A 54,480-nucleotide genomic window follows, 5' to 3' on the forward strand; every position below is an offset into this window, starting at 1 on the left:
GTCTGCGCGGCGCAATTGCGCCGGGCGCTGGAAGAAGTAAGCGATCGGAGAGACAATGCGGCACATGCCGGCTGCGCGTGCTGCATTGCGGTGAAATGCTGCAGTGCGGCGCCTGTCTGCGGCGATCAGTTGGTTTGACGAGGCAGGCAGCGCGCGGTTCCGTGCAACGGCTGGCCGTTACATGTGATCGGGCGTCGCAGCGCCGTCATCGCCAATATTAACCATCTATGGTGACAATGCGATGGCCATGCCGGCGCTGTGGAATTGGTGCGGCAGCCTACCGCCCCGTACCTGCTTGCCTCGCCTACTGGCCCTGCCGCTCGCGCCAGGCCTGGTACAGGTCGATGCCCTCGGCGCGCGCCGGCACGTAGGCCAGCTTCATCTCGCGCTGTTCCAATGGTCGGGCCAGCTCGATGTAGCCGCGTTCCGCGGACAGGTCGTAGGGTGCGCCGTCCTCGTTGGAGTAGGCGTAGTAGACCGCTTCGACGCCGGCCAGGAACATCGCCGACAGGCACATCGAACAGGGGTAGCCGCTGGCATACACAGTGCACCCGGTCAGGTCGGGTTTGCCCAGCGCGCGGCTGGCGGCGCGCACGGCCTGCATTTCGGCATGCGCGCTCGGGTCGCAGCTGGCATCCACCTCGTTCACCGCGCGCGCCAGCACCTTGCCGTCCCTGACGACCACGGCGCCAAAGGGCCAGGTATTGCGTTCGCGCACGTTCTCCATGGCGAGGCGGATGGAATCAAGCAGGTAGGCTTCTGTCGTCGACACGCGTTGTCTCCATGGAGGCCTGGCCCGTGCAGGCGGATGTGGTGCGGGCCTCGGGACTATAGGTCAGCGTGCGTGCGCATGGTGGCGTCCGTTGTTATAGGGCGTATTTGGGCCGTGCGCGCGCTGCGCGGCAACAGGCGGCGCGCAGCCGCCTCCCTTTTCGCGTCAGCCCGGATGCACTACAACCAGTAGTGCGGTGGCAGTGGTCTTGCCGCCATTGGAGATCGCATGTACGACATCTGCCGCATAGCGCGCGGTCTCGCCGTGCCGCAGCTTCTTTTCATCGGTGCCTGCGCGCACCGTCATCGATCCGCTCAGCACCGACAGGTGTTCCTGGGTGCCGGCCTCGTGCGGCTCGGACGCCAGCACGCCGCCGGCCTGGATGGTCAGTTCATACCACTCGAAGCGCCCGGCCAGGTCGATCGGGCCCAGGATGCGCAGGTCGCAGCGGGTATCGGGGCTTTTCAGCGACGGGATCGCGTGCGGCTGGACCACGGCGATGCCGCCGCCGGGGCGCTCGGCCGCGCCGCCCGCGAGGAAATCCGCCAGGTTCACGCCGAGCGCATTGGCCAGGCGCCACAGCACCGCCACGGTGGGGTTGGCCAGGTTGCGTTCGATCTGCGACAGCATCGACTTGGAAACCCCGGCACGGCGCGATAGTTCGTCGAGCGACAGCCGCTGCTGCTGGCGCAGCGCCTGCAGCGCCATGCCGACCGCGGGCGGCCCGTCGGTCGGTGGGGTCTGGACGAGGGCTTGCGTCATGGATGGATGTTCGTTATATTGCTCAAAACGTTCGATATAAAGAACGCGTTCGATTTATCGATCAGATCGTAGCACATCCCTCGCACACCAACGGGAGCCAAGCCATGTCGAATGCCGAGGCATTCTATGCATCCATCCGCACCGAACTCGAAAGCATCCGCGAGGCGGGGCTGTTCAAGAACGAGCGCGTGATCGCCACGCCGCAGGGCGCGCGCGTGCGCACCACCGATGGCCGCGAGGTCATCAACCTGTGCGCCAACAACTATCTGGGCCTGTCGTCGCATCCGCAGGTGATCGAGGCCGCGCACGAGGCGCTGCGCACGCACGGCTTCGGGCTGAGCTCGGTGCGCTTTATCTGCGGCACGCAGGATCTGCACAAGACGCTGGAGGCGCGGCTGTCGAACTTCCTCGGCACCGAGGACACCATCCTCTATGGCTCGGCCTTCGATGCCAATGGCGGCTTGTTTGAAACGCTGCTGGGGGCGGAGGACGCGGTGATCAGCGATGCGCTCAACCATGCCTCGATCATCGACGGCATCCGCCTGTCCAAGGCGCGCCGCTATCGCTATGACCACAACGACATGGACGACCTGCGCGCGCAGCTGGAGCAGGCGCGGGCCGATGGCGCGCGCTACACGCTGGTGTTTTCCGACGGCGTATTCTCGATGGACGGCACCGTGGCGCGGCTGGACCAGATGCGCGCGATCTGCGACGAGTACGGCGCGCTGCTGGGCATCGACGAATGCCATGCCACCGGCTTCATGGGCCAGCGCGGGCGCGGCACGCATGAGGCGCGCGGCGTGTTCGGCAAGATCGACATCATCACCGGCACGCTGGGCAAGGCGCTGGGCGGCGCCTCGGGCGGCTTCACCAGCGCGCGCAAGGAAGTCGTGGCGCTGCTGCGCCAGCGCTCGCGGCCTTACCTGTTCTCCAACACGGTGGCGCCGGCCATCGTGGGCGCGTCGATCGCGGTGCTCGATATCCTGGAAGGCAGCACCGAGCTGCGCGATCGTCTGGCGCGCAACACCAGATTCTTCCGCGCGGGGCTGGACAAGCTGGGCTTCGACGTGAAGGCGGGGGACCACCCCATCATCCCGATCATGGTCTACGACGCCGACAAGGCGCAGCAGCTTGCGCAGCGGCTGCTGGAGCTGGGCGTGTACGTGGTGGGTTTCTTCTACCCGGTGGTGCCCAAGGGCCAGGCGCGCATCCGCGTGCAGATGAGCGCGCTGCATGACGAGGCCGCGCTGCAGGCGGCGCTGGATGCTTTCGGCCAGGCCGGCCGCGAACTGGGGCTGATCTGATGGCAGACGGCAAACCGAAGATCCTGATCGTCGGGGCCAACGGCCAGATCGGCTCCGAGCTGGCGCTGGCACTGGCCGAGCGCTACGGGCGCACCAATGTGATCACCTCCGACGTGGTGCCGACCGGCCGCCACGTGCACCTGACGCACGAGATGCTCAACGCCACCGACCGGGGCGAACTGGCCACCGTGGTCGAGCGCCATGGCATCACCCAGGTCTACCTGCTGGCCGCGGCACTGTCGGCCACCGGCGAGAAGGCGCCGCAGTGGGCCTGGAACCTCAATATGACCAGCCTGCTCAACGTGCTGGAGCTGGCTCGGCAGACCGGGCTGGAGCGGGTGTTCTGGCCGAGTTCGATTGCGGCGTTCGGGCCCACCACGCCGTCGGACAACACGCCGCAGAAGACCGTGATGGAGCCCACCACGGTCTACGGCATCTCCAAGCAGGCGGGCGAGGGCTGGTGCCGCTGGTATCACGCCAACCACGGCGTGGATGTGCGCAGCGTGCGCTATCCGGGCCTGATCTCGCATAAGACCCCGCCCGGCGGCGGCACCACGGACTATGCGGTCGATATCTTCCATGCGGCGGTGAAGGGCGAGCCTTATACCTGCTTCCTGAAGGAAGACGAGGCCCTGCCGATGATGTACATGCCCGATGCCATCCGCGCCACCATCGAACTGATGGAAGCGCCGGCCGACAAGCTCGGCGAGCGCGGCAGCTACAACATCGCCGGCATGAGCTTCACGCCCGCGCAGATCGCCGCGGCCATCCGCGAGCAGGTCCCGGGCTTCCAGATCCGCTATGAACCGGACTATCGCCAGGCGATTGCGCAGGGCTGGCCGGATTCGATCGACGATTCGGTGGCGCGCGCGGACTGGGGGTGGCAGGCGGCGTACGGCCTGAAGGAGATGGTGGCCGACATGCTGGCCAACCTGAGGGCGACGCTGGCTGCCTGAGCACTACGGCGCGATCGCGCCGTCGGGTAGCGGGCGTTGCACAGCTGCGCGCGCGGCTGGCCCGGCACGCTGGACTCGAACAGGCAGGGGCCCGCTTGCGCGAGCGCCTGCCCGCTGTGTCATCTACTGATAGGTCACCACCACGAGGTACGCGTCCGGCACGGCATGGGCGGGTTCGATCTCAAGCCTGGCCGCGCCGATCCGCGTTTGCCCGAGCAGCCGGGCTGGCGGCACCGCGACCGGCGCTGAGACGATTTTTCCCGATGGCTGCTGGCAGTGCGCCTGCAGCAGTCCGGCCGACGGACTGAAGCCGCAAGACGGGTACGAGATCCCCCCAAGAAAGGTAATGGTGCCGGCACGCGCAGCCGCGGTACCCGCCACGGCCAGCAGACTTGCTGCGATCAGCCGGCCGGCAACGCCGGCGGCCTTCCTGCTCCGTTCAAGCGACATGTTGACCCTCATTATTGTTAGTGTGGCGCCGATGCGGGCCGCCACGCAGATCGCGCTCAGTGCGGGCCCACGGATCCGCGCGTGGGCCACATTAAGCATAGCGGCGTGATCAGAACTTTCTTAAGGGTTGAGGCACTTTTGTGACAATTGCCCTGGTATCGCTTTGGTGATGGCCGCTTGTGGCTACGCGGCGCCGCGCAGGATCAGCCGTGAGCGGGCAAAGCCCGCATGGTCCCGCAGCGCCTGCATCAGCTGCCCGGACGGCACGCGATCGAGGTCGGTGACCACATAGCCGGTGTGGCCGCGCGTCTGCAGGTGCTGGCCGGTGATATTCACACCTTCCTGCGCCAGCAGCGTGTTCAGTGCCGCCAGCGCGCCCGGCGCGTTGCCGTGCACGTTGAGCAGGCGCGCCGGCGCGTGCAGCGGGCCCGGGTCGACCTCGGGGAAGTTGACGGCGCCGATGGTGCCGCCGGTGGCCAGGAAGTGCGCCAGCTTGGCCGCCACTTCGGTGCCGATGTTCTCCTGCGCTTCTTCCGTGCTGCCGCCGACGTGCGGGGTCAGCAGGACGTTGGGCAGGTTCTGCAGTTCGCTGGCGAAGGGGTCGTTGTTGGTCTTCGGCTCTTCCGGGAACACGTCGATGGCCGCGCCGGCCAGGCGCTTTTCACGCAGCGCCACCGCCAGCGCGGCGATATCCACCACGCTGCCGCGCGAGGCATTGATCAGGATCGCGCCCGGCTTGCAGGCGGCCAGGATGCGCGCATCGATCATATTGCGCGTGCGCGGCGTGGCCGGCACATGCAGGGTCACCACTTCGGCCTGCGACACCGCTTCTTCCAGCGAGCCGGCGGCACGCGCGGAACCGTGCGAGAGCCGCGCGAGCACATCGTAGTAGACCACGTGCATGCCCATCGATTCAGCCAGCACGCCTACCTGCGAGCCGATGTTGCCGTAGCCGACGATGGCGATGGTCTTGCCGCGCGCCTCGAACGCGCCAGCGGCGCCCTTGGCCCATTTGCCGGCGTGCGCCAGCGCGTTCTTCTCCGGGATCCGGCGCAGCAGCATTACCGCCTCGGACACCACCAGCTCGGCCACCGAGCGGGTATTGGAGAAGGGCGCATTGAATACGGGAATGCCGGCGGCCGTCGCGGCGTCCAGGTCGACCTGCGAGGTGCCGATGCAGAAGCAGCCGATCGAGAGCAGCCCCGGGGCGCTGCGGATATCGTCCGCGCGCAGGTGGGTGGCAGAGCGGATCCCGACCACGTCATGGCTGGCCAGCACCTGGCGCAGGTCGGCGCCGGCCAGCGCGCCGGTGCGGCGCTCGACCTGCAGGCCGGCTTCAGTCAGGCGGGCGTTGGCGCTCTGGTGGATGTTCTCGAGCAGGATCGCAGTGGTCACGTTCGTTTTCCGCATGGAGGGGTTGGCGGACATTGCCGCATCCCCACCATTCTGCGCGCAAAACGGTGCCCTGGCCGGGGAGTCCCTGCTGCCGGCATTGGCACCGGCCGCCGCGCCGGGTGCCGTGTCAGCGCGCGCGGCGCCTGTCGCCGCCGAGCGGATCGACGATGATCATGGTCTGGCGCAGCACGCCGGCGTCATCAAAGTAGCAGCTGAAATGCGCGGTCTGCAGGCCGTCCTTGTACATCCGCCATGACCAGGCCTCGCGCTTCATCAGCGGGTAGTACTGGACCGGCTCGCGCGGCAGGCCGAAGCGCTCCTGCACGTCCTGCTTGGTCCAGACCCCGACCTGGGCGCGATAGATCTCCGGCTCGGTCAGCATCTGGCGATAGCTGGTGAGCTTGCCGCCGGCATCGAAATCGGCGGCGTAGACCTCATGCCCGAAGGGCTGGCGCGACCAGAGCCAGCGGGTGGTGCCGTCGGCCAGGCGAAAGGTCTCGGTGGGTTGCCCGAATGTAATGCGTACGGCACTTTCCGGGCTGCCGATCATCTGTCTGCCGGTCTGTTCGGGCTGCAACGTCGCACAGGCTCCGAGCGAGCCGAGCGCGGCAGCGGCAACGCACATCTTGCCGATAAATCTGATTGGCATGAGCCGGGATGACATGGCGCTCTCCTGCGGACGGGATGCCCGCATCCGCTATTGTCCCGCCGCCGGGCTGGCCCACGCAACCGGCTGACGCCGTCCGCCAGCGCTTAGCAGCGGCCCTTCTTGGCCTGGCCCGGCGGACAGAAGGATTCGTTGCCGTACGCGTCGACGCGGCAGTTGCCCTTCTTGGCCTGCCCCGGCGGGCAGCCTTGGCCTTGGGGGCCGCCGCCGTAGTCGTCATAGGGGGCTACCACGCAGCCGCCGAGCAGCGCGCTGCAGGCAATCAGAAGGGCCAGGGCGGATTTCATTGATTTCTCCTTGTTGTGGGGGAATCCGTTTGCGACAGGAGAATAGATTGTGCCAGCGCGGCTGTCTGTAAGGAATCGTGAAGACGGCCGCGCCGGGGTTGTCCGCCCAGGCCCGGGCGGCATCGCTTCAGTCGTTGCCGTTGTCCGCCGCAACCTTGCCGGCCTGCCGCGGCCGGCGCACGACGCGCAGCTTGCCGCTGTTGCCGCCACCGCAGAAGAAGCGGTCGCCGCCATCGGACTCCAGCCCGGACACCCCCTCGCCCGGCGGCATGGCAATGGCCTCCAGCACCGCGCCCGATTGCGGATCGATGCGCCGCAGCTCGCTCTGGTCGCCCTCCCAGGTGCCGTGCCAGAGCTCGGCATCGACCCAGGTGACGCCGGTGACGAAGCGGTCGGAGCTGATGGTGCGCAGGACCGCGCCGGTCTGCGGATCGACCTGGTGGATCTTGCGCTCCCGGTACTGCCCGACCCACAACGTGCCCTCGGCCCAGGCCAGCCCTGAGTCGCCGCCACCGCCCGGCGCGGGGATCGTGGCCAGCACGCGCCCGCTCTGCGGATCGATCTTCTGGATGCGGTCCTCGGCGATCTGGAACAGGTGCTGGCCATCGAAGGCCGTGCCCGCATGGGCCGGAACCTCCAGCGCGCGCAGCGTCCTGCCGCTGGCCGGGTCCAGCGCATTGAGCTTGTCGCCGCTGGCAAACCAGACCTGCCGGCCGTCAAAGGTGACGCCGAGCGGGTCACCCGCGGCAAGCGCGAGCGCCGCGGCCGCTATGCGTGAGTCCATCCGAATCCCGCCACACTGTCACTCCCCGCCAAGGATTGCCGTGGCCTAATCTAGCACACGGCTATCCGTCTCCGGAGGGATGAACAAGGCGGGCAGCTGCGCTTCGCCCGCACCCTGTGACGGCTACATCCGGAACACCACGCCCAGCCAGAAGCTGCGCGGCGCGCCCGGGGCCACGAAGAGCGCGGTGGCCGCATCGCCAGGGGCAACGTGCGGCCGCACCAGGCTGCCGCCGGGGAACACATCGTTCGCGACCTGCCCGTAGGTCTCATAGCGCCGGTCAAACACATTGGCTACGCGCGCATAGATCTCAAGCTGCTTGCTTGCCTTGTACGCCGCGCGCAGGTTGACGGTGGCGTAGCCAGGCGCATGCCAGTCCGCGGTCTTTGGCGCGGTACCGGCCTGCGGGTCGCTGCGCAGGCCGTCTTCGTTGCCGCTGGAGACGGTGCTGGACACTGCCACCAGGTCGGCGCCAAGCGTCAGGCCGGCCAGGGCCTGCCAGTCCACGCCCAGCTTGAGCGTATGGCGGGGCAGGCCCGCCATGCGCATGCCCGGGCGGATGTCGATGGTGCGTTCGCCGACGGCAAGCTGGCCGGCGGACTCGTAGGTGGCCTGCAGGTAGCTGTAGGCCAGCCGCAGCGTGACGTCGCCCAGGCGCTGGCGGGCGGTGAGGTCGAGGCCCTGGTTGCGGGTGCGGTCGAAGTTGGCGAAGTAGCCGAGCTGGGTGTTCGGCGCGCGCAGGAAGAGGATGTCGTCGTGGTTGTCGATGCGGTAGAGCGAGGCGGTGACTTCGGTGTCCTTGCGCGGGAGCCAGCGCACGCCGGCCTCGTACGAGTGTGAGACCACCTGCCTGAGGTAGGGGTCGGACTGAAGGCCGGCCGGCAGGCGGCATGGCTGCGCCGGGTCGGCGCAGCCGAGTTCGAGCACGGTAGGCACGCGGTTGTTCTGGGCGTAGCCGCCGAACACCGTGACGCCACCGCCAAGCTTCTGCGCGAGCCCCAGTGCCGGGTTGAGGCGGCGGTAGGTGAAGCTCTCGCGCGGCTGTTCGCTGCCGTCGCTGTTGCGCAGCGTATTGCTGACCGTGACGTGGTTCCACCTGGCCGAGGCCGTCAGGAAGGTGGTGGGCGTCAGCGACCAGGTGTCGGACAGATACAGGCCAAGCATGCGCGCGGTGCCGCTGACGCCGGAGAACAGGGCGTTGGGTTCAGTGGGGTCGGCCACCACGCCGCGGTCGTCGGTAAAGGTGCCGGGCTGCGTGTATTGCGAATAGGTCAGGCGGCTGCGGTCGAGGGTCAGGCCGGCATTGAGCAGGTGGCGATCGGTCTCCCTGGACGCGCTGAGCGCCATGCCGACGGTCTGCTGCCACATGTGGGTGGTGTTGAGCACGGCCGGATGCAGCGCTGCGCCTTGCGCCCGGGTCCTGCCGCAGCCTTCGCCGCGCGGGCTGCCGTCGGCGTTGAAGCCGTCCTCGCAGGCTTCGACATAGGCCGCATAGTCCGGGCTCACGTCGCCATTGGTGGTGTCCCGGCGGCTGGTGCGCACATAGGCCAGCGCGGCGGCGCTGGTCTTGTCGTCGAACCAGTGGCGGCCGTTGACCGTGGCCTGGGTCACCTGGTTGCGGGTCTGGTCGGGGTAGGTGTAGACGGCGCGCCGGTTGGCCTGGTAGAGATCGGGCAGCGTGCCGCCGCCGCTGGCGCGATAACTGGGCACCAGGCCATTGCCGGTCAGCGTGCTGCGTCCATGCAGCACGGAGACGTCCCAGCTGTTGGTATCGCCCGCATAGCCGGCCTTGGCGAAGACATTGCCGAGCCGGCCGCCGGACTGGTCGCGCCAGCCGTTCTCCTGGAACAGTGTGCCGGCCGCGAATGCATGCCAGCCGCTGTCGCTGCGCACGCCGCCGGACAGGTCGGCGCGCTTGCGGGCATTGCTGCCGTAGGACAAGTCGGCGGTGAAGCCGGGCGAGTCCAGTCCGGAACGGGTGGTCATGGCGAGGGCCCCGCCCAGGGTGTTGAGGCCGTAGGCCGGGTTGGCGCTGGACACCAGCGACACGCTCGCCAGCGCCGCCTCCGGAATCATGTCCCAGCTGATGACGTCCCCGAAGGGCTCGTTGACGCGGATGCCGTCCAGGTACACCGACAGGCCCTGCGGCACGCCGGGGATCGACGATGCCCGGAAGCCGCGGTAGGTGATGTCGGTCTGGAACGGGCTGCCCTGGATGTCGTTGACGTTGACGCCGGCCAGGTTGCGGTTCAGGTATTCGGCCAGGTTGCCGGCGCGCGAGCCGTCGAGGTCGCCGCCACGCACGGTCTGCACGGTGTAGGGCACCAGGTCGCTGGCCACGCCGATGCCCGGCAGCGGCGTGGCGGCCACTACCAGGACTTCCGGCAGCAGGTTGCTGTCCTGCTTTGGGACAGCGGTGTCCTGTTGCGCAACAGCGGGACGCTGGGTCAGCAGCGCGATGGCCACTGCCACCATGGCGGGGAGCGCGCCGGCGAGGCTGCCGCGGCGGGCCGCGGGGTCACAGGGCGGCTGACCTGGCGGTGCAGGGTGCGGGTTGGCTGGCATGTGCTGTCTCCTCCGGAAGGGCGGCGCATACCTGCATTGGGTAGCGCCTGACCGGAGGCCCTCAGCAGGTTTCGTACCGTGCCTTGGGCGGCCGGCTTGCAGCCCCCGCGGCAATCCCGGTCGGCCCGCGGACCGCCTGTTTGCGCGGGCAGCCCGCTGGCATGGGAATTGCCAATTGCATGCTGGTGTGTGGCGCAGCGGCGCACCAGGGAACCCCAAAACAAGAGAGGAGATGGCAATGAGGACGTTACGAGTAGTGATGGCGGCGGCGGCTGCCGCGGCAAGCCTTGCCGCGCAGGCAGCGGTGACCGATGCCATGATTGAAAACGACGCGAAGACTCCCGGCGACGTGTTGTCGTGGGGCATGGGCCCGCAGGGCCAGCGCTATTCCACGCTGTCGCGCATCAACACGAAGAACGTGGGCCAGCTGGTGCCGGCGTGGTCGTTCTCGTTCGGCGGCGAGAAGCAGCGCGGGCAGGAATCGCAGCCGCTGATCCACGACGGCAAGATGTTCGTGACGGCCTCGTATTCACGCATCTACGCCCTCGATGTGAAGACCGGGCGCAAGCTCTGGAAGTACGAGCACCGCTTGCCGGAAGGCATCATGCCGTGCTGCGACGTGGTGAACCGCGGTGCGGCGCTCTACGACAACCTGGTGATCTTCGGCACGCTCGATGCGCAGCTGGTGGCGCTGGACCAGAAGAGTGGCAAGGTGGTGTGGAAGGAGAAGCTGGAAGATTATGCGGCCGGCTATTCGTACACGGCGGCGCCGCTGGTTGTCAAGGGCATGGTGCTGACGGGTATCTCGGGCGGCGAGTTTGGCGTGGTTGGCCGCGTCGAGGCCCGCGATGCCAGGACGGGGCAACTGGTGTGGTCGCGGCCGGTGGTGGAAGGCCACATGGGCTACAAGTACGACAAGGACGGCAACAAGACCGAAAACGGCGTGACCGGGACCCAGAATGCCAGCTGGCCCGGCGAGACCTGGAAGACCGGCGGTGCCGCGACGTGGCTGGGTGGCACCTATGATCCGGCAACCGGCCTGGTCTACTTTGGGACCGGTAATCCCGGCCCGTGGAACAGCCATATCCGCAAGGGCGACAATCTCTACTCCGCCTCCACCGTGGCGCTCGATCCTGCTACCGGCAAGATCGTCTGGCATTACCAGAACACGCCGAATGACGGCTGGGATTTCGACGGCGTCAATGAGTTCGTGACGTTCGACCTGGACGGCAAGCGCATGGGCGGCAAGGCCGACCGCAATGGCTTCTTCTACGTCAACGACGCGACCAGCGGCAAGCTGGTCAACGCCTTCCCCTTCGTCAAGAAGATCACGTGGGCCACCGGCATCGACCTGAAGACCGGCCGTCCCAACTATATCGCCGAAGGCCGCCCCGGCGACCCGGCGGCCGGCAGCGATGAGAACAAGGGCAAGTCCGTGTTCGCCGCACCGGGATTTCTCGGTGGCAAGAACCAGCAGCCGATGGCCTACAGTCCGCAGACGGGTCTGTTCTACGTGCCGGCCAATGAATGGGGCATGGATATCTGGAATGAGCCCGCCAGCTACAAGAAGGGTGCCGCCTTCCTGGGGGCGGGCTTCACCATCCATCCGCTGAACGATGACTACATCGGCGCGCTGCGCGCCATCAACCCGAAGAGCGGCAAGATCGTCTGGGAGGTCAAGAACAACGCGCCGCTGTGGGGCGGTGCGATGACCACGGCCGGCGGGCTGGTGTTCTGGGGCACGCCGGAAGGCTATCTGAAGGCCGCGGATGCCGGGACGGGCAAGGAGCTCTGGCAGTTCCAGACCGGCAGCGGCGTGGTGGCGCCTCCGGTCACGTGGGAAGAGAACGGCGAGCAATACGTGGCTGTGGTGTCCGGCTGGGGCGGCGCGGTGCCGCTGTGGGGCGGGGAGGTGGCCAAGCGCGTGAACTTCCTGGAGCAGGGTGGCTCGGTTTGGGTGTTCAAGCTGCATAAGAGCTGAGCGGGAAGGTGACGACACCGCCCGGCACATGCCTGCATCGCATCAGGGGTGCGCGGCGCGCGCCGGGCGGAGTAGCAACAGGATCAAGCGAGATACACGTATGAAGAAAGCATGGATGGGGCTGGCGGTGGCTTCTGCGTTGCTGCCGGGTGCGGCACTGGCCGGTACTGCCGCCGACATGCAGGCCCTGGCCGACAAGAGCGGCTGCTTTTCCTGCCATGGGATGCAGTCGAAGCTGGTGGGGCCGGGGTTTGCCGAGGTGGCGGCCAGGTACAAGGGCGACAGCCAGGCGGCTGAGCGGCTGGCGAGGAAGATCAGAGAGGGCGGCAAGGGGGGGTGGGGAAGGATTCCGATGCCGCCGCATGGGAATCTTGGGGAGGAGGATGCAAAGAAGTTGGCGGAGTGGGTGTTGAGTGTTGGGTGAAGGCGGCGCGAAGCGCAGCCGAAGGCATCCGACCGACCCCGTCGCTAGCGGGCGGGCAACCTGCGCACAAGAAAACGTCTGATGAGAACCCCGCGAACCATCTCGCCGAAAAAAAACGCCAACCCGTCATGGGTTGGCGTTTTGCTTGGGGGGGTACTGGTATCAGAACTGGTTCATGGTGTTGTCTTTACCCGCCGCCTTCAGGGCCGCTTCGCCGCTGAAATACTCCTTGTGGTCGTCGCCGATGTCCGAGCCGGACATGTTCTGGTGCTTGACGCAGGCGATGCCCTGACGGATTTCCTTGCGCTGCACGCCAGCCACATAACCCAGCATGCCCTGGTCGCCGAAGTATTCCTTGGCCAGGTTGTCGGTCGACAGTGCGGCGGTGTGGTAGGTCGGCAGCGTAATCAGGTGGTGGAAGATACCGGCTTCGCGCGACGCGTCGGCCTGGAAGGTCCGGATCTTTTCGTCGGCGAGCTTCGCCAGTTCGGTCTGGTCGTATTCAACGCTCATCAGCTGGGCGCGATCGTATGCCGACACATCCTTGCCCGCGGCCTTCATCGCGTCATACGCCTGCTGGCGGAAATTCAGGGTCCAGTTGAACGACGGGCTGTTGTTGTACACCAGCTTGGCGTTCGGAATGACCTTGCGAATCTCGCTGACCATGCCGCCGATCTGGGCGATATGCGGCTTTTCGGTTTCGATCCACAGCAGGTCGGCGCCGTTTTGCAGGGCCGTGACGCAATCCAGCACGCAGCGCGCTTCGCCCGTGCCGGCGCGGAACTGGAACAGGTTGCTGGGCAGGCGCTTGGGACGCAGCAGCTTGCCGTCGCGCTTGATGATGACGTCACCGTTGCCCAGTTGGTCGGCCGACAGTTCCTCGCAATCGAGGAAGGAATTGTACTGGTCGCCCAGGTCGCCCGGCGTGTTGGTCACGGCGATCTGCTTGGTCAGGCCGGCACCCAGCGAGTCAGTACGGGCCACGATGACGCCGTCGTCCACGCCCAGTTCCAGGAAGGCGTAGCGGATGGCGCGGATCTTGGCCAGGAAGTCCTCGTGCGGCACGGTGACCTTGCCGTCCTGGTGGCCGCACTGCTTCTCGTCGGACACCTGGTTTTCGATCTGAATGCAGCACGCGCCCGCTTCAATGAACTGCTTGGCCAGCAGGTAGGTTGCTTCGGCGTTGCCGAAACCCGCGTCGATGTCCGCGATGATGGGCACGACGTGGGTGACGTGGTTGTCGATCTTTGCCTGGATGGCGGCCTTGGCAGGGCCTTGGGCAGCGTCCAGCTCGCGGAACAGGCCGCCCAGTTCACGGGCGTCGGCCTGGCGCAGGAAGGTGTACAGCTCGCGGATCAGCGCGCTGACCGAGGTCTTCTCGTGCATCGACTGGTCCGGCAGCGGGCCGAACTCGGAGCGCAGCGCGGCCACCATCCAGCCGGACAGGTAGAGGTAGCGGCGCTCGGTGCTGTTGAAGTGCTTCTTGATGGAGATCATCTTCTGCTGGCCGATGAAGCCGTGCCAGCAACCCAGCGACTGGGTGTACTTGGACGAGTCGGCATCGTAGGCGGCCATGTCGGCGCGCATGATCTTGGCGGTGTACTTGGCGATGTCCAGGCCCGTTTTGAACTTGTTCTGGGCACGCATGCGAGCGGCGTACTCGGGGTTGATGGCATTCCATGCGCTGCCGTGGTTCTCTTTCAAACCAGCAACTGCCTTGATGTCGTCTTGATACTGGGCCATGGGAATTTCCTAAGAAGAAAGCGCGATTGACGAAATGGTTGCGTGTGCCGCTACGGATGTCGAAGCAAGCAGCGTGGACTCATTGTATGGCCGTTTTGACGCGTCGCGGCCAAGTCTTATATAAGACATAAGAGTTAGCTTATCCTTATTTTTCAATGAGATAGGATGCAAATTTCGTGATGTGGAATGAATTTTTAAGGGGCGAAAACATAGCGCAGCGGAAACTCGGAGTGAATTCCGCAATGTGAAAAGCGCTTTCAGCTGTCGGAGGCAGCGGCAAGCACGGGTGGCTCGAGCAACGATAGTTGGGGGACTTTGCAGACATCTGTTCCGACGAACAGTGTCATGAGCCGGCGCAGCAACTCCTTACCGCATCAGCGACACTTCTTTTACCCCCGCCCCCGACTCAATCGCAACGAGTTCCCATCACCACGAAACACCATCGGATATTCCCGCGCCTGTGCAGCGGCCAGCCGCCCTTCCAGCACGATCTCCTGGATCCGCCCATGCGCAGGAGAACGCTCGCAGACCGGATCTGTCGCCGCGGCATCACCCGTGACCAGTAAGGCCTGGCAACGGCAGCCGCCGAGATCTTCCTCACTGTGCTCGCATGACCGGCACGGATGCGGCATCCATTGCGTGCCGCGAAAGCGGCGGAATGCATCGCTGTCCTGCCAGATGCCACGCAGCGGCTGCGTGAGGACGTTGGGCAGCACCAGATCCGGCAGCATGCGCGCAGCATGGCACGGCAGCGCGGTACCGTCCGGCGCCACGCCCAGGAAGGTCGTGCCCCAGCCGTTCATGCACTTCTTGGGCCGCGCCTCGAAGTAATCCGGCACCACGAACAGGATCTGGCATTGCTTGCCGATGCGCGCGCGGTACTGCCGGACCACGGCCTCGGCCTCGCGCAGTTGTTCCTGCGTCGGCATCAGTGCCAGCCGGTTCTCCCAGGCCCAGCCGTAATACTGCGTATTGGCCAGTTCCAGGTATTGCGCGCCCAGCTGCAGGGCCAGTTCGATGATGGTGCCGACATGCGGAAGGTTGTGCCGGTGCAGCACGCAGTTCATCACCATCGGGTAGCCGTGCGCCTTGATCAGCCTGGCCACGCGCTGTTTCAGCTCGAACGTCCGGGTGCTGGACAGGAAGTCGTTGAGCTCGCGGGTGGAGTCCTGGAACGATAGCTGGATATGGTCCAGGCCCGCTTCGCGCAGGGCGGCCAGGCGGGCGTCGGTCAGGCCCACGCCGGAGGTGATGAGGTTGGTGTAGAAGCCGAGGCCATGCGCATGCCGGACCAGCGTCTCCAGGTCCTTGCGCAGCAGCGGCTCGCCGCCGGACAGGCCCAGCTGCACGGCGCCCAGTGCCCGCGCCTGGCTGAAGACGTTGCACCACTGCGCGGTGTCCAGTTCGGCGGTATGCCGGGCGTAGTCCACCGGGTTCGAGCAGAAGGCGCAGTGCAGCGGGCAGCGGTAGGTCAGTTCCGCCAGCAGCCACAGCGGCGGGCCCGGCGGTGCCGGCGCGCACTCAGACGAGCCAGCCGCGTTCGATTGCATGTTTGACAAAGGCATGGACCTCCGGGGCAATGCCCTGCACGCCAAATGCCGCCTGCAGGTCGTCGATCAGCATGTCCAGTGTATGGCTGCCGTCGCAGCGCTGCAGGATGGCGGCGGCGCTGTCGTTGAGGGTGACCATGCCTTCCGGATACAGCAGCACCCAGCTTTGCTGGGATTCCTCCCATTGCAGGCGGAAGGTCCGGTGCAGGGTCGGCGTGGCGAGGTCTTGCGTGGTGGCGGTCATGGGTTGCTTAGCTGGATGGCATCGAGCATCGACCAGAGCACGTCGAGCTTGAACTGCAGGATGTCCAGGGCGCGTTGCTGTTGCGCCGCGGTGCGGAAGTAGTCCAGCGTCACGCGCAGGCCGTGGTCGACGTCGCGCTGCGCGAGCGGAATGCGCGAGCGGAAGTAATCCAGGCCGCCGGCCTCGATCCACGGGTAATGCGTGGGCCAGCCAGCCAGGCGTTCCTTGTGGATCTGCGGCGCGAACATCTCCGTCAGCGAGGAGCACACCGCTTCCTGCCACGGCGCCCGCCGCGCGAAGTTGACATAGGCGTCGACGGCGAAGCGCACCCCGGGCAGCACGTGCTGGTGATGCAGCAGCGCCTCGCGTTCCAGGCCTACCGCCTCGCCCAGGCGCAGCCATGCCTCGATGCCGCCGGGCCGGGTGTCGGTGCCGTCGTGGTCAAGGATGCGCACCACCCATTCGCGCCGCGTGGCGCGGTCGGGGCAGTTGGAAAGGATGGCGGCGTCCTTCAGCGGGATGTTCGCCTGGTAGTAGAAGCGGTTGGCCACCCACGCGCGGATCTGGCCGGGCGAACACTCGCCCGCCGCCATGCGCCGGTTGAAAGGATGGTGGATGTGGTAGCCGCTTTCCCGGGCGCGCAGGCGGGCTTCGAACTCCGCCGGGCTCCATGCGATGGTGGTTGTCATAGCGCGATTTCCATGCCGTCGTAGGCGAGTTCGATGCCGTGCCGCGCCAGCTCGGCGCGTTCCGGCGAGTCTTCCGCCAGCACCGGATTGGTATTGTTGATGTGGATCAGGATCTTGCGGCTGGCGGGCAGCCGGTCCAGCACCTCGATCATCCCGCCCGGGCCGGACAAGGCCAGGTGTCCCATGTCGGCGGCGGTGCTGGCGGAGAAGCCAAGCGCCTGCATTTCGTCGTCGCGCCAGAAGGTGCCGTCGACCAGCACGATGTCAGCGCTGCGCAGTTGTGCGAAGACGTGGTCGTCGATGTCGCCCAGGCCGGGCGCGTAGAACGCGCTGCGGCCGCTGCGGCGGTCTTCGATGCGCAGGCCGATGTTGTCGCCGGGGCGCGGCGCATGGCGGTTGGGCGAGTAGGGCGGGGCCTTGCTCTGCAGCGGTATCGCGGTCAGCGTCACGCCGTCCAGCGGCGGGACCCGGAACGCCGTGCCGTCGCAGGGCAGGGCATGTGTCTGCAGCCCGCAGTAGTGCGACAGGATGCGGGTCAGCGGAAAGGCCGCGCCCAGGTCGTCGAGCACGCTGGCGGTGGCATAGACCGGCAGCGCCTGGCGGTGTTCGCGCAGCATCAGCAGGCCGGTGACATGGTCGATCTGCGCATCCATCAGCACCACCGCGGCAATGGCGGTGTCGCGCCGGGCGCGGGCGGGCTGCAGGGCGGGCGTCTGGCGCAGCTGCTGCAGGATGTCGGGCGAAGCATTGACCAGGATCGCGTCCGGGCCGTCGCTGGTCAGTGCGATTGACGATTGCGTGCGCGGCGTGGCACGCACGGTGCCGCGGCGCACGCCGTCGCAGTTGCGGCAATTACAGTTCCACTGGGGAAAGCCGCCGCCGGCGGCCGACCCCAGTACGCGGATGGTTGTCATGGCGCGAGCGCTTGATGGCAGGTTATGTTTTCACTGCGGGCTTCACGACGCAGACGCCGGCACCGGCGCCTGCGCGCACGCACTGCGGCCGGCTCAGCGGTTGGCGATGTACATCGTGATTTCAAAGCCAAGCCGAAGCTCGGTGTAGGCGGGCGTGGTCCAGTTCATGTGTCTCTCCTTGGGTGGCATGGTTAGTGAATATCGTCGTGGCACGGCAGCGTGGCTGCCGCAACGCTCTGAAAGGCAACATCCATGCCCGACGCTTCCAAGACTTGCGCTGGCTTCTACCTGCGCACCCCGGACGCACAGCGCCTGCATGTGCGCGTGAGCGGCCCGCCGGATGGCGAGCCGTGGCTCGTCCTGCATGGCGGGCCCGGCAGCGGCTGCTCGGCGTCGATGGCGGCATGGTTCGACCCGCAACAGCACCGCGTCGTGATGCCGGACCAGCGCGGCGCCGGACGGTCCAGGCCGACAGGCTGCCTGCGCCGCAATAACGTGGGCGCGTTGCTGGCCGACCTCGAACAACTGCGCGTGGTCCTGGGGATCGAGCGCTGGGGCGAGGTGGGCGGATCATGGGGCGCGGCGCTTGCGCTGGCGTACGCGGCGCGATGCCCGGGCGCCGTGGCGGCCCTGGTTTTGCGCGGCGCCTTCCTGACCGGGCGCGATGATGTGCTCGCGCTGTTTTCGCCGCGCCATGGGGGCCGTCATATGCTGCGCCGCGTCGAGCCACGGGGCGAACGGCTGAACGAGGCGCGTGCCCGGCTGCTCACGGTGTCACGACTGTTCCAAAGTGGGACGACTGCTCAAAAACAGGACACCGCAGCAGCGTGGCGACGGCACGAACTGGCATTGCTCGGCGTGGCGGCGCCATCGCATTCATCCAGCCAGCCGCCCCGTGAGCGCCTGGCCACGGTGAACAAGTACCGCATCCAGGCGCACTACCTGCGCAACCGCGCGGGGCTGGGCAAGCCGGCCGTGCTGCGGGCGGCGCGGGAAATCGCCGCGCATGGCCTGCCGGTGACGCTGCTGCATGGCCGCGCCGACTCGGTCTGCCGTCCCGCCAATGCGCGGCGCCTGCAGCACGCCATGCCGGACGCCAGTCTGGTTTGGGTGGAGGGCGGACACCAGGCCACCGGTGCCATGCGCGACGCGCTGGCAGGCGCCATCCGCGCCGCCGGATGGCAAAAGTGAGGCAAGAGGCCTCGCGGCGGGGTTGGCGCCATGTGCGGCGCGGCAATGGGCGGCGGCGAGAGCGCGGCTGCCCTGGTGCATGGCCGGCCTCAGCCCGCCTGATGCGGCACCCCGCGCGCCTCCTCCATCTTCCGGTAGACCGTATTGCGCGAAATCCCCAGCGCCTTGGCCGCGGCCGAGATATTGCCGTTGTGGGCCTTGACGGTGGCGACGATCGCCATCGCCTCGACATCCGCCAGCCGCGTGGGCTGCGCGCCCGGCACCGTATGACCGGCGGGCGCGCCCGCCTGTGCCTGGGGCTCGCGCAGGTCGTCGAGGAAGTCGTCGGGCAGGTGGTCCTCGGTAATCTCGGCTTCGCCTTCTGCCATCAGCCGCGCGGTGCGCAACAGGTTGCCCATCTGGCGGATATTGCCCGGCCAGTGGTAGCGGCGGAACAGCGCCATCACCGTGTCCTTGATGCGGGGTGGCTCATCCGCCGTGCCGCCCTGGTCCAGGCGCAGCAGCTTGCCGGCCACCACGTCGAGATCACTGCGCTCGCGCAGGGCCGGCAGCCGCACCACCAGCCCGTTGAGGCGGTAGTACAGGTCTTCGCGGAATTGGCCGTTGGCGGCCAGCTCGCGCAGGTTGCGGTTGGTGGCGCACACCACCGAGACGTCGATATGGATGACCTTGCTGCTGCCCAGCGGCGAGACCGCGCGCTCCTGCAGCGCGCGCAGCAGGCGGCCCTGCAGGTGCAGCGGCATGTCGCCGATCTCGTCCAGGAACAGCGTGCCGCCGTTGGCCAGCAGCATCTTGCCGATGCCGCCCTTCTTGCGGGCGCCGGTAAAGGCGCCTTCCTCATAGCCGAACAGTTCAGATTCGATCAGGTTTTCCGGGATCGAGGCACAGTTGACCGCGATGAAGGGGCCGGCGTGGCGCGCGCTGTCGGCGTGGATGGCGCGCGCCATCAGTTCCTTGCCGGTGCCGGTCTCGCCCAGCACCATCACCGGGATGTCCTTGCCGATGACCTTGCGCAGTTTGCCGATGACCGCCCGGATCTGCGCGTCGCCGGTGTCAAGGTCGTCCAGCCCGGGTGAGCGGGCCGGGCCGGCAGCCAGGCTGCGCGGCACCGCGGCGGCGTCGTGCGCGCCAGCCTGGCTGGCCTCGGTGCTGCTGCCGTGGAGCGCGGCAGCGGGCGACTTCCATTCCATGCGTGCGCTGACCTTGACGCCGCTGGGCAACTGCAGCTGGACGATGCCCGCATGCGCCGCGCGCACCGCGTCGAACAGCTGCGACATCGACAGCCCGAACAGCGAGGAGAAGGTGTGCGCCTGAAGCGCGCCGTTGGACAGGCCAAGCTGGAACTGCCCGCTGCGGTTGGCCGACAGGAAGCGCCCGCCGGGCGTGAACGAGACAATGCCCTCCACCAGCGTGCCCAGGAACTCGGCGCGCGAATGGAAGCGGATGCACACCATGTCGCGGAAGGCATTGCCGAACAGCTGGTTCTCGATCATCTGTGCCGACATCCGCACCAGCGCCATGGTGTGCTTGTGGAAGCCGCGCTGGTCGCCGGTCACGTCCAGTGCCCCGACGGTCTTGCCGTAAGGGTCGAGAATGGTCATGCACGAGCAGGTCAGGAACTGGTTGGCCTCGAGGTAGTGGTCGGCGCCGTGTACCAGCGTGGCCCGGTTCTCCGCCAATGCCGTGCCGATGGCGTTGGTGCCGCGGCGTGCCTCCGACCATTCCGCGCCAGGGCGCAGCGCGACCTTGTCGGCACGCACAAGGAAGTCGTCGTCGCCCATGGAGTGCAGGATCAGGCCGTCCGCGTCGGTCAGGATGACCATGCTCTGGGTGTTGACGATCTGGTCGTAGAGCGTCTCCATCACCGGCAGGGCATAGGCGAACAGCGACTGGCTGCGCTCGATCCGGGTCTTCAGCTCGCTCTGCAGCACCGGGCAGAAGTCGGGCGATTCATAGGTGCGCAGGCCGTAGGACTCGGAGCGCTGGTGGGCCTGGGCAATCAGTTCGGTGCGCTCGGGCTGGCCCGCGTCGCCCGGGGCGTGCGCCGTGGAGCGGGCCGGTGCCGGTTGGAAGGTCATTTCAATGTCTCCTGTGGAACGTCCGCCCGCGATCTTTGCGCGGGTCGCTGTCGGCGCCTTCGCCGGGCACATGGTCGACAGTGTTGCGTCATGAAGCAAGACACTTGCCAGGGTGTGGCATTCCGGGACACCAGCGTCGCGATGCTGCGTTGCAAAGGCGGCCGAGGCCCGGGAAAACCGGCGTTCACGCCGTCTCGCCGCGTTGGTATGGCTCTTGCGGAAATGGAGCAAACAAAGATAGCCCCATCAACATAGGAGACATCCATGAAAACGCAGCGCCGCCTGCTCGCCTTGCTCTCGCTTTGCGCGTCCCTGAGCGCATTCCCCACCGGCTTCGCGCTGGCCCATGGCGATGTCACGCCCCAGGCTGTCGATACCAAGGCGTTGCCGCAGCTTGGCGACGAATGGCGTCCGGACAATCCCTACCGCAGTGGCGATGCGCACAAGGAAGCGCTGCGCATCGGCTCGTCGGCCTACAACCAGAACTGCGCGCGCTGCCATGGGCTGGAGGCGGTGTCCGGCGGCATCGCCCCCGACCTGCGCAAGCTCGACGGCGACTGCGTCGCCCTGGCGGATGCCAGGAAGAAACAGGCGTGCATGAGCGAGATCTCGCAGTACTACACCACCACCGTGCGCAAGGGCCGCACGCGCGATGGCCGCGTGTACATGCCGCCATTCGACGGCGTGCTGAGCCAGGAGGCGGTGTGGGCGATCAAGACCTACCTGGAATCGCGCCACGAGTGAGCCAGCGCGTCGCGGCGTCACCGTCCGATGGTCCAGTCCCGGCCCGTTACCGCCGGGCCCATTCCTTGTCCAGGAGAGAGCCCATGCCTGCCCGCCCTGTCCGCCGCCCGAGGCTTTCCGTGTTTCCCCTGCCGGCGGCGCCGGCCCACGCCTTGCGCTGGCTGTGCTGCGCCCTGCTGGCGGGCGCCGCGCTGTTCGGCATGCAGCCGGCGCAGGCCGGCCTGGCCGAAATCCGCCAGGCCGGTACCTTGAAAGTGGCGGTGTACAAAGGCCTGGCGCCGTTTTCATCGACGGCCGGGAGCCAGTACGCCGGCATCGACGTGGCCCTGGCGAAGGCGCTGGGCAAGGAACTGGGCTTGTCGGTGGCGCTGATGCCGTTCGATGCCGATGACGGCATGTCCGACGACTTGCGGGCCATGGTCTGGCGTGGCCATTACCTTGGCTACGGGCCGGCCGACGTGATGCTGCATGTGCCGGTTGACCGGGCATTCATGCGCGAGAACGACAAGGCGCTGATCTTCGCGCCTTACTACCGCGAGACCTTCGTGCTGGTGCACGACCGCGAGCGCGTGCCGGCCGTGCGCGGCCCGGAAGACCTCGCCGGCCAGCCGACCGGCGCGGCCGCGGGTTCGGCCGGCGCCAATGCTCTGTTGTCCGGCGCGGGCGGTGCCCTGCGCGACAAGGTGAAGATCTACCCCGAGGCCGACGTGGCGCTACAAGCGCTGTTCTCGGGCGAGATCGCGGCAGCAATGGTGACGCGCGCGCAGTACGAGAACGCGCTCAAGGCGGGCGGCCAGTCCGCCGGCCGCTATGCCGCCACGGACATCAGCGCGCCGCTGCTGCCGCCGCGTGGATGGGCCGTCGGCATGGCGGTCAAGGCCGGCGAGCGCGAACTGGCCGACGCGCTGGAAAAGGCTTTGAATGCGCTCCGCGGCAATGGCGAGCTGGCGCGCATCTTTGCCGGGTACGGGGTATCGATGCAGGCTCCGTGAGGATGCCGGCGGGCACACCAGGGCAGGGTGCGGCGGTGGTCAGCCGCCGCCCAGCGCGACCGCGAACAGCGCCGCAATCAGCGGCCGCTCCTTGCGCACCTCCAGGCAGCACAGCGAATAGTCGATCGACAACAGCGGCTCGTCGACCGGCACCACCTGCAGGCCCGGCAGCGGGATGCATTCGATCTGCGTGACGAAGCTGATGCCCATGCCGTTGGCCACGGCATGCAGGATGGCCTCGCGGCTGTTGATCTCCATCACGCAGTTCAGCGCGACGCCGTGTTGCGCGCAGGCGCGTTCCACGCGGTGGCGCGTCTTCGAGCCCGGCTCGCGCAGGATCACGGCTTCGCCGGCGACATCGTGCACGGTGATGGCCGCGCGCGCAGCCAGTGGATGGCCGGCCGGCATCACGGCAACGATGCGCTCCTTGCGGTAGGGCGCAATATGCAGGCCCTCGACCGGATCGGGCTCGGCGAGGATGCCGACGTCGATATCGAAATCCTGCAGCCCGCGCAGCACCGAGGCTTCCGAGCCGATGGCGACTGTCAGCTCCAGCGCGGCATGCGCGGTGCGGAAGCTTTGCGCCAGCCCCAGCGCGATCGGCGGTGACACCGCGCCCACGCGCACCAGCCCGCTCTTGAGCTTGTGCGCGCTCTGCAGGAACTGCATGGCCTCTTCGGCTTCAGGTCGCCGGATACCGGCGTGGCCAACGCGGAGGATGCGGGCCACCCCGCGGCTGCCGCCACCAACGCGCAGGAAAGCTCGTGGTCCCGCTACAAGGCGGTGCTCAGCAATCCGCGCCTGCTGATCGCGGGCCTGTCGATCGGCTTCCAGAATGCCGCCCGCTACGGCCTGATTCTCTGATCGCCTGTTCGGCTCCAGCCGCAGCAAGGCCATCATGCTGTACATGGTCCTGGGCGCGGTGGCGTCAATGGTCATGTACAAGCTGCCCACGGGCATGGGCGCCATCGCCGCGCTGTTCCTTGCCGGCTTCTTCGTCTACGGCCCGGCCTCGTCGTTCTGGGCGCTGTGCCCGGACCTGGTTGGCGCCGGGCGGGCCGGCACTGCCACCGGCATCCTGAACTTCTTCTCCTACCTGCTCGCCGGCCTGGGCGAGCCCCTGATCGGCCGCATGCTGGATCATTCGGGCAATACCTCGATGGTGTTCCCGATCGTCGCGACCAGTTGCATCATCAGCGCCGTGATCGCGGCATTCATCCGCCGCTGAGCAAGCCGGGCCGGCAAGGCGCCGGCCTGCCTGCGACGGCTGCTTCACCGAACTCCGGTCGATGCTGCTGGGCGAGCGCAAGGCCATCACGGCGGGCGCGGCATGCGGTTCGACGCAATGCAAGTTTCCAATGGCAATTGCTCTGTGCGAAAGCCCACATTGCCGTGCTGATTCCCCCACTAAGCTAGAAGGGCGCGATGGCGAATGCCCCCTGCATCCATCGTGTAATTTTCCCCCCGCGACCTGCGCCGCTGGGCCTTTGCCTATCTTGCTGGCGGGATGACGGTCTTGTATTGATGCTTGCTCGCAGGCTCCGGAGATTGCCGGGGCCGTCTCTCACAGAAAATCAATCGGTCTGGCGACGTTACCACCGCCAGGATGGCAGATGGAGAGGCGACCCGGAAATGGCACCGATAGCAATGCCGTCACCGCGGGAGGTGATGTAAATGTGTCAACTAACGGATCTGCGGAAAAAGCTGTGGGCAACCGTTCTTGGCGTGTTGTTGGTTGCTCCGCCCATTGGCGCAAAACCGAGCGTCAATCCTGATAATGACGCGTGCTCGAACGCAGCAGCGGAAGCCAGGCTGAAGCGGCGAGAAACCGCCCTGTTAGGCCCGAGCCATGCCGAGGATCATGCCAGGGCACGTGCCCATAAGTGCAGGGTAGCAATGGGCCTGGCAACGGTGGCCACGCCGGATGCCCAAGTGCTTGCGGCCGCCAGAACCCAGGCGGTCGATACGGCTGGCGCGTGGAGTGCACCTTTCGTAATCCCCGTAGTAGGAATTACCTCGGTGTTGTTGCACAACGGCAAGGTTCTGTTCTGGTCGTATGAACCGACCGAATACCGGAACCCGGACGCATCTAATACGGGCGTCGCCTATGTCTGGGACCCTGTGACAAGAACCGGGCACTCCATTACGCCGCCGGAGAACATCTGGTGTGGCGGACAAACGATATTAAGCGATGGCCGGGTGTACGTTGCGGGTGGCAATTTACGATATCCTGACCCGAATGCGGCGCCGGGGCAGACAAACTTCGAGGGGTCCCTCGGCAACTATACTTTCAATCCTGTTACGGAAACCTGGACTGCGCAGCCAGATATGGCGACAGGCCGCTGGTATCCGACTGTCACCAAGCTCGCGGACAACAGAGTCGTGATCACCAGCGGTCTCGACCAGACCGGATCCGGGAATACTACGGACGCTGTGGAGTTGTTCACGCCTGCCGCCGGTATTGACGGAGTCGGCACCATTAGCACTGTTTCTTTTCACGATCCGAGCGGCCTTTATCCTTATCAATACCTGGTTTCGTCCGGTCAATTGCTGCAAGTGGGCCCAAGTGTGACCAATGCCGCGCTGTTGGCCCCGAATGCCTGGTCCTGGAGCAACATCCCGAACATGCTTAGCTCACACAATGGCTGGGGCAATGGCATTCTTTATACCGACGCCTCGGTGACGCCCATAAAACAGGTAATCATGATTGCAGGTGGCGTTGAGGAGCACGTGGCGATCAGCAATAACGAATGGTTTGATGTCGCCAACCCCGCTGCAGGCTGGAGGCAGTTTCCGCAGTGGCTGCAGGCTCGGCATAATGCGAATACCGTTATTTTGCCGGATGGCACGTTGTTCACGGTAGGCGGAAATGGTTCGGAGAGGGACTATGACAATCCGCTCTTTGAAAGTGAACTCTACAGCAATCCTGCCAGCGATCAGAGTGGCAGCTGGGTCCAGATGAGTCCAAATACAATACAGGCGGCGTATCACTCGAGCGCCATTCTTTTGCCTGATGCCACGGTCTTGCTTTCCCAGGATGACATGGATCCCTCGGCAGCCAGCACGCACCAGGCGCAAGTTTATTCTCCACCATACCTGTTCAAGGGAACTCGTCCAGATATCACCGGTGTGCCAGGCGAATTAAGCCTGGGGCAAACATTTTCCGTCGCAGCGAGTGTCCCCAATATTGCCAGTGTTACGTTGGTTGCTCCAGGTGCTGTAACGCATGCCAATGATATGCATCAGCGCTTCATCAATTTGCAATATACAGTGAATGGCCCTGGAGATCTGCAGGTAACCATACCTGCATCCAGTTCATTGGTGCCGCCAGGATACTATATGCTCTTCATTATCGACTCCAATGGGATACCGTCGGTTGCAAGATTTGTTCATGTCTCTTAAACCTTGAATGCCGCCCGATTCATGCCGCAAGCACGGCCCCACCTCCAGCATGCCTTGGCGCGTCACGTGCGCGCCCCAGATCCGTAGTGCATGCCGACAAGCCGCTGCATTGGCGCGCATTCCTGGAATGGCCGCAGCTGCAGGGCGAGGCGGCCGCGCAGACCCGCAGCGGGGGCGCGGCTGCGGGATGAGTCCTGCGCGCGGCCCGCGCGATGCGGGCCTGCGCTGACGGGCGCTCAGGCGCCGTCGAGGAACGGGTTGCGCCGGCCCAGGCGCGTGCCGAGCGCATCGGGGGCCAGGCTCATGCTGGCGGGGTCGATGGCCAAGGCGGGGTTGCTTGCCATGGTCGGGTCGGCGGCGGCCGCCGCCATGCCCGGCTGCGCCGCTTGCACAGGAGCCTGGCCATAGCTGCCGCCAGCCACGGGTGCCATCTGGGCCGACGGCATGGCTTGCACGGGCTGGGCGGATGGCACCGGCTGGGTGGACGGCATCGGCTGCATCGGCTGCGTCATCGGCATGGTCTGGCTCGGCTGCAAGGGCTGACCCTGCTGCGCAAACAGCGGGCAGGACGCGATCATCGCGCCAGCCATGACCAGGGATTTCGCCAGATGTTGCTTCATTCGTGTACCTCCTAGAACGCCTACAGGCAAGGGAATGGCCACTGTAGCGCCGAGGCACCTGACATTCTGTTTGATTTTGCAACGGTCGTTAACCACCCTTGCCATCGGGGCCGGTGCAGGTTAATTGCGCGCGCGGCCTGCAGACCGCGCGTGGCTGTCAACGCCTGGCCACGCGCTTGAGCGCCGCGGGGTCGAGCAGTTCGATCTGCCGGTACTCGCGGCGGATCAGGCCCGCGTCCTCCCACGCCTGCAGGTACTTGGCCACGGTCTGGCGCGAGCGGTTGACCATGTCGCCAAGGTCTTCCGCGCTGATGCGCACGACATGGTCGGTGCGGTCGGCCAGTTCCAGCAGGCGTGCCGCCATGCGCGCGTCGATGGGCGCCTGCGCCGCGCTTTGCGCATGGTCGAAGGCCACGCGCAGGCGCGCGCAGATCTGCTGCACGATCAGCTGCATGCCTTCCGGATGCGCGGCCAGGATGCGGTGGAAATCGCGCTGGCCCAGCACCATCAACTCGGTGTTGCCGATGGCGAAGGCGTCGTGCGTGCGCGGCTTGCCGTCCAGCAGCGAGATCTCGCCGAACCAGCGCCCGCGCCCGATTACCGAGTACACCGACTCGCGCCCGCCGGTGCTGACCCGGCTCATGCGCACACGCCCGGACAGCACCATGCAGAAGTAGGTGGGCGGATCGCCGCGCGCGAAGATCATCGCGCCGTCGCCGAAGCGCAGGCGGCGTGCGGCATCCGCCACGGCATCGAGCACGCCTGGCGGCGCGTTGCACAGCCAGCCGCTGGCCAGCACGCTGCGCGGCAGCGTGCGCACTGGTTCCACCGCTTTCAAGGCACTCTTCACCTGACCCTTCACATCGCTCTCCTGCAGGAGCCGAGATTGTCCAATACTTAACAGACTTTGGCGCGGCGCGCCCGGAGAATGCATCGGATCCATGACTAACATGCCCCCGGGAGGTACGCGTATGGCGCAAATCCAGCTTGTCGAATCCGTAAAGGACCGCGTCTCCGACGCCGAATGGCAGATGCGGGTGGACCTGGCGGCCGCGTACCGCCTGGTCGCCCACTTTGGCTGGGACGACCTGATCTTTACCCATATCTCGGCACGCGTGCCCGATGCGCCGGACCAGTTCCTGATCAATCCGTACGGGATGATGTTCGACGAGATCACGGCATCGAGCCTGGTAAAGGTCGACCACGAAGGGCAACCCGTGCTGGAAACGCCGTATGACGTCAACCCGGCCGGCTTCATCATCCACAGCGCCGTGCACGAGGCGCGCCCCGAAGTCGGCTGCGTGATGCACACGCATACCGCGCACGGCGTCGCGGTGTCCGCGCAGCAGGCGGGCCTGCTGCCGATCTCGCAGCAATCGATGTTTGCGCTGACCGGGCTGGCGTATCACGCCTATGAAGGCGTGGCGCTGCGCGAGGACGAGAAGGCGCGGCTGGTGGCCGACCTGGGCCGCTGCAAGCAGATGATCCTGCGCAATCATGGGCTGCTCACATGCGGGCGCACCGTGTCCGATGCCTTCCTGACCATGTACACGCTGGAGTCCGCCTGCCGCATCCAGATCCTGGCGCAAAGCGGCGGCACGCCGCTGACCATGGTGCCCGAGGCCGCCAGCGCCAACATGGGCCAGCAGGCGCGCCAGGCCACCAAGGGCAAGGGCTCCAGCCTGGCCTGGCCGGGCCTGCTGCGCCGCCTCGACCGCATCCACGCCGACTACCGCAACTGACCATGGCCATCCTCGTTCACCTGCCGTCGTTCATGGCGGCGCCAATTACCGCTGCGCTGCGCGAAGCCGCCCCGGATATCACCGTGTGGAACGGCCGCGAAGCCGCCGTCGCGGAAGACGTTGAAGCCATCATCGCCTGGGGCCTGAAGCCCGGCGTGCTGCCGGCCTACCCGAAGCTGCGACTGGTCTGCGCCGCCACCGCGGGCGTCGACAAGCTGCTGGCCGCGCCGGACCTGCCCGATCACATGCCGGTGACGCGCATTGTCGATCCCGGGCAGCAGGCCGGCATCGCCCGTTTCGCGCTGGCGATGGCGCTGCGCCATACCCGCGCGCTCGGCCTGTACGCCGAACAGCAGCGCCGCGGCGAATGGAAGCGCCACCCGGGGCGCGATGTCTCGCGCTGCCGCGTGGGCGTGCTCGGGCTGGGCGAGATCGGCAGCGAGGTAGCGCGCCTGTTCGCCGCCATCGGCTACCCGGTCAGCGGCTGGAGCCGCAGCGCCAAGCATCTGCCCGGCGTGACGGACTTCACCGGCGACGACGGGCTGGAGGCGATGCTGGCGCAAAGCGACATCCTGGTCTGCACGCTGCCGCTGACGCCGCGCACCGAAGGCATGCTGAACCGGCAGACGCTGTCGCGGCTGCCCAGAGGTGCGTTCTTCATCAATGTCGGCCGTGGCGAGCATGTGGTCGAGCCCGACCTGGTCGCACTGATCGACGAAGGCCACCTTGCCGGCGCGGCGCTGGATGTCTTCGCCAAGGAGCCGCCGTCGGCGGACGATCCGGTCTGGAACCATCCGCGCATCGAGGCCACGCCGCATATCGCGGCGGATCCTTCATACCAACTGGTCGCGCGGCAGTGCATCGAGAACCTGCGGCGCGCGCGCGACGGGCGTGCACTGCTGAACCAGGTGGACCGGCACGCGGGGTACTGAGCGCCCTGTGGGCATGGCTGGTGACCTGCGATAAGATGCGCTTGCCTTCCGAGCCCAGGGCCAGCGGCGGAGCCAGGCGAACTACCGCGCCCAGTCACGCATCGCCCCCTTATGCCGACCGATTCGTTGCGCCTGCCGCCGTTGACGGCCTTGAAATGCTTCTATGTGCTGGGCAAGGCCGGCAGCCTGCGCCGGGCGGCGGCGGAGCTGAATGTCACGCATACTGCTGTGGTCCGGCAGATCCGGCAGCTGGAATCCTGGCTGGGGGCCGCACTGGTCGAAACCAGCGCCAGCGGCACCGTGCTGAATCCGCAGGGCGTGCGCTTCCACAAGGCGCTATGCCAGGCGTTCGAACTGATCTCGGACGCCACCGCCGAGATCCGGCCCCCCGGCCAGACGGAAGAGCTTCGCGTATGCGCGCCCCCGGGCTTTGCGACGTTCTGGGTGCTCCCCCGGCTGCATGAGATCCAGCGCCGCATGCCCAATGTGGCCTTCGACATCATCCCGATGGAGGCGCGCAAGTTCGACAAGAACAGCTTCGATATCGAGATTTCCTACGGGTTTCGCGATGATCCCGAACTGGTGAACATCGCGCTGGTTCGTCCCCGGCTGATGGCGCTTGCATCGCCGGCCTGGATCAGGGCGCATCCGCACGTGAAGACGGCCAGGGACCTGCTGGCGCAGACGCTGGTCCATGAGCGCTTTACCGATGTCTGGCGCAGCTGGTTCGAGGCGCTGGGCCTGGCCGTGGGAACGCTGCAGGGGCCGCGGCTGGGCGCGCTCACCACGGTGCTGGAGGCCGTGCACCTGGACCAGGGGCCCGGCCTCTTTGCCGATATCTTTGCCGATGAGCGGCTGACCCGCGGCGTGCTGCAGCAAGTGGTGCCGGACATGCCGCGCGCGGGCACCTATGTGCTGATCGTGCGCAAGGACCGCGCCGATGAGCCCGCCATCCGCCGCTTCAGCGACTGGCTGATCGGCACGCTGAAGTCCGCGCGCGACGACGACCCTGCGGCATAGGGCCGCGGCCCTTGCCAGCAGGCTGCCCGGCACTCAGGCGTAGGCGTGATACCCGACCGGCTCGTGGAAGCGCGGGTTGCGATGGGCATCCCAGTAGGCCTGCCGCAGCCGCTTGAAGACAGGGCTCTCCTCGGCCTGCGGCAGGGTCTTGTCGTTGATCCGCCGCACCCGGATGATGCCGCCTCCCGAAGAGGTGATGAAGGCTTCGTCAGAGCCTTCCAGTTCCGCGCGCCGCAGCCGGCCCACGGTGAAGGGGATGCCCAGCTCGGTGCACAGTTCCAGCACCGTCGCGCGGGTGATGCCCTGCAGGCAGCCGTGGTCCGGGGTCCAGACATGCCCGTTCCAGACCGAGAAGATATTGAAGCCCGCGCCTTCCGTCACATAGTCATCGGCATCGCAAAGGACGACGGAGTCGAAGCCCTCGTCATGGGCCTGGAGCAGCCCGGTGGTCAGGTCGCTCCACTGGTAGTTCTTGACGGTGGGGTCGACGCTGGCATCCGGCACCCGCGGCACATCCGCGATCAGCAGGCTGGCACCGCGCTCCTGGACCTCCCTGGGCACCACGTCCACCCACGGGATTGCATAGGTGACCAGGTGGTTCTGGCAATCCGCCGGGCGCCTTGAGCCATAGATGCGCGGGCGCCCCCGCAATGCCACCATGGCCACGTAAGCATCCCGAAGCCCGGACAGGGCCGTCACCTCATGCACGTTGCAGCGGATCTCGCAGTCCGTCATGCCCACATCCATGTGCCGCATCGCCATCGAACGCCTGAAGCGGTCCAGGTGCGACTGCAACCTGAAGAAGGCGCCGTCCACCACGTGCACTACGTCGTATACCGCGTCGGAGCGCGTCAGGCCCCAGTCCAGTACTGAGATCCGTGCGTCGCCGATCGGCACGAAGGCGCCGTCGACATAGGCGGCGCCGCGGGAGAAGTCTTGTGTAGTCATGATCCGCCTGCCGGGGGGAGAGGAAGAAAAGGGTGTCACCAGCAGTAGCGGGCTTGGAACGCAGTCTAGGACTGGGTTTGGGGGCAGGGGAGTCCAGAAAATGATTCCACCGTGGCAACCTGAGGTTTCCACTGGCGTGATCGGCAAGTCATTCTGCTCCGCCTGCGCGGCCCGGCAGCGCCCTAGACTGAAAGCAGACGATTCGGACGCGAGGGCACCATGGCATACGACAGCATCCTGGTCCATCTCGATGGCAACCGGCAGGCCATGCAGCGCCTGCAGATCGCGGCACGCCTTGCCACCGCCAGCCAGTGTCCGCTGATCGGCCTGCTGGCCGGGCGCGTGCCGGATCCCGGCTGGTTCTACCTCATGAACAATGCCCAGCGCTGCCTGGCCGAAGACCAGGAGCGACGCCGGCTGCGGCGCGAGAACATGCGCTGTGCCTTCGCGGCCGCCACGCAGGACCTGCCGTTGGCGTGCGACTGGCGCACGGTGGATCGCGACCCGGTCACGCTGGCGCTGCGCGAGGCGCGCGAGGCCGGGCTGATCGTTTCCGGCCAGTACGATGCCGACAATGCCGAAGGGCCCGTCGCGCGGCAATTGCTGGAAGCGCTGCTGCTTGAAAGCGGGCGGCCGACGCTGGTGGTGCCGTGCGCCGGCGTTTTCCCCTCAGTCGGCGCGCGCGTGCTGGTGGCATGGAACGGCAGCCGCGAGTCGGCGCGTGCCGTGCACGATGCCTTGCCGCTGGTGGCCGGTGCGCGGGCGTGCATGCTCAGCGCCGGCAACGGGGCAAGGGAGCCCCGTGCCGACGCCACGCCGGTCAGCCACGCGGTGCGCCTGCTGGAGCGGCGCGGCGTGTCGGTGGAGGTGGCGCACGGCCCGGGCGGGTCCGACCTGGCAGTCGGCGAGCTGATCCTGTCGCGTGCATCGGACTTTGGCGCGGACCTGGTCGTGATGGGGGCCTACGGCCACGGGCGCTTGCGCGAACTGGTGCTCGGCGGCGTGACCAGGCTGGTGCTGGAGTCGATGACGGTGCCGGTGCTGTTCTCGCACTGAATGCGGACCGGCGCGGGCACGAGGCCAGGGGCGCTGACGGCTGCGCCCCTGGTGGGCTTCAGTCGACGGTGATGTGATTGGCCTGGATCACCTTGCCCCACGCGCCCACGTCGCCGCGCACGGTCTGCGCGAACTGCTCGGCGCTCCTGGCCGGCGCCATGCCCATGTTCAGCTGCAGGAAGCGCTCGCGCATGGGCGCGTCGGCCAGCAGGCGATTCACCTCCGCATTGAGCCGATGCACGATGGCGGGGCTGGTGCCCGCTGGCGCGAACAGGCCATACCAGCTGTCGGTTTCAAACGGGTAGCCCTGCTCGGTCATGGTCGGCACGTCCGGCGTGACCGGCCCGCGGCGCGTGCCGCTGATTGCCAGCGCGCGCAGCTTGCCGGCGCGGATCAGCGGCAGCGACGACGAGGTATCGACAAAGGCCGCCTTGACCACGCCGCCCTGCATGTCGGTCAGGATCTGCGCCACGCCCTTGTACGGCACGTGGCGCAGCTTCATGCCGGTCTGCATCTTGAGGGCTTCCATGGTCAGGTGGCCGCCCGAGCCGATGCCCCAGGAGCCGTAGTCGTACGCATCCGGGTGCTTGAGCATGTAGGCGACAAATTCCTTGAGCGTGCGCGCCGGGAAGTCCGGCGTCACCACCAGGAAATTGCCGCCCGCGCCGATCTGCGCCACCGGCACCAGGTCGCGCAGACCGTCATAGGGCATCTTCGGCTGCAGGGTCTGGTTGATCACCACCGTGGCGGCGTAGGTGAACAGCAGCGTGTAGCCATCGGGGCTGGCTTTGGCCACGGCGTCGTTGCCGATGATGCCGGTGGCACCCGGCTTGTTGTCGACCACGATGGTCTGGCCCAGCGCCTTGCCGAGCGTCTGGGCCAATGTGCGTGCGAACAGGTCGGTGCCGCCGCCGGGCGGAGCCGGCACCACCAGGCGGATCGGCTTGGCGGGCCAGGCATTGCTGGCGTACAGCGGGCCCGCCGCCGCGCCGAGACCGAGTGCGGCAAGCCCGCGCAGCACGTCGCGGCGGCTCGCGTTGCCAGGCAGTTTCGTCGTCACCGGATGGGTTGCTCGTGGCATGGGATCTCCCTGATTAATGCATGCCGAAGTTGTCCGCCGCGTCGTCTTCCAGCGCGTCGGCGGCCGCGCCATACAGGCTGCGCGATACATAGCTGCGGATCTGCGTGGCGCGCTGGCGCAGCCAGGCGGCCTTGAGCTGGCGGGCCTCGCGCACGGTGGGCGTTCCATCCGGCGCCAGCGCCAGCACGTCGATCACGTGCAGCGCCAGCTGCGTGTCGCCGCGCGCGGCCAGGGCCTGGGCGTGGCGGATCAGGGCGGCGTGGTCGGCCACGGCCGCGGCGATCTCGGCGGCGGCCTGCTGCGGCGGGGCCGGATGCAGCGTGGTGGCATTGCGGTCCCACCAGCCATTCTCCGAGCGGTAGATGTCGCGCGCGATGTAGCTTGGGTCGCCATACGTGGGCCGCATCCAGGGCTGGTCGAACAGCTCCGCCGGCGGCTCGAGCGCGGCCAGCACCTGTCGTTCATTGCAGCCGGCGTTCATCAGCCGCACCACCTCGGTGCGCAGCCAGCGCAGGGCCCTGGCGGTCTGGCACAGCACGCGCCGGCATTCCTCCTCGCCTTGCAGCGTGGCGCCGAACTCGCGCACCACGGTGCGCGGCCGCAGCCCGGCCAGGCGTTCCAGCGTGTCGGCCCAGCGCACGGTGTCGCGCATGGTGCGGAAGGGGGTGCCGATGTTCGGGATCGAATCGATGACCGCGGGTCCGCCATACAGCAGGCGCCGGCCCGGCAGCCAGACGGCCACGGCGTCGTCGGTCTCGGACGGCGCCCACAGGACTTCCGCGCGGCGCTCGCCCCGGCCCAGCGTCAGGCCGTCGGCGAAGGTCTCGGTGGGTTCGATATGGACCAGCTTGCCCGCCAGCGCGCCGGCCGGCTGGCGGAACTGGATCTCGGCCATGCGCTCCTGCATGCGCCGGGTCTCGCGGTAGCGCGCCTGCCGCGCCAGCACGTTGACGTGGGCCAGCACCCGCGGCGCGGGCTCGCCGCGCGCGGCGGCGTGGTCCAGCCATTGCTGCAGGCCCGCGTTGTAGCCCATATGCCCGTGGCTGTAGCAGATCGCCAGCACCGGCAGCCCGGTCTGCGTGCGCAGCGCCTCGATCATGCCGCGCGTGACGCGCCCGCCGGGGCCGCTGTCGACCACCAGAAGGCCCTCGCCCACGTCGGCGACAAAGCTTTGTCCTTGTCCGTGCAGCAGCCACACGCCGTCGCCGGCGCTGTCGATCCCCGTGCCGGTGACCAGTGCCGCCGGCCTGTCTTCGATGTCCTGCATGCCTGCCCCCTGCGATCTGGTTCGTCTCCAGCGCCACTGTCACGCAGGAAGGCGCTGCGCAGGGATTGGGGAAAATCCCGCCGGGATGCTGCGTACCGGCCGCAATCCGAGCGCCGGTGCGGCACGGCAGGGGTTCGGGAATTTCAGGTGTAAACCGCTGGTTAGCACCGCACGGACACAGAGAGTTCCCCGCGGGCGCGCCCTGCTGTAGTGGCGCGCTCAGGCCGGGCGGCGCAGGGGGCTGTCGGGCATATTGGACAGATAGTGCACTTCGCGCCGCAGCAGCGTGGCGAACTGCGCGGCCACCGGCGTCATCGGCGAATCGGCGCGGTAGATCAGGCTGACCATGTGACTGGGCAGCTTGTCTTCGATCGGGAGCGGCACCAGCCCGGCGGCGGCGAGCTGGCCCGGTACCAGCTGGCGCGGCAGCATGCACAGCAGGTGGCGATCCTGCAGCAGCGACTGGATCATGCCAAAGGTGTCGCAGCGCACCGCCACGCGCGGCAGCGGCAGGTCGTGTTGGCGGAAGGCGTCGAGGATGGCGGCGCCGGGGCCGTGCATGCGCTGGCCGGTCAGCACCCAGTCCGAGCCGATCAGTTCGCGCAGGCGGCGGGCGTGCCGCAGCGGATGCTCGCGGTGCGCCACGACCACCGAGTCGTTGTAGTAGAGCGGCTCGCAGGTGAACTCGCGCTCGATGCCCTCGTCCGGCACCGGCGTGACGGCCATGTCCATCACCCCCGCGCGCAGGTCGTCCAGCTGGGTCGGGTAGACCCCGCTGTCGATGCACACCAGCACATCGGGATGCTGGGCGCGAAAGCGCGTGAGCACGGCTGGCAGCAGCAGGTGAGCCGGCCCGCCGGTGGCGCCCACGCGCACCACGCCGTTGCGCGCGCCCAGCATCTGGCTCATCTCGTCGCTGGCCTTGCGCGCCTCGGTGGCGATCAGGCGCGCGCGGCGCAGGAAGGCTTCGCCATAGCGCGACAGCACCACGCCGCGGGTGGTGCGCGTCAGCAGCGGCACGTGCAACTCCTCTTCCAGCTGGCGAATGCTTTTGGTGAGTGCCGGTGCCGACACATCTCGTGCGCGCGCGCCGGCGCGGATGCTGCCGTGCTCGGCCACGGCGATGAAGTCCTGGAGTTGGCTCAGACGCATGGATTGCCCCCGTTCAGACGATGCACTGGGCGCACAGCATAGCGGCATTACGGCGGGTCCGGGATAACCCCAGGGTGCTAACCACTGGTTTGCACTGACGCAAAACTGCCATCTGCCGTGATGCGCGGTGCTAACGCATGATCGCGCCACATCGTCGCAAACCGCCGGCCGCGCCGGCATCACCGAGGAGTGGATCGCATGGCGAACCAGCAAGACCTGCCGCTGGCAGGCATACGCGTGGCGGAGTTCGGGCAGTTCATCGCGGCGCCGGGCGCCGCCATGATGCTGGCCGACCTGGGCGCCGATGTAGTCAAAGTCGAGGCCTTGCGCGGCGACAGCTCGCGGCGCTTTGACGGCACCAGCCCGCAGAGCCCGATGTACCTGGCCTACAACCGCGGCAAGCGCGGCATCGCGCTGGACCTGCGCACGCCCGGCGGGCTGGATGCCGCGCGGCGGCTGGCGCTGGCCAGCGACGTGGTGCTGCACAACACCCGCGCGGGCGTGATGGAAGCGCTGGGGCTGGACGCCGCCACGCTGCGCGCGGCGCGTCCTGACCTGATCTACGCCTCCATCAGCGGCTTCGGCACGCGCGGGCCGTCGCGCACGCGCCCCGGCCTGGACATTGCCGCGCAGGCCGAGAGCGGCATGATGTCCGTCACCGGCGAGGCCGGCGGGCAGCCGCTGAAGGCCGGATTTGCGCTGATCGACGCGGCCACCGCGCTGGCGGCCGGCAATGCCATCCTGGCGGCGCTGTTCCGGCGCGAGCGCACCGGCGCCGGCGAGACCATCGAGACCTCGCTGCTGTCGGTGGGCGTGCAGTTGCAGGCCCAGCTGTGGGCCGAGTACCAGTGCTCCGGCGCGCTGCCGGTGCGCAGCGGCAACAGCCAGCCCAAGGCGGCGCCGGCCGCGGATGTGATCGCGGTGGCGGACGGGCATATCGTGCTGTCGGCCTATCTCGATGAACACTGGACGCGCCTGTGCCAGGGCATCGGCCAACCGGCGCTGGCGCAGGACGCGCGCTTTGCCAGCAACGCGCTGCGGGTGCAGAACCGCCCGGCGCTGCTGGCCATCCTGCACGACGCCATGCGCCACCTGAGCGGCGACGCCGCCCGCGCGCTGCTGGAGCGCCACCAGGTGGTGGTGGGCGTGGTGCGTGACTACCATCAGGTCAACGCAAGCCCGGATGTTCGCGCCAACGGCATCCTGCGGCCCGTCGACAATGGCGAAGGCGGCCAGCTGGACCTGCCCGGGCTGCCGTTCACCATGGCCAGCCTGCCGGCAGGCAGCACGCCCGCGGTGCCGCGACTCGGCCAGCATACGGCCGAGGTGCTGGCCCAGCTTGGCTACAGCGAAGCAGAGATCGACGCCATGGCCCGCGCCGGCGCGATCGGCGTCGAGTCCATCGAGCAAGACCACCAGCAGGAGCCGGCATGAACGCGCCCCAGTCCCCCGTGCTCCTGCAGCGCCATGCCGGCTGGGCCGAGCTGGTGCTGAACCGCCCGGCCCGCCGCAATGCCGTTGACATGTCGCTGGCACGCGCGCTGGGCGACGCCATCGAGACCCTGGCCGCCGACGACAGCGTGCGCGCCGTGCTGCTGCGCGGCGCCGACGGCGCCTTCTGTTCCGGCCTGGACTTGCAGGCGCTGCAGGCGGAGCCGGGCGGTCTGGCCGCGTTTGCGCCGGTCTGGGAGCGCGTCCACCTGGGCCTGCTGCATAGCCGCAAGGCATGGATCGTGGCGCTGGAGCGCCATGCCATCAACGGCGGCGCGGCGCTGGCACTGGCTGGCGACCTGCTGGTATGCGGCGCCGGCGCCTTCCTGCAGATCGGCGAGATCCGCCTGGGCATGGCCGCGCCGCGCAATGCCGACTGGCTGGCGCTGCGCCATGCCGAAGCCGTGGCCGCGCGCCTGTCCCTGCTTGGCGACCGTGTGCCCGCGCCGGAGTTGCTGCGGCTGGGCATTGCCACCGAACTGGTCGAAGACGCCGAGGTGCTGGACCGCGCGCGCGGCCTGGCTGCCACCATCGGCGGCTTTCCGGCCGAAGGCGTGGCCGCGATCAAGGGCGGTATGCGTGCCGCAACAATGCGCACGGCATCCGGTGCACGCGACAAGAACTCCTGAGGACAGAAATCTCATGACAGATTCCATCCCCACCGACGACGACGGGTCGCTGCAGGATTTCCGCCGCGAGGTGCGCAAGTTCGTCGCCAGATCTCTGCCCCATGCCGTGCGCGAGAAGGTCCGTCTCGGGCTGGAAGTCAGCAAGCAGGAGCTGGTCGACTGGCAGCACCGGCTGGCCGAACGCGGCTGGCTGGTGCCGCACTGGCCGCCTGAGTGGCAGGGCTGCAACTGGAGCGCCGAGCGCCGCGCCGCATTCCAGGAAGAGCTGGTGCTGGCGCATGCGCCCGAGAGCGGCGGCATCACCTTCGAGATGATCGGCCCGATCCTGATCCGCTATGGCACGCCGGCGCAGAAACAATATTTCCTGCCGCGCATCCTGAGCCAGGAGCACTGGTGGTGCCAGGGCTATTCCGAGCCCAACTCCGGCTCGGACCTGGCCTCGCTGAAGACGCGCGCGGTGCGCAAGACGCGGCCCGACGGCACCGAGGTCTACGTGGTCAGCGGCAGCAAGATCTGGACGTCCTACGCGCAGTACGCCGACTGGATCTTCTGTCTGGTGCGCACCGATACCGGCGAGCGCGCGCAGCAGGGCATCAGCTTCCTCCTGATCGACATGCGAAGCCCCGGCGTGAGCGTGCGGCCGCTGGTGGGCATCCATGGCTGGCATCTGTTCAACCAGGTGTTCTTCGACGAAGTGGAAGTGCCGGTGGAAAACCGCGTCGGCGAAGAGAACGCGGGCTGGACCATCGCCAAGTCCCTGCTCGAGCATGAGCGGCTGAACCTGGCGCGCGTGGCCGAGAACCGCCGCCGCCTGGCCAAGGTGCGCGCCATCGGGGAAGAACTGGAAGAGGGCGGCCAGCCGCTGTCGCAGCGCCCGTGGTTTGCGCGCCGGTTGCGCGCGCTGGAGGTGCGGCTCGAGGCGCTGGCTGCAACCGTGCTGCGTTTTCGCAAGCGTGCGCGCGCAGGGGAAACGCTGGGGCCGGAGACCGGCATGCTCAAGCTGCTGGGCAGCCGGCTGATCCAGGACATCGAGAACCTGGCGGTCGATGCGCTGGGGCCGGACACGCTGGCCTATGACCGCGCCGCGCACTTCGAGCCCGCCGTGCCGCAACCGGGCCAGTCGGCATACGCCGCGGCGGCATCGGCGCGCCGCTTCGTCACCCGCGGCTACACCATCGCCGGCGGCTCCAGCGAAATCCAGCACGAGTTGCTGGCCAAGCAGGTGCTGGGCCTTTAGTGCCGGCAACCGTGCCCGCAACCCAGGACAAGGAACGGAACACATGAGCGATTCAAGGGACGATCGCCGCATGCTGCAGGAAAGCGTGCGGCGCTATGTCGAGCGCGGCTACGGCTTTGAACAGCGCCGCGCGGCGCTGGCCGAGCCCGATGGCTTTTCGCGCAAGCACTGGCAGGCGTTTGCCGAAATGGGCTGGCTGGCCGTGGGCCTGCCCGAGGCCTGTGGCGGCCTTGGCGATCCCTCGGACCAGGCCCTGCTGGCCGAGGAACTGGGCCGTGCCCAGCCCGCCGAGCCCTGGCTGGCGAATGCCGCGCTGTGCGCGCCGCTGCTGGCAGCCTGCGGCGAGCCCGCCCAGGCCGCCACCGCAGCGGCGATGGCCGAGGGTGGCGCCCTGCTGGCGCTGGCCGCATGGGAAACGCAGGGGCGCTATGACGCCTTCGATATCAGCACGACCGCGCAACAACATGAGGCGGGGCAATGGATGCTGGATGGCCGCAAGACCCTGGTGCTGGGCGGCGGCAGTGCCGGCGTGCTGCTCGTGCTGGCGCGCACCAGCGGCCAGCGCCGCGACCGCAACGGCCTGACGCTGTTCGCGGTCCCGGCCGGCACGCGCGGCGTCAGCGTCGATGCGCTGCCGACCTACGACGGCCGCCAGACTGCCAGCGTCACGCTGCGCCGCGCCACCGTGCCGGACAGCGCGCGTATCGGCCCGGTGGATGGTGCGTGGCCACTGGTCGAAGCCGCCATCGACCAGGCCACGGTGATGGCCTGCGCCGAAGCCGTGGGCACCATGTCGCGCGCGTTCGACCTGACGCGCGACTACCTGGTGACGCGCGAGCAGTTTGGCCGGCCGCTGACGGCCAGCCAGGTGATCCGGCACCGGCTGGTGGATCTCTACGTCAGCGTCGAGCAGGCGCGCGCCATCACCGAGCTGGCTGCCCAGGCCCTGCCTGGCGATCCGGTGGCGCGCATGCGCGCGGTGTCGCATGCCAAGGCCTTTGTCTCGGACGCCGGGCGCGCGCTCGGCGAAGACGTGGTGCAGCTGCACGGTGCCGTGGGCATGACCGAAGAGATGGAAATCGGGCACTGCTACAAGCGCCTGGCCGCCCATGCCAACCTGTTCGGCGATGCCGACTGGCACTACGAACGGCTGGCGGCACTCGATCACGCGGCGCAGGCGCAAGCCTGAGCCGGTTCAGCCAGGGCGCCCGGGCCGCTGCCCGGCGCGCCCGCCCATGACAGGCCGGCAACGTACCGGCATGCGCGGCCAATGCGCCGCAACGGAGACAGCAATATGAGCAGCCAGCACACTGGCGCCCGCAGGGCCTGTATCACGCGCGCAGCCGCCCTGGCCGCGGCGCTGGCCCTGGCGGGCGCGGCAAGCGCGCACGCCGAATCGCCGTACCCCAACCGGGCTATCCGCATGGTGCTGCCCTCGGGCGCGGGCACCGTGACCGACCAGACCGCACGGCTGGTGGCCGAGCGCCTGACCGCGGCGCTCAAGCAGCCGGTGGTGGTCGACAACCGCCCCGGCGCCAACGGCATCATCGCCAATGAGACCGTGGCGCGCGCCGCGCCCGACGGCTACACGCTGCTGTTCACCTACGCCGCGACGATGACGGTGAACCCGTGGACCACGCCGTCGCTGCAGTACGACCCGCTCAAGGATTTCACGCCCATTGCGCGCCCCAGCGAACCCATCGGCAACCTGCTGGCAGTCAGTGCCAGCGTGCCGGTGCACAGCCTGCAGGAGCTGATCGCGTATGCCAAGACCAGCAAGACCGAGCTGGCCTACTGCTCGTGGGGCGTGGGTTCCGGCGGCCACCTGGCCATGGAATACCTGAAGGCCAAGGCCGGCATCCAGCTACGCCACATCCCCTACAAGACCGCCACCCAGTGCAGCAACGACCTGGCCGCGGGCCACGTCACCATCGGCATCACCGACGCGATCTCGTCGATCCCGCACCTGATGTCCGGCCGCATCCGCGGCATAGCGGTTTCCGGGCCGGAGCGGCTGCTGACGGCCCCGGACGTGCCGACCATGTCGCAGCAGGGCGTGCCCTTCCGGCAAGCCAGCTGGGTCGCGATCTTCGGCCCCAGGGGCATGCCCGCGCCGATCGTCAACCGGCTGAATGCCGAGGTGAACCGTATCCTGCAGACGCCGGCAGACCGCGAGAAATTTACCGCGATGAACCTGCAGCCGGCCGCGCCGTCGAGCCCGGCTGACCTGGGCAAGCTGGTCAGCGCCGACCTGGCCGCGTGGGGCGAGGTGGTGAAGGTGGCGGGGCTACAGGCGAAGTAGGGCTGGTCAGCGTGAGGTCGCGGCATGAGATCAGAAAAACATGGCGCCGCGCGGATGGCCATCCGCCCGGCGCCTGCGTGCCGCAGCCTTATTTCAACTGCTGCGCAAACTCATCCAATTGCGTAATGCAGGTCCCCCAGCCTTCATGGAACCCCAGCTCCTCATGCTGCTTGCGCGTAGCCTCATCCGGATGCATCACGCGCGCAATGTAGCGGGTACCGTCCCCCTCGTCAGCCATGGTGATGACCGCGGTCATCGACAGCCACGGCTTGGCAGGCCGATATCCGGCCACCAGGGCCGAAGTGGAGACGATCTTCTCCATCGGCACGATCTCGAGGAAGCATCCCGGGTTGTCGCTGGTGCCGCCGTCCGGGCCTTTCATGAGGGTATGGAAGGCGCCGCCCGGGCGCATGTCGAAGGCCAGGACCTCGGTGGTCCAGGGTTTGGGGCACCACCATTCCTTGAGCAGCCTGGGGTCGCTCCATGCGCGCCAGACCTTGGCGCGCGGGGCCTTGAGCAGGCGCGAGATGACCAGGTCCTGGTTTTCAGGGCTGGCGGCGTTTTCATTCGGCATCTGACTGTTCCTCCTGGTGTAGGGCTTCGACAAAGGCGGCGAGGCGGTCGGTACGGGCCTCCCACATGGCGCGCTGATCGGCCAGCCATTGCTGCGCGTCTGACAGCGGTTGCGGTACCAGTTCGCAAGTGCGCACGCGCCCCGTCTTGCGCGAGCGGATCAGGCCGCTGCGCTCCAGCACCTGCAGGTGCTTCATGAACGAGGGCAGTGCCATCGTGAACGGTGCCGCCAGCGCCGAGACCGTTTCCGGCCCGCGGCCGAGCACGCTGACGATGGCGCGGCGGGTCGGGTCCGCCAGCGCGTAGAACACGTCGGAAAGCGGGGAAATATCGACAGCCTGGGACACGTCTGCAAACTCGGCAAAATGGTTAGCCATATGGCTAAGTATATGGAAATGGCGGAGAACCGCAAGGCCAGAATGCAAGGCGCCCCGGGATCAGCCGGGGCGCCTTGCATGGAGGGGAGCGGGGTGGGGGCTATTGCTGCCGCACGTATTCCGCCAACGCCTTGACTTCGTCCGGCTTCAGTCCGGCAAAGGGAGGCATCGGCACCGATCCCCACTTGCCGGTGCTGCCGCCCCGAATGCTGGCTTCCAGCTTGGCCTGCGCCTGCGCGTCGTCCTTATAGCGGGTGGCGACTTCGTGATAGGCCGGGCCCACCACCTTCTGCGTCACGCTATGGCAGCTCAGGCAGGCGTTCTTGGCCAGCAGGCCTTGTACATCCACGCTGCCAGTCGCGGCAGGGGCAGGAGCCGCTGCCGCAGGCTGGCCCGCCTTCTGCGCGATCGCCACGATCTCCGGATCAGTGATCTTCGCGGAACCGTAGGCCACCGCCAGGTAGGCGCCCAGCTGCTCGACCTCGGCATCGTCGATCGGCGCACCATAGGCGCTCTTCATCTTCTTCATCTCGGCGGTCCACTGCGTCAGGGTCAGGCCGGGCGGCTGGTAGGCGACGTAGTCGGCGGAATGGCAGATCGCGCATTTCTGCATGGCGATGCCGTAGCCGGGCAGCTTCGCGGGTTTGAGCTTGACGGTTTCCGGCGGCAGCTTGATGTCTTGCGGCGCTGCAGATGCGCTACCCGCGCCCAGCAAGGCCAGCGCGAGCAGCATGGAGGGAATGGATCGATGCATGGCGCGCTCCTCAGGCAATGGTGACCGGCGTGGATTCAATGACGTTGCGGCGATAGCCGGCCGGGTTCCAGTTGGCCTTGGCGGGCTGCACCTCGCCCTGGTTGCTGGTGGCGCGCACCATCAGCACCGCCGGGCCCTTGCGCGCGAACTTCACCGGCAGTTGCCAGGGGCGGAACGAGAAGCGGCCCAGGTCCTGCCCGAGCGTGGCAGCTTGCCAGTTCTGCCCGCCGTCCACCGAGACCTCGACGCCGCGGATGCCGGAGCCGCCATCGAAGGCAATGCCCTTGAGCTCCACCGTGCGTCCGGCGGGCAGCACGCCGCCCGTGCCCACGCTGGTGATAAAGCTGCGAACCGCCAGCGTCGAGATCGGCCGCGTCTTGGCCGCCGGCGTGCCGGGCGCCACGCACTGGCAGTCGTTGTCCGGCACGCGGTAGCCGGAGGTCATGAAGAAGGCATCATGGCCTTCGAAGGGGTGGTCCAGCACCTCGATCTCGAACACATGCTTGACCCAGTAGGTGCCGAAGTAGCCCGGCACCACCAGCTTGAGCGGGTAGCCGTTGAGCAGGGGCAGGTCTTCGCCGTTCATGCCCCAGGCCAGCATCGGCTCGCCGTTCATCGCATGGGCGATATCCAGCGACTTGCGGAAGTCCGGCGTGCTCGGCAAGACCGGCGTATCGAGCCCGTTGAACGTGACCACCTTGGCCCCGGCCTTGACGCCCGCCTGCTCCAGCACCTTGCGCAGCGGCACGCCGGTCCAGCGCGCATTGCCCATGGCACCGTTGGCCAGTTGCGCGCCGAACACGCGCGGTTCGGAGAAGCCGCGGCTGTTGCCTGAACACTGGTTCACGGCGACGATCTCCACCGGGTCGGCCAGTTGCTTCAGTTCATCGAGCGACAGCTTCAGCGGCTTGTCGACATGGCCGCCGACCGACAGTCGGAACGTGGCAAGGTCCACCGACAGCGGAATGTTGGCCAGGTGGTAGCGCACGAAGAAGGCATCGTTGGCGGTGATCGGCCCCTCATTGAACGCGGAGAAGGGCGTTTCAAGGTGGGGCGGCCGGGTGCTGACGCGCACCAGCGGGCGCTTGCCCGGATAGCGCACCAGCGGGCGGGGGCCGTCGGCCAGCGTGACGCCGTCGCTGACGCGCGCGGCCTGGGCGGCCAGTACGCCGAGCGGCGAGGCGCTGAGCGCGAGCAGGCCCGCGCCCTGGACGAGGCGGCGCCGGGCCGGGTGTGGCTGGACCTGGTTGGCAGATTCCGCCGGACTGTTCTTGTCTCGCATGGGGCGTCTCCTTCTGGAGTGTTGTGTGGCGCAAGGCGCTATGGGGCGTACTTTGAGGCTCCTGCGTCAACTTGTGAAACGTGTTTTGCCGCTAGTACTTATCGATTCAATCAATATAGGGGAAGACCACGGGCGGCGCGCCGAGAAATCGCTTGCATCAGGAATATCGTTTCCCTACACTTACAAAAACGTTTTTGTTAGCGGAAATCGATAACATCTGCGGCGAATTGCGCACAGACGCAGCAAGTGGTTTTCACGCCACCAGCACAACGCCCATACACCAAACGAGGAGCAAAGCATGTCCCACCCCGCCCCCGCGCCGGTGGATGAACGGCTGCCATGGCGGCGCCTGTTTGTCTTCGGGCTTCAACACGTACTGGTCATGGCCGCGTCGCCGATCGCGTCGGTCTTCCTGATGAGCAAGGCGCTGAACTTCCCGCCCGCGCTGGCGGTGCAGCTGCTCAGCGCCACCTTTGTGGTCTGCGGCCTCGGCACGCTGCTGCAGTCGCTGGGCAAGCGCGGCCTTGGTGCCCGGCTGCCGTTCGTGATGCTGCCGGGCGGCGCGCCGATCGTGCTGTTTATCCTGATCGCACAGCAGACCGATGTGCAGACCGCGGCCGGCGCGGTGATCCTGACTGGTGTCTTCTACTTCTGCGTGCTGCCGGTGTTCCGGCGCTGCCTGCGCTATTTCCCGCCGGTAGTGGTGGGGACGATGCTGTTGCTGGTGGCGATCAACCTGGCGCAGGTCTCGGGCAAGCTGGTTGCCGGCCATCCCGCCGCGGGCAGCACCGTGGAACCGCTCAACCTGCTGCTGGCATTTGCCACCATTGCCTGCACGGTGGCGGCATCGCGCCTGCTGTCGGGCATGCTGGCGCAGCTGGCGATCCTGCTCGGGCTGCTGGGCGGTGCACTGGTGGCGGGGCTGGCCGGCGCGTTCCAGCCTGGTCTTGTGTCGATGTCGCCGGTGCTGGCGCTGCCCACGCCGTTCCCGTTCGGCTGGCCGCATTTCGATGTGGTGGCCGCGATCCCACTGATGGTGTTTGCCGTGATCTCGATGGTGGAGGCCACCGGCCAGACGCTGGCGATCAGCGATGCCGTGGGCCGGCCGGTGGACCAGCAGCGCGACGTGCCGCGCACTATCCGCGCCGATGCGCTGGCATCGTTGCTGGGCGGGATGTTCGGCACCTCGCTGATCATCACCAGCGGCGAGAACATCGGCATCGTGCGTGCCACCGGCGTGCGTTCGCGCTTTGTCACGGCGATGTCGGGCGCGATCCTGGTGGTGTTCGGGCTGCTGGTGCCGGTGTCGTCGCTGATCAGCGCGATCCCCGAGGCGGTGGTCGGCGGCACCGGGCTGGTGGTGTTCTGCATCGTCGGCACCATGGGCATCGACATGCTGCGCAAGGTGGACCTGCGCGACCACGCCAATATGTATGTGGTGGCCGTGGCGCTGGCCGTTGGCCTGCTGCCGATCCTGGTGCCCGGCATCTACGGCGGCCTGCCCGGCAACCTGCGCATCCTGGTGGGCAATGGCGTGGCCATGGGCGCCATCACCGCGGCGCTGCTCAACTTCCTGTTTTTCCATACCGGTCTGCGGGCCGCGGCAGCGAGGCCCGTAGGCCGCGACGATGCCGCCGCCACGCATTGACCCTGCTTTCTGAATCGCAATGACTGAACGTTATGCATCGACGCCGGCCTGGCCCGGCGACCTGAACCCGGCGATACGGCCGGACAGCTTTGAACGCCCGCGCATCCTGCTGCCGGAATGGACCCTGCTGCGCCAGGGCGCGGTACGCGGGCACGCGGTGGTGGTGGAGGACGGCCGCTTTACGGCCGTCGGCACGGCCGGGGAAGTCGCCGCGCGCTTCCCGGACCTGGAAACCCTGCCGCTGCCGCGCATGCTGCTGATGCCGGGCATGATCGACACGCACCATCACCTGACGCAGTCGTTCGGCAAGTCGCTGGTGTTCGGCGAGCCGTCGGAGATCTTCCGGCGCGTGTGGGTGCCGCTGGAAGGCAGCCTGAAGGCGGAGCACCTGTACCTGTCGTCCAAGCTGGCGGCGCTGGAAGCGCTGCGCGGTGGCTTTACCACCGTGGTCGATGCCGGCACGCGCAGCGATGCCGGGCTGGATGCGGTCGCGCGCGCGGTCACCGATGCCGGCGTGCGCTGCGTGCTGGGCCTGATCTGCAACGACAAGCCCGGCACCGATACGCTCGACGCGGCGCCGATCCTGCGCCGCGCCGCCGCGCACCTGGGCAAGTACGCCAGCGATCCGCTGGTGGCCCCGTCGCTGGCGATCTCGATCCCCGAGGTGGCCTCTGACGCGATGCTGCACCACGTCTACCAGCTGTGCGCCGAGTCCGGCCGCATCTTCCAGACGCATGCCAACGAGCACCTGGTGGCGGTGGAGCGTTCGCTCAATGCGTGCGGGCGCCGCCCGATCGAACATCTCGCCGCAGTCGGCGCACTGGGCCCGGCGGCGCTGCTGGCGCATGCCACGCTGGTGACGCCGCAGGAGATCCGCCTGCTGGCCGACACCGGCACGGCAGTGGCCTACAACCCGGTGGCCAGCGCCTGGAAGGGCAACGCCGTGGCGCCGGCAGAGGCCATGGCCACCTTCGGCGTGCGCCTGGGCCTGGGCACGGACGGCACCCGCAGCGACGGCTTCCGCCTGCTGGACTATGCCGAGGCCGCGCAGCGCTTTGCCTTCGGCATCGGCGTGGGCGATTCCTCCTGCGGCGCGGGCTGGCGCTGGGTCGACATGGCCACGCACGACGCGGCCGATGTGGCGGGCCTGGGCGCGCTCACCGGCGAAATCGCCGCCGGCAAGCGCGCCGATTTCCTGCTGGTCGACCTGGACGTGCCGGAACTGACGCCGTCCTGGGACCTGACCTGGGAGCTGGTGCGCCTGGCCAATCGCGACCAGATCCGCGCGGTCTTTGTCGATGGCAGCCTGCGCCTGTGGCAGGGCTGGCCCACGGACTGGGACGCCCGCGCGCTGATGCGGTCCATTCACGCCATGGCCGAGGACACCGTCGCCAACGCCCCGATCCGCAAGCTGCACGACGCCGCGGATGTGCACCGCGTGCGCCAGGCCCGTCATGTCGACAGGGAGGCATCCTGACCATGGACATGACGTTGTTCAGCGTCGGCGTGGCGGTCTTTACCGGCGCGCTGATCCAGGGTGCGACCGGCATGGGCTTCGCGCTGATCGTGGTGCCGGTGCTGGCGCTGGCCGCGCCGGCGATGCTGCCCGGTGCGCTGCTGCTGGCGATGCTGCCGCTCAACGCCTATGTGGCCTGGCGCGAACGCCATGCCATCGATCTGCGCGGGGCCGGCTGGATCAGTGCCGGGCGGCTGGCCGGCACCTTTGGCGGGCTGTGGGTGCTGGTGGCGATGCCGATGGCGTGGCTCAACGCGCTGGTCGGCGGCAGCACGATCGCCGCGGCGGTGGTGTCATTGCTGGCGCCGGCCTTTACGCCGGGGCGGCTGGCCTTTGCCTCCACCGGCCTGATCACCGGCGTGACCGAGACCGCCACGGGCGTGGGCGGTCCGCCGCTGGCGCTGGCTTACCAGCATGCGCCCGTGGCCACGCTGCGCGCCACCGTGGCGCTGTGCTTCCTGGTCGGTGAAACGATCTCGCTGGCGGTGCTGGCGCTGAGCAACCGGCTTGGCATGGAGCAGGTGCTCTATGCGATCGGGCTGCTGCCGGTGCTGATCGTCGGCATGGTGGCCAGCCACCTCGTGCACAAGCGCATCAACCAGCGCATGTTGCGCATCGGCGTGCTGGTGTTCGCGCTGGTCTCCGGTGCGGTAGTGCTGCTGCGCGGCTAGGCGTCTGGCGTGGACGATGCCCGCACCACCAGTTCCGGCGCGGGGCCGGTGATCACGTTGCGGCTGCGGTCGCCGGACAGGTGCGCGAACAGCAGCTCCACCGCCAGCGACGCCACGCGCTCCAGGTGCAGGTTGACGGCGGTGACCGGCGGCTGCGCGCTGCGGGCGCGGATGCCGTCGTAGCGGGTCACCACCAGCACATCGTCGGGCACGCGCTTGCCCAATCCTTGCAGGTGGGCCATGGCGCCCACCGCAAATGCATCCACCGGCGCGCACAGCGCATCGAGCGCCGGCATCTGCGCCAGCAATTGGGCGCAGGCTTCGGCGCCGGCGGCTTCGCCGTGTTCCTCGGCCGCCTTGACGATATGGCAGGGCAGGCCCATCGCCTGCGTGAACTCGCGGTAAGCGCGTTCAGTCTCCACATACGACTGCCGCGGCGCGGCGCCGATCATCAGGCCGATCTGCCGGCGTCCGTGCCCGTGCAGATGTTCCAGCAGCAGCTGCCCGGTCAGGGCCGATTGCAGGTCCACACATGGCACCGGTGTGTCGGTCAGCGGCTCGCGTCCGATCGACACGATGCTGACGCCGCGCTCGCGCAGCCGCGCGATATGCGGATCGCCCGCGATCGGCTCGATCACGACCGCGCCGTCGATATCCAGGGTATCGAGCAGTCCCCCGGCGCCTTCCAGCGGCGGCACCAGCACCACGCCCAGGCCGCGCCCCATGGCTGCTTCGGCGGCAATCGCCGCCACCTCCATCATGAACCCGAGCCGCGACGTGCCGCCCGCCACCGCGAACGGCATCGACGACAGCAGCGCGATGCAGTTAGCGCGGCCCGACTGCAGCCGCTGCGCGCGCACGCTGGGCCGGTAGCCCAGTTCGGCGGCAACGCGCTTGACGCGTGCGCGGGTGGCCGGATCCAGCACGCCGCGGTCGTTCAGCGCGTGCGACACCGTGGTCAGCGACACGCCTGCGGCGCGGGCGACGTCGTGGATGGTGATGCGGCGAGGGCGGTCTGGCGTGGATGCGGTCATGCGGGACGTGGGCGATGGTTCAGGGCGGAGCATACAACAGCGGCCGCCGTGCGACAGCTTCAGCGGCGCCCGTTGGCACCGCCGGGTTCGGACGACAGCTCTTTCCAGTGTTCGCGCGTGAATCCATATAGCACCTCCAGCGCCGGCGACAGCGAGCGCGCCGCCATGCGCGCAATGCCATAGCGGCCGCAGCGGCGCGGATCGGGCGGCATCGGCACTTCGGTCATCAGCCCGGCGGCGCGTTCCTGCCGCGTGATCGACAGCACGCCGAACAGCAGCGTGTCGCTGGCCAGCGACACGCTGCGCAGCATGTCGAGGTTGTCGCAGTGCAGGGTGAAGAGCTTGTCGGGCGCGGCGCCTGGTCCCCATAGCTCCGCCAGCTGGCGGCTGACGATGGTGCTGAGCGTGGTGGTCGCCACCGGATAGGCGCGGATCGTCTCGATATCGATGCGGCGCTCGCGCAGGATCGGATGCCCGGCGCGGCACACCAGGCCCGCGGGCAACTCACCCAGTGGCTCCACGTCAATGTCGTCGGCGGCGCGCAGCACATAGGCGTCGCCGACGATGGCGTCGATGGTCTCGTTGCGCAGGGCCTCCAGCAGGACACTGGTGGCGCCGGTCTCGGTGCGCACCTTGATGCGCGGGTGGGCCTGCGCCATGTGGATCAGGAATGGCGTCAGCAGCAGCGCCGCCGGTGCCGGCGCCACCCCGATCGTCAGCGAACCTTCCTCGCCGCCGCGCAGCAGGTCCAGGTCGCGCCGCAGCTGGCGCTCTTCCAGCCGCATGCGGCGCGCGCGGTCGGCTACCAGTTCGCCGAACACTGTCAGGCGCGCGCGCCGCGCACCGCGGTCAAAAAGTGGCGCCTTCAGCTCGTCCTCCAGTGCGCGGATGCTGCGGCTCAGCGCCGGCTGCGTCAGATGTACGGCACGGGCCGCTTCGGAGAACGTGCCGTGCTCGACCACGGCGAGCAGATGCAGAAGTTTCTGTGTGTCCATGCGGCAATCCATGCGTGTTAGTTATGGCATCGGTTAAACATTTGCATTTGAATCATACCTCCGCGCTCCCTATGATGAGCGCAACACAAGAGCGGACCCCAAACGAGGGATACCGCCAACCGTTCATCGGAAACCGGAGACAAGACATGCTCAAGCTGTTTATCGGCCTAGGCCTGCCGTACATCGGCGTGATCGGGATGCTGCCCTGGGTGGCATCGGTCGATCGCTTCGTGCTGGGCGTGCCCTTTATCTACGCCTGGATCTTTGCGTGGTTCGTGCTGACCTCTGCCTGCATGCTGGCGTGCTGGCTGCTGTTCGACCGCCACGCCGCCGACGCGGCGCACGAAGCCTGAACCGGGAGCCAGTCATGACTACAGCGGTATTCCTGGGTTTTATTGTCTTCTCGCTCTACCTCGCCATCCGCTCCAAAAAAGGCCGCGGCGCGCAGAGCATGCATGACTTCTTCGTGGCGTCGCGGCAGTTCGGCGCCTTCCTGGTGTTCTTCCTGGCGGCTGGCGAGATCTACAGCATCGGCACCATGGTGGGCTTTCCGGGCGGCATCTATGCCAAGGGACCGACCTATGGCGTCTGGTTCCTCGGCTACATCCTGCTGGCCTATCCGCTCGGCTACTTCATCGGGCCGAAGATCTGGAAGGCCGGGGCGCGCTACAACGCCATCACGCTGCCCGACCTGTTCAAGGGCCACTACGGCAGCCGCGCGCTCGAGCTGATCGTGGCAGGCTCGTCGATCCTGTTCCTGCTGCCCTGGGGCCAGTTGCAGTTCACCGGGCTGGTGGCGGCGCTCAAGGGACTGGGCTGGGAGTTCGATCCGGTATACCTGGTGATGATTTCCGCCGCGCTGGCCTTTACCTACATCGCCATCTCCGGCGTGCGTGCATCGGCCTATATCGCCATCCTCAAGGACATCCTGATGGTGGTGGCGATCGTCGCCACCGGCGTTGCGGTGGGCTGGAAGGCTGGCGTGGGCGACGTGTTCCATGCCGCCAGCCTGCACGTCAGCAACCAGATGAACGACACCCAGCTGCGCTTCTCGATGAGCACCATGCTGTTCCAGGCGCTGGGCTTCTACGTGATGCCGTTCGCGGTGCAGAACTTCTTCACCGCCAGGAGCGCCAACACCATCCGGCGCACGCAGGTGGCCATGCCGCTGTACATGCTGATGTATCCGTTCCTGGTGCTGGCGTCGTACTACGCCATCAGCCAGAACCTGCAGCTCGCGTCGCCCAACGAGGCCTTCTTCGCGGCGGCGGTGCGGCTGCTGCCAGGCTGGCTGCTGGGCCTGGTGGCTGCCGGCGCGGCGCTGTCCGGCCTGCTGGTGCTGGCCGGCATCTGCCTGGCGATCGGGCCCATCGTCACGCGCAACCTGTTGCCGGGCATGCCCGAGGCGCGCCAGAAGCAGGGCGCCAAGGTAGTGATCGTGATCTACCTGGTGCTGTCCATCGCCATGACGCTGGCCACGCCCAACCTGATGCTGACGCTGATCAACACCACCTACTACGGCGTGACGCAGTTCTTCCCTGGCGTGCTGGTGATCCTGTTCTCGCTGAAGGTGCGGCCGCTGGCGATTGCGCTCGGCATCGTCGCCGGCCAGGCTTTGGCGATCGTGCTGTATGTGCATCAGGCCGATTTCGGCGGCATCAACCTTGGCCTGATCAGCCTGGGCGTGAACCTGTTGGTGACTGCGCTGGTGAACTACGCCCCGCGCCTGGCGCGCGTGCAGGCAGCCTGAATGACCGGACGCATGCAATCCATGACACAAGACGACACGGCGCGCACGCAGGTATTCGTGGCGCGCAAGATCCTGACGATGGAAGCCGGGCAGCCCGAGGCCACCCACGTCGCGGTGCGCGACGGCCAGATCCTTGCCGTGGGCGGCGCGGCCGAGATGGCCAGCTGGCCGGACGCGGTGCAGGTCGACACCTTCCGCGACAAGGTGCTGATGCCCGGGCTGGTGGAAGGCCACTGCCACCTGATGGAAGGCGCGATGTGGGATGCGGTCTATGTCGGCTACTTCGACCGCCGCGACCCGGACGGCAAGCTGTGGCGCGGCCTGCGCACGCTGGAGCAGGTGATCGACCGCCTGGCGGGCGCGCAAAGCCAGCTGCACGACGCGGATACGCCGCTGCTGGCCTGGGGCTTCGACCCGATCTACTTCGGCGCCAGCCGGCTGTCGGTGCGCGAGCTGGATCGCGTGTCGGCCACGCGGCCCATCGTGGTGATGCATGCCAGCGTGCATCTGATGAACGTGAATTCGGCCATGCTGGCGCAGGCCGGCATCGACGAGGACACCGATATCGACGGTGTGCACAAGGACGCGCAGGGCTTGCCCACCGGCGAGCTGCAGGAGTTTGCGGCGATGTTCCCGGTGCAGCGCGTGCTTGGCAGCGGCCTGTCGCTGGCGGCGGCCGAGGACGCCGAGGCGGTGCGCCGCTTCGGCCGCGTGGCGCAACTGGCTGGCGTGACCACGGCGACCGACCTGGTCAACGACCTGTCGTCCAAGGGGCTGGAAACGCTGCAGTCGGTTACTGCCGACCCCGGCTTCCCACTTCGCATCGTTCCGGCGTTCTCGCCGCAGCGCAATGCCCAGGGCGGCCCGGCGCGCGTGCAGGCCGCCGCGGCGGCGGGCACCGGCAAGCTGCACTTCGGCCCGGTCAAGTTCATCGTCGACGGCTCGATCCAGGGCTTTACCGCGCGCCTGCGCGCGCCGGGGTATGCCGGCGGCCAGGCCAACGGCCTGTGGCTGATCCCGCCCGAGCAGCTGCTCGACGCCTTCACGCCGTTCCACCTGGCCGGCCTGCCGCTGCATATCCACACCAATGGCGACGAAGCGACCGAGGTGGTGCTGGACGCGCTCGAAGCCATGCTGTCACGCCACCCGCGCGCCGACCATCGCCATACGCTGCAGCATTGCCAGCTGGCCGACCAGGCGCAACTGGCGCGCGCGGCGCGGCTGGGCCTGTGCATCAACTTCTTTTCGAACCACCTGTACTACTGGGGCGATGCGCATGCCGGCCAGACCGTGGGACCGGCGTGGGCCGCGCGCATGAACCCGGCAGGCACGGCGCGGCGGCTGGGCATTCCGTTCGCAATCCATTCCGACGCGCCGATCACGCCGCTGAACCCGCTGTTCACGGCGTGGTGCGCGGTGCAGCGCCAGACGGCTTCCGGCCGCGTGCTGGGCGAAACGGAGCGTCTGTCGGTCGCGGATGCGCTTTACGCCATCACCATGGGCGCGGCCTATACGCTGAAGCTCGATCACCGCATCGGCAGCATCGCGCCCGGCAAGCTGGCTGATTTTGCCGTGCTGGAAGATGACCCGACCGCGGTGGCGCCCGAGTGCCTGAAAGACGTGCGCGTCTGGGGCACGGTGCTGGGCGGGCGCGTGTTCCCGGCGCCGGCACGATGAACGCGCGGCCCCCGATTCCGCTGGTGGTGGTCGGCGGCTACCTGGGCGCCGGCAAGACCACCTTGCTCAACCGCCTGCTGGCCAATGCGCAGGGGCGCCGCATCGCGGTGCTGGTCAATGACTTCGGCGAGATCAATATCGATGCCGCGCTGATCCGCGCACGCAGCGACGACGTGATCCAGTTGGAGAATGGCTGCATCTGCTGCTCGATCGGCGGCCGGCTGGCCGAGGCCCTGGTGGCGATCGCCGCGCGGGAGCAGCGGCCTGACTTGCTGGTGATCGAGGCCAGCGGGGTTTCCGACCCGCAGCGCATTGCCCAGGTGGGCCTGCTGGATCCGGCATTCCGGCTCAATGCGGTGCTGGTCGCGGTGGACGTGACCGGCGTGCACGACAGCCTGGGCGATCCGCTGGTCGGTGACATGGTGCGCCGGCAAGTCGCGGGCGCTTCGGTGGTGGTGCTGACCAAGGCCGATCTTGCCCAGGCCGAGGCAGTGGCGCAGGCCGCGGCCACGGCGGGCGCGCTGGCACCGCGCGCAGCGGTCCTGATCGCGCAATCGGGCGAGCTGCCGTTGTCTGTCTTTGTCGATGCGGCCGTGCCGGCAGCGCGGGGAACCGCGACGCTGTTGAGCGGCGCGGGCTGGCAGCGCCTCCCGGATGCCACGCATGCAGACATCCGCAGCATCGCTTACCAGACCCCGCGCAGTTTCGACAAGGCGCGCTTGCGGCAGGCGCTGGCGACGGTTCCGGTGCGCCTGCTGCGTGCCAAGGGGCTGGTCCGGCTAGAGGCCGACGCACGGCTGCATGAGGTGCATCTTGTCGGCGGCAGGATACG

52 protein-coding genes and 1 pseudogene (1 of these 53 only partly in view) are annotated in these 54,480 nt (G+C 67.8%); 25 read left to right on the forward strand and 28 right to left on the reverse strand.

The features are described 5' to 3' along the window. Nucleotides 1-304 precede the first annotated feature (304 nt). Together ACREYQ_RS21425 and ACREYQ_RS21430 are read right to left on the reverse strand one after the other, a co-directional pair. Nucleotides 305-772, reverse strand: coding sequence for a nucleoside deaminase (locus ACREYQ_RS21425; RefSeq protein ID WP_432262177.1), 468 nt, complete (start codon nucleotides 770-772; stop codon nucleotides 305-307). Between the two features lie 165 nt (nucleotides 773-937). After that, nucleotides 938-1,534: a helix-turn-helix domain-containing protein gene (locus ACREYQ_RS21430; RefSeq protein WP_432262178.1), complete on the reverse strand. Its 597-nt coding sequence runs from the start codon at nucleotides 1,532-1,534 to the stop codon at nucleotides 938-940. Between the two features lie 104 nt (nucleotides 1,535-1,638). Here ACREYQ_RS21430 and kbl point away from each other — a divergent pair, with 104 nt between their 5' ends. Both kbl and ACREYQ_RS21440 read left to right on the forward strand, forming a co-directional pair. Then, on the forward strand, nucleotides 1,639-2,838 hold the full coding sequence (gene kbl / locus ACREYQ_RS21435; protein ID WP_432262179.1) for a glycine C-acetyltransferase: 1,200 nt from the start codon (nucleotides 1,639-1,641) through the stop codon (nucleotides 2,836-2,838). After that, the gene (locus ACREYQ_RS21440; protein ID WP_432262180.1) at nucleotides 2,838-3,794 is read left to right on the forward strand and encodes an L-threonine 3-dehydrogenase; all 957 of its coding nucleotides are present in this window, start codon (nucleotides 2,838-2,840) and stop codon (nucleotides 3,792-3,794) included. The genes kbl and ACREYQ_RS21440 overlap by 1 nt, the downstream gene beginning before the upstream one ends. A gap of 123 nt (nucleotides 3,795-3,917) precedes the next feature. Here the strand turns inward: ACREYQ_RS21440 and ACREYQ_RS21445 are convergent, their stop codons facing one another. The 6 genes from ACREYQ_RS21445 to ACREYQ_RS21470 all read right to left on the reverse strand — a co-directional run bounded on the left by ACREYQ_RS21445 (nucleotide 3,918) and on the right by ACREYQ_RS21470 (nucleotide 9,942). Then, on the reverse strand, nucleotides 3,918-4,244 hold the full coding sequence (locus tag ACREYQ_RS21445) for a hypothetical protein (RefSeq protein ID WP_432262181.1): 327 nt from the start codon (nucleotides 4,242-4,244) through the stop codon (nucleotides 3,918-3,920). Nucleotides 4,245-4,427: 183 nt separating this feature from the next. After that, entirely contained in the window at nucleotides 4,428-5,654 is a 1,227-nt protein-coding gene (serA, locus tag ACREYQ_RS21450; RefSeq protein ID WP_432262618.1) for a phosphoglycerate dehydrogenase, read from the reverse strand. 112 nt (nucleotides 5,655-5,766) lie between these two features. Continuing rightward, nucleotides 5,767-6,303: a hypothetical protein gene (locus ACREYQ_RS21455; protein WP_432262182.1), complete on the reverse strand. Its 537-nt coding sequence runs from the start codon at nucleotides 6,301-6,303 to the stop codon at nucleotides 5,767-5,769. An 89-nt stretch (nucleotides 6,304-6,392) separates the two neighbouring features. Then, nucleotides 6,393-6,593 carry a hypothetical protein gene (locus tag ACREYQ_RS21460; RefSeq protein ID WP_432262183.1) on the reverse strand — a complete coding sequence of 67 codons (201 nt, stop codon included), beginning with the start codon at nucleotides 6,591-6,593 and terminating at the stop codon, nucleotides 6,393-6,395. 127 nt (nucleotides 6,594-6,720) lie between these two features. Beyond that, entirely contained in the window at nucleotides 6,721-7,377 is a 657-nt protein-coding gene (locus ACREYQ_RS21465) for a Vgb family protein (RefSeq protein ID WP_432262184.1), read from the reverse strand. Nucleotides 7,378-7,500: 123 nt separating this feature from the next. Then, nucleotides 7,501-9,942 carry a TonB-dependent receptor gene (locus ACREYQ_RS21470; protein ID WP_432262185.1) on the reverse strand — a complete coding sequence of 814 codons (2,442 nt, stop codon included), beginning with the start codon at nucleotides 9,940-9,942 and terminating at the stop codon, nucleotides 7,501-7,503. Between the two features lie 238 nt (nucleotides 9,943-10,180). Between ACREYQ_RS21470 and ACREYQ_RS21475 the strand changes: the two genes are divergently transcribed. Next, nucleotides 10,181-11,923 (forward strand): PQQ-dependent methanol/ethanol family dehydrogenase, encoded by a 1,743-nt coding sequence (locus ACREYQ_RS21475; protein WP_432262186.1) that lies wholly within the window; start codon nucleotides 10,181-10,183, stop codon nucleotides 11,921-11,923. Between the two features lie 100 nt (nucleotides 11,924-12,023). Beyond that, the gene (locus ACREYQ_RS21480; protein ID WP_432262187.1) at nucleotides 12,024-12,347 is read left to right on the forward strand and encodes a c-type cytochrome; all 324 of its coding nucleotides are present in this window, start codon (nucleotides 12,024-12,026) and stop codon (nucleotides 12,345-12,347) included. A gap of 162 nt (nucleotides 12,348-12,509) precedes the next feature. Here ACREYQ_RS21480 and ACREYQ_RS21485 read toward each other — a convergent pair whose 3' ends face one another. The 6 genes from ACREYQ_RS21485 to pqqA form a co-directional block, all read right to left on the reverse strand. After that, nucleotides 12,510-14,090: an isocitrate lyase gene (locus ACREYQ_RS21485; protein WP_432262188.1), complete on the reverse strand. Its 1,581-nt coding sequence runs from the start codon at nucleotides 14,088-14,090 to the stop codon at nucleotides 12,510-12,512. A gap of 389 nt (nucleotides 14,091-14,479) precedes the next feature. Further along, entirely contained in the window at nucleotides 14,480-15,640 is a 1,161-nt protein-coding gene (gene pqqE / locus ACREYQ_RS21490) for a pyrroloquinoline quinone biosynthesis protein PqqE (RefSeq protein WP_432262619.1), read from the reverse strand. Next, nucleotides 15,612-15,884, reverse strand: coding sequence for a pyrroloquinoline quinone biosynthesis peptide chaperone PqqD (pqqD, locus tag ACREYQ_RS21495; RefSeq protein WP_432262189.1), 273 nt, complete (start codon nucleotides 15,882-15,884; stop codon nucleotides 15,612-15,614). Before pqqD ends, pqqE begins: the two co-directional genes overlap by 29 nt. After that, nucleotides 15,881-16,573 (reverse strand): pyrroloquinoline-quinone synthase PqqC, encoded by a 693-nt coding sequence (pqqC, locus tag ACREYQ_RS21500; RefSeq protein ID WP_432262190.1) that lies wholly within the window; start codon nucleotides 16,571-16,573, stop codon nucleotides 15,881-15,883. The genes pqqD and pqqC overlap by 4 nt, the downstream gene beginning before the upstream one ends. Then, nucleotides 16,570-17,487, reverse strand: coding sequence for a pyrroloquinoline quinone biosynthesis protein PqqB (gene pqqB, locus ACREYQ_RS21505; protein ID WP_432262191.1), 918 nt, complete (start codon nucleotides 17,485-17,487; stop codon nucleotides 16,570-16,572). The genes pqqC and pqqB overlap by 4 nt, the downstream gene beginning before the upstream one ends. A 93-nt stretch (nucleotides 17,488-17,580) precedes the next feature. Next, complete coding sequence (pqqA, locus tag ACREYQ_RS21510; protein ID WP_009277446.1) at nucleotides 17,581-17,655, reverse strand: pyrroloquinoline quinone precursor peptide PqqA; 75 nt, start codon at nucleotides 17,653-17,655, stop codon at nucleotides 17,581-17,583. Nucleotides 17,656-17,739: 84 nt separating this feature from the next. Between pqqA and ACREYQ_RS21515 the strand changes: the two genes are divergently transcribed. Beyond that, on the forward strand, nucleotides 17,740-18,678 hold the full coding sequence (locus ACREYQ_RS21515) for an alpha/beta fold hydrolase (RefSeq protein ID WP_432262192.1): 939 nt from the start codon (nucleotides 17,740-17,742) through the stop codon (nucleotides 18,676-18,678). Nucleotides 18,679-18,767: 89 nt separating this feature from the next. Here the strand turns inward: ACREYQ_RS21515 and ACREYQ_RS21520 are convergent, their stop codons facing one another. Further along, nucleotides 18,768-20,756, reverse strand: a complete 1,989-nt coding sequence (locus ACREYQ_RS21520) for a sigma-54-dependent Fis family transcriptional regulator (RefSeq protein ID WP_432262193.1) — start codon at nucleotides 20,754-20,756, stop codon at nucleotides 18,768-18,770. Nucleotides 20,757-21,020: 264 nt separating this feature from the next. On the opposite strand from ACREYQ_RS21520, the gene pedF reads away from it, so the two are divergent. Further along, nucleotides 21,021-21,500 carry a cytochrome c-550 PedF gene (gene pedF, locus ACREYQ_RS21525; RefSeq protein WP_432262194.1) on the forward strand — a complete coding sequence of 160 codons (480 nt, stop codon included), beginning with the start codon at nucleotides 21,021-21,023 and terminating at the stop codon, nucleotides 21,498-21,500. A gap of 83 nt (nucleotides 21,501-21,583) precedes the next feature. Further along, nucleotides 21,584-22,492 (forward strand): substrate-binding periplasmic protein, encoded by a 909-nt coding sequence (locus ACREYQ_RS21530; protein WP_432262195.1) that lies wholly within the window; start codon nucleotides 21,584-21,586, stop codon nucleotides 22,490-22,492. A 39-nt stretch (nucleotides 22,493-22,531) separates the two neighbouring features. Here the strand turns inward: ACREYQ_RS21530 and ACREYQ_RS21535 are convergent, their stop codons facing one another. Next, nucleotides 22,532-23,161, reverse strand: a complete 630-nt coding sequence (locus ACREYQ_RS21535) for a LysR substrate-binding domain-containing protein (RefSeq protein ID WP_432262196.1) — start codon at nucleotides 23,159-23,161, stop codon at nucleotides 22,532-22,534. A gap of 9 nt (nucleotides 23,162-23,170) precedes the next feature. On the opposite strand from ACREYQ_RS21535, the pseudogene ACREYQ_RS21540 reads away from it, so the two are divergent. Together ACREYQ_RS21540 and ACREYQ_RS21545 are read left to right on the forward strand one after the other, a co-directional pair. After that, nucleotides 23,171-23,720 (forward strand): annotated as a pseudogene (locus ACREYQ_RS21540) (MFS transporter); the annotation flags it as partial. A gap of 446 nt (nucleotides 23,721-24,166) precedes the next feature. Continuing rightward, nucleotides 24,167-25,894 carry a galactose oxidase-like domain-containing protein gene (locus ACREYQ_RS21545; protein ID WP_432262197.1) on the forward strand — a complete coding sequence of 576 codons (1,728 nt, stop codon included), beginning with the start codon at nucleotides 24,167-24,169 and terminating at the stop codon, nucleotides 25,892-25,894. 236 nt (nucleotides 25,895-26,130) lie between these two features. Here the strand turns inward: ACREYQ_RS21545 and ACREYQ_RS21550 are convergent, their stop codons facing one another. Beyond that, nucleotides 26,131-26,514, reverse strand: a complete 384-nt coding sequence (locus ACREYQ_RS21550; protein ID WP_432262198.1) for a hypothetical protein — start codon at nucleotides 26,512-26,514, stop codon at nucleotides 26,131-26,133. A gap of 157 nt (nucleotides 26,515-26,671) precedes the next feature. Further along, complete coding sequence (locus ACREYQ_RS21555; RefSeq protein WP_432262620.1) at nucleotides 26,672-27,343, reverse strand: Crp/Fnr family transcriptional regulator; 672 nt, start codon at nucleotides 27,341-27,343, stop codon at nucleotides 26,672-26,674. A gap of 142 nt (nucleotides 27,344-27,485) precedes the next feature. Here ACREYQ_RS21555 and ACREYQ_RS21560 point away from each other — a divergent pair, with 142 nt between their 5' ends. The 3 genes from ACREYQ_RS21560 to ACREYQ_RS21570 all read left to right on the forward strand — a co-directional run bounded on the left by ACREYQ_RS21560 (nucleotide 27,486) and on the right by ACREYQ_RS21570 (nucleotide 30,208). Continuing rightward, nucleotides 27,486-28,256 carry a class II aldolase/adducin family protein gene (locus ACREYQ_RS21560; protein ID WP_432262199.1) on the forward strand — a complete coding sequence of 257 codons (771 nt, stop codon included), beginning with the start codon at nucleotides 27,486-27,488 and terminating at the stop codon, nucleotides 28,254-28,256. 2 nt (nucleotides 28,257-28,258) lie between these two features. Beyond that, a complete protein-coding gene (locus ACREYQ_RS21565) occupies nucleotides 28,259-29,188 on the forward strand; it encodes a 2-hydroxyacid dehydrogenase (protein ID WP_432262200.1) in 930 nt (309 codons plus the stop codon). A 111-nt stretch (nucleotides 29,189-29,299) separates the two neighbouring features. Next, nucleotides 29,300-30,208 (forward strand): LysR substrate-binding domain-containing protein, encoded by a 909-nt coding sequence (locus ACREYQ_RS21570; RefSeq protein WP_432262201.1) that lies wholly within the window; start codon nucleotides 29,300-29,302, stop codon nucleotides 30,206-30,208. A 33-nt stretch (nucleotides 30,209-30,241) separates the two neighbouring features. Here ACREYQ_RS21570 and ACREYQ_RS21575 read toward each other — a convergent pair whose 3' ends face one another. Continuing rightward, entirely contained in the window at nucleotides 30,242-31,156 is a 915-nt protein-coding gene (locus ACREYQ_RS21575; RefSeq protein ID WP_432262202.1) for an aminotransferase class IV, read from the reverse strand. Between the two features lie 219 nt (nucleotides 31,157-31,375). Between ACREYQ_RS21575 and ACREYQ_RS21580 the strand changes: the two genes are divergently transcribed. Continuing rightward, on the forward strand, nucleotides 31,376-32,212 hold the full coding sequence (locus ACREYQ_RS21580) for a universal stress protein (RefSeq protein WP_432262203.1): 837 nt from the start codon (nucleotides 31,376-31,378) through the stop codon (nucleotides 32,210-32,212). Between the two features lie 58 nt (nucleotides 32,213-32,270). On the opposite strand, the gene ACREYQ_RS21585 is transcribed toward ACREYQ_RS21580, so the two are convergent. The 3 genes from ACREYQ_RS21585 to ACREYQ_RS21595 form a co-directional block, all read right to left on the reverse strand. Next, nucleotides 32,271-33,293, reverse strand: a complete 1,023-nt coding sequence (locus tag ACREYQ_RS21585) for a Bug family tripartite tricarboxylate transporter substrate binding protein (protein WP_432262204.1) — start codon at nucleotides 33,291-33,293, stop codon at nucleotides 32,271-32,273. A 13-nt stretch (nucleotides 33,294-33,306) separates the two neighbouring features. Next, nucleotides 33,307-34,560 carry an alkyl sulfatase dimerization domain-containing protein gene (locus ACREYQ_RS21590; protein WP_432262205.1) on the reverse strand — a complete coding sequence of 418 codons (1,254 nt, stop codon included), beginning with the start codon at nucleotides 34,558-34,560 and terminating at the stop codon, nucleotides 33,307-33,309. Nucleotides 34,561-34,779: 219 nt separating this feature from the next. Further along, the gene (locus ACREYQ_RS21595; protein WP_432262206.1) at nucleotides 34,780-35,712 is read right to left on the reverse strand and encodes a LysR family transcriptional regulator; all 933 of its coding nucleotides are present in this window, start codon (nucleotides 35,710-35,712) and stop codon (nucleotides 34,780-34,782) included. Nucleotides 35,713-35,910: 198 nt separating this feature from the next. Here ACREYQ_RS21595 and ACREYQ_RS21600 point away from each other — a divergent pair, with 198 nt between their 5' ends. The 5 genes from ACREYQ_RS21600 to ACREYQ_RS21620 all read left to right on the forward strand — a co-directional run bounded on the left by ACREYQ_RS21600 (nucleotide 35,911) and on the right by ACREYQ_RS21620 (nucleotide 41,371). Then, the gene (locus ACREYQ_RS21600; RefSeq protein WP_432262207.1) at nucleotides 35,911-37,146 is read left to right on the forward strand and encodes a CaiB/BaiF CoA transferase family protein; all 1,236 of its coding nucleotides are present in this window, start codon (nucleotides 35,911-35,913) and stop codon (nucleotides 37,144-37,146) included. Continuing rightward, entirely contained in the window at nucleotides 37,143-37,832 is a 690-nt protein-coding gene (locus tag ACREYQ_RS21605; RefSeq protein WP_432262208.1) for an enoyl-CoA hydratase/isomerase family protein, read from the forward strand. The genes ACREYQ_RS21600 and ACREYQ_RS21605 overlap by 4 nt, the downstream gene beginning before the upstream one ends. A 13-nt stretch (nucleotides 37,833-37,845) precedes the next feature. Continuing rightward, nucleotides 37,846-39,069, forward strand: a complete 1,224-nt coding sequence (locus ACREYQ_RS21610) for an acyl-CoA dehydrogenase family protein (RefSeq protein ID WP_432262209.1) — start codon at nucleotides 37,846-37,848, stop codon at nucleotides 39,067-39,069. A 43-nt stretch (nucleotides 39,070-39,112) separates the two neighbouring features. After that, the gene (locus ACREYQ_RS21615; RefSeq protein WP_432262210.1) at nucleotides 39,113-40,258 is read left to right on the forward strand and encodes an acyl-CoA dehydrogenase family protein; all 1,146 of its coding nucleotides are present in this window, start codon (nucleotides 39,113-39,115) and stop codon (nucleotides 40,256-40,258) included. 105 nt (nucleotides 40,259-40,363) lie between these two features. Beyond that, a complete protein-coding gene (locus ACREYQ_RS21620) occupies nucleotides 40,364-41,371 on the forward strand; it encodes a Bug family tripartite tricarboxylate transporter substrate binding protein (protein WP_432262211.1) in 1,008 nt (335 codons plus the stop codon). A gap of 88 nt (nucleotides 41,372-41,459) precedes the next feature. Here the strand turns inward: ACREYQ_RS21620 and ACREYQ_RS21625 are convergent, their stop codons facing one another. The 4 genes from ACREYQ_RS21625 to ACREYQ_RS21640 all read right to left on the reverse strand — a co-directional run bounded on the left by ACREYQ_RS21625 (nucleotide 41,460) and on the right by ACREYQ_RS21640 (nucleotide 44,357). Further along, nucleotides 41,460-41,945, reverse strand: coding sequence for an SRPBCC family protein (locus ACREYQ_RS21625; protein ID WP_432262212.1), 486 nt, complete (start codon nucleotides 41,943-41,945; stop codon nucleotides 41,460-41,462). Next, nucleotides 41,935-42,321, reverse strand: coding sequence for an ArsR/SmtB family transcription factor (locus ACREYQ_RS21630; protein WP_432262213.1), 387 nt, complete (start codon nucleotides 42,319-42,321; stop codon nucleotides 41,935-41,937). Before ACREYQ_RS21630 ends, ACREYQ_RS21625 begins: the two co-directional genes overlap by 11 nt. A gap of 100 nt (nucleotides 42,322-42,421) precedes the next feature. Next, entirely contained in the window at nucleotides 42,422-43,075 is a 654-nt protein-coding gene (locus ACREYQ_RS21635; RefSeq protein ID WP_432262214.1) for a c-type cytochrome, read from the reverse strand. A gap of 10 nt (nucleotides 43,076-43,085) precedes the next feature. Then, nucleotides 43,086-44,357 carry a molybdopterin-dependent oxidoreductase gene (locus tag ACREYQ_RS21640; RefSeq protein WP_432262215.1) on the reverse strand — a complete coding sequence of 424 codons (1,272 nt, stop codon included), beginning with the start codon at nucleotides 44,355-44,357 and terminating at the stop codon, nucleotides 43,086-43,088. Nucleotides 44,358-44,655: 298 nt separating this feature from the next. On the opposite strand from ACREYQ_RS21640, the gene ACREYQ_RS21645 reads away from it, so the two are divergent. Genes ACREYQ_RS21645 through ACREYQ_RS21655 form a run of 3 tightly spaced genes read left to right on the forward strand, consistent with a single transcriptional unit; the run spans nucleotide 44,656 to nucleotide 48,192 of the window. Next, a complete protein-coding gene (locus ACREYQ_RS21645) occupies nucleotides 44,656-46,005 on the forward strand; it encodes a uracil-xanthine permease family protein (protein ID WP_432262216.1) in 1,350 nt (449 codons plus the stop codon). Between the two features lie 19 nt (nucleotides 46,006-46,024). Then, nucleotides 46,025-47,482, forward strand: a complete 1,458-nt coding sequence (locus ACREYQ_RS21650) for an amidohydrolase family protein (RefSeq protein ID WP_432262217.1) — start codon at nucleotides 46,025-46,027, stop codon at nucleotides 47,480-47,482. A 2-nt stretch (nucleotides 47,483-47,484) separates the two neighbouring features. Continuing rightward, the gene (locus tag ACREYQ_RS21655) at nucleotides 47,485-48,192 is read left to right on the forward strand and encodes a sulfite exporter TauE/SafE family protein (RefSeq protein WP_432262218.1); all 708 of its coding nucleotides are present in this window, start codon (nucleotides 47,485-47,487) and stop codon (nucleotides 48,190-48,192) included. Here ACREYQ_RS21655 and ACREYQ_RS21660 read toward each other — a convergent pair. Further along, on the reverse strand, nucleotides 48,189-49,226 hold the full coding sequence (locus ACREYQ_RS21660) for a LacI family DNA-binding transcriptional regulator (RefSeq protein WP_432262219.1): 1,038 nt from the start codon (nucleotides 49,224-49,226) through the stop codon (nucleotides 48,189-48,191). The two genes, ACREYQ_RS21655 and ACREYQ_RS21660, sit on opposite strands and share 4 nt — an antisense overlap. 59 nt (nucleotides 49,227-49,285) lie before the next feature. Then, nucleotides 49,286-50,221 carry a LysR family transcriptional regulator gene (locus ACREYQ_RS21665; RefSeq protein WP_432262220.1) on the reverse strand — a complete coding sequence of 312 codons (936 nt, stop codon included), beginning with the start codon at nucleotides 50,219-50,221 and terminating at the stop codon, nucleotides 49,286-49,288. 146 nt (nucleotides 50,222-50,367) lie between these two features. Between ACREYQ_RS21665 and ACREYQ_RS21670 the strand changes: the two genes are divergently transcribed. The 4 genes in view from ACREYQ_RS21670 to ACREYQ_RS21685 are tightly spaced (at most 14 nt apart) and all read left to right on the forward strand, a layout consistent with a single transcriptional unit that may run on beyond the window. Beyond that, on the forward strand, nucleotides 50,368-50,574 hold the full coding sequence (locus ACREYQ_RS21670) for a DUF3311 domain-containing protein (RefSeq protein WP_115013493.1): 207 nt from the start codon (nucleotides 50,368-50,370) through the stop codon (nucleotides 50,572-50,574). Between the two features lie 14 nt (nucleotides 50,575-50,588). Further along, on the forward strand, nucleotides 50,589-51,971 hold the full coding sequence (locus ACREYQ_RS21675; RefSeq protein WP_432262221.1) for a sodium:solute symporter family protein: 1,383 nt from the start codon (nucleotides 50,589-50,591) through the stop codon (nucleotides 51,969-51,971). Nucleotides 51,972-51,983: 12 nt separating this feature from the next. Continuing rightward, nucleotides 51,984-53,648 carry an amidohydrolase gene (locus ACREYQ_RS21680; protein ID WP_432262222.1) on the forward strand — a complete coding sequence of 555 codons (1,665 nt, stop codon included), beginning with the start codon at nucleotides 51,984-51,986 and terminating at the stop codon, nucleotides 53,646-53,648. Then, nucleotides 53,645-54,480, forward strand: the 5' portion of a protein-coding gene (locus tag ACREYQ_RS21685) for a CobW family GTP-binding protein (RefSeq protein ID WP_432262223.1). It continues 115 nt past the right edge of the window; only the first 836 of its 951 coding nucleotides appear in the window; it begins with the start codon at nucleotides 53,645-53,647; the stop codon falls past the right edge of the window. The genes ACREYQ_RS21680 and ACREYQ_RS21685 overlap by 4 nt, the downstream gene beginning before the upstream one ends.

Origin of the sequence: Cupriavidus sp. TMH.W2 (genome assembly GCF_050847365.1) — a bacterium.
Taxonomy (GTDB): Bacteria; Pseudomonadota; Gammaproteobacteria; order Burkholderiales; family Burkholderiaceae; genus Cupriavidus.

Excerpts from the sequence above, each read along its gene's own strand:
- ACREYQ_RS21430 (WP_432262178.1), bottom strand. The coding sequence starts at position 1,534 with ATGACGCAAGCCCTCGTCCAGACCCCACCGACCGACGGGCCGCCCGCG.
- kbl (WP_432262179.1), top strand. The coding sequence starts at position 1,639 with ATGTCGAATGCCGAGGCATTCTATGCATCCATCCGCACCGAACTCGAA.
- ACREYQ_RS21440 (WP_432262180.1), top strand. The coding sequence starts at position 2,838 with ATGGCAGACGGCAAACCGAAGATCCTGATCGTCGGGGCCAACGGCCAG.
- ACREYQ_RS21445 (WP_432262181.1), bottom strand. The coding sequence starts at position 4,244 with ATGTCGCTTGAACGGAGCAGGAAGGCCGCCGGCGTTGCCGGCCGGCTG.
- serA (WP_432262618.1), bottom strand. The coding sequence starts at position 5,654 with ATGCGGAAAACGAACGTGACCACTGCGATCCTGCTCGAGAACATCCAC.
- ACREYQ_RS21455 (WP_432262182.1), bottom strand. The coding sequence starts at position 6,303 with ATGTCATCCCGGCTCATGCCAATCAGATTTATCGGCAAGATGTGCGTT.
- ACREYQ_RS21460 (WP_432262183.1), bottom strand. The coding sequence starts at position 6,593 with ATGAAATCCGCCCTGGCCCTTCTGATTGCCTGCAGCGCGCTGCTCGGC.
- ACREYQ_RS21465 (WP_432262184.1), bottom strand. The coding sequence starts at position 7,377 with ATGGACTCACGCATAGCGGCCGCGGCGCTCGCGCTTGCCGCGGGTGAC.
- ACREYQ_RS21470 (WP_432262185.1), bottom strand. The coding sequence starts at position 9,942 with ATGCCAGCCAACCCGCACCCTGCACCGCCAGGTCAGCCGCCCTGTGAC.
- ACREYQ_RS21475 (WP_432262186.1), top strand. The coding sequence starts at position 10,181 with ATGAGGACGTTACGAGTAGTGATGGCGGCGGCGGCTGCCGCGGCAAGC.
- ACREYQ_RS21480 (WP_432262187.1), top strand. The coding sequence starts at position 12,024 with ATGAAGAAAGCATGGATGGGGCTGGCGGTGGCTTCTGCGTTGCTGCCG.
- ACREYQ_RS21485 (WP_432262188.1), bottom strand. The coding sequence starts at position 14,090 with ATGGCCCAGTATCAAGACGACATCAAGGCAGTTGCTGGTTTGAAAGAG.
- pqqE (WP_432262619.1), bottom strand. The coding sequence starts at position 15,640 with ATGCAATCGAACGCGGCTGGCTCGTCTGAGTGCGCGCCGGCACCGCCG.
- pqqD (WP_432262189.1), bottom strand. The coding sequence starts at position 15,884 with ATGACCGCCACCACGCAAGACCTCGCCACGCCGACCCTGCACCGGACC.
- pqqC (WP_432262190.1), bottom strand. The coding sequence starts at position 16,573 with ATGACAACCACCATCGCATGGAGCCCGGCGGAGTTCGAAGCCCGCCTG.
- pqqB (WP_432262191.1), bottom strand. The coding sequence starts at position 17,487 with ATGACAACCATCCGCGTACTGGGGTCGGCCGCCGGCGGCGGCTTTCCC.
- ACREYQ_RS21515 (WP_432262192.1), top strand. The coding sequence starts at position 17,740 with ATGCCCGACGCTTCCAAGACTTGCGCTGGCTTCTACCTGCGCACCCCG.
- ACREYQ_RS21520 (WP_432262193.1), bottom strand. The coding sequence starts at position 20,756 with ATGACCTTCCAACCGGCACCGGCCCGCTCCACGGCGCACGCCCCGGGC.
- pedF (WP_432262194.1), top strand. The coding sequence starts at position 21,021 with ATGAAAACGCAGCGCCGCCTGCTCGCCTTGCTCTCGCTTTGCGCGTCC.
- ACREYQ_RS21530 (WP_432262195.1), top strand. The coding sequence starts at position 21,584 with ATGCCTGCCCGCCCTGTCCGCCGCCCGAGGCTTTCCGTGTTTCCCCTG.
- ACREYQ_RS21535 (WP_432262196.1), bottom strand. The coding sequence starts at position 23,161 with ATGCAGTTCCTGCAGAGCGCGCACAAGCTCAAGAGCGGGCTGGTGCGC.
- ACREYQ_RS21545 (WP_432262197.1), top strand. The coding sequence starts at position 24,167 with ATGTGTCAACTAACGGATCTGCGGAAAAAGCTGTGGGCAACCGTTCTT.
- ACREYQ_RS21550 (WP_432262198.1), bottom strand. The coding sequence starts at position 26,514 with ATGAAGCAACATCTGGCGAAATCCCTGGTCATGGCTGGCGCGATGATC.
- ACREYQ_RS21560 (WP_432262199.1), top strand. The coding sequence starts at position 27,486 with ATGGCGCAAATCCAGCTTGTCGAATCCGTAAAGGACCGCGTCTCCGAC.
- ACREYQ_RS21565 (WP_432262200.1), top strand. The coding sequence starts at position 28,259 with ATGGCCATCCTCGTTCACCTGCCGTCGTTCATGGCGGCGCCAATTACC.
- ACREYQ_RS21570 (WP_432262201.1), top strand. The coding sequence starts at position 29,300 with ATGCCGACCGATTCGTTGCGCCTGCCGCCGTTGACGGCCTTGAAATGC.
- ACREYQ_RS21575 (WP_432262202.1), bottom strand. The coding sequence starts at position 31,156 with ATGACTACACAAGACTTCTCCCGCGGCGCCGCCTATGTCGACGGCGCC.
- ACREYQ_RS21580 (WP_432262203.1), top strand. The coding sequence starts at position 31,376 with ATGGCATACGACAGCATCCTGGTCCATCTCGATGGCAACCGGCAGGCC.
- ACREYQ_RS21585 (WP_432262204.1), bottom strand. The coding sequence starts at position 33,293 with ATGCCACGAGCAACCCATCCGGTGACGACGAAACTGCCTGGCAACGCG.
- ACREYQ_RS21590 (WP_432262205.1), bottom strand. The coding sequence starts at position 34,560 with ATGCAGGACATCGAAGACAGGCCGGCGGCACTGGTCACCGGCACGGGG.
- ACREYQ_RS21595 (WP_432262206.1), bottom strand. The coding sequence starts at position 35,712 with ATGCGTCTGAGCCAACTCCAGGACTTCATCGCCGTGGCCGAGCACGGC.
- ACREYQ_RS21600 (WP_432262207.1), top strand. The coding sequence starts at position 35,911 with ATGGCGAACCAGCAAGACCTGCCGCTGGCAGGCATACGCGTGGCGGAG.
- ACREYQ_RS21605 (WP_432262208.1), top strand. The coding sequence starts at position 37,143 with ATGAACGCGCCCCAGTCCCCCGTGCTCCTGCAGCGCCATGCCGGCTGG.
- ACREYQ_RS21610 (WP_432262209.1), top strand. The coding sequence starts at position 37,846 with ATGACAGATTCCATCCCCACCGACGACGACGGGTCGCTGCAGGATTTC.
- ACREYQ_RS21615 (WP_432262210.1), top strand. The coding sequence starts at position 39,113 with ATGAGCGATTCAAGGGACGATCGCCGCATGCTGCAGGAAAGCGTGCGG.
- ACREYQ_RS21620 (WP_432262211.1), top strand. The coding sequence starts at position 40,364 with ATGAGCAGCCAGCACACTGGCGCCCGCAGGGCCTGTATCACGCGCGCA.
- ACREYQ_RS21625 (WP_432262212.1), bottom strand. The coding sequence starts at position 41,945 with ATGCCGAATGAAAACGCCGCCAGCCCTGAAAACCAGGACCTGGTCATC.
- ACREYQ_RS21630 (WP_432262213.1), bottom strand. The coding sequence starts at position 42,321 with ATGGCTAACCATTTTGCCGAGTTTGCAGACGTGTCCCAGGCTGTCGAT.
- ACREYQ_RS21635 (WP_432262214.1), bottom strand. The coding sequence starts at position 43,075 with ATGCATCGATCCATTCCCTCCATGCTGCTCGCGCTGGCCTTGCTGGGC.
- ACREYQ_RS21640 (WP_432262215.1), bottom strand. The coding sequence starts at position 44,357 with ATGCGAGACAAGAACAGTCCGGCGGAATCTGCCAACCAGGTCCAGCCA.
- ACREYQ_RS21645 (WP_432262216.1), top strand. The coding sequence starts at position 44,656 with ATGTCCCACCCCGCCCCCGCGCCGGTGGATGAACGGCTGCCATGGCGG.
- ACREYQ_RS21650 (WP_432262217.1), top strand. The coding sequence starts at position 46,025 with ATGACTGAACGTTATGCATCGACGCCGGCCTGGCCCGGCGACCTGAAC.
- ACREYQ_RS21655 (WP_432262218.1), top strand. The coding sequence starts at position 47,485 with ATGGACATGACGTTGTTCAGCGTCGGCGTGGCGGTCTTTACCGGCGCG.
- ACREYQ_RS21660 (WP_432262219.1), bottom strand. The coding sequence starts at position 49,226 with ATGACCGCATCCACGCCAGACCGCCCTCGCCGCATCACCATCCACGAC.
- ACREYQ_RS21665 (WP_432262220.1), bottom strand. The coding sequence starts at position 50,221 with ATGGACACACAGAAACTTCTGCATCTGCTCGCCGTGGTCGAGCACGGC.
- ACREYQ_RS21670 (WP_115013493.1), top strand. The coding sequence starts at position 50,368 with ATGCTCAAGCTGTTTATCGGCCTAGGCCTGCCGTACATCGGCGTGATC.
- ACREYQ_RS21675 (WP_432262221.1), top strand. The coding sequence starts at position 50,589 with ATGACTACAGCGGTATTCCTGGGTTTTATTGTCTTCTCGCTCTACCTC.
- ACREYQ_RS21680 (WP_432262222.1), top strand. The coding sequence starts at position 51,984 with ATGCAATCCATGACACAAGACGACACGGCGCGCACGCAGGTATTCGTG.